This is a genomic window from Kitasatospora sp. NPDC127116, assembly GCF_042677365.1.
Taxonomy (GTDB): domain Bacteria; phylum Actinomycetota; class Actinomycetes; order Streptomycetales; family Streptomycetaceae; genus Kitasatospora; species Kitasatospora lactacystinica.
This window is the reverse complement of the sequence record NZ_JBHXTL010000003.1, coordinates 57,672-115,342: the sequence shown is the minus strand read 5'-3', so window position 1 is coordinate 115,342 and position 57,671 is coordinate 57,672. Positions and strand designations below refer to the sequence as shown.

At 68.8% G+C, this 57,671-nt stretch carries 49 protein-coding genes and 1 pseudogene; 35 read left to right on the top strand and 15 right to left on the bottom strand.

The window, feature by feature from the left end:
- Positions 1-201 precede the first annotated feature (201 nt).
- The 3 genes and pseudogenes from ACFVHV_RS02265 to ACFVHV_RS02255 form a co-directional block, all read left to right on the top strand.
- A complete protein-coding gene (locus ACFVHV_RS02265; RefSeq protein WP_380348210.1) occupies positions 202-1,908 on the top strand; it encodes a proline--tRNA ligase in 1,707 nt (568 codons plus the stop codon).
- Positions 1,909-2,141: 233 nt separating this feature from the next.
- Positions 2,142-3,125, top strand: coding sequence for a phosphotransferase family protein (locus tag ACFVHV_RS02260; RefSeq protein ID WP_380348208.1), 984 nt, complete (start codon positions 2,142-2,144; stop codon positions 3,123-3,125).
- A gap of 156 nt (positions 3,126-3,281) precedes the next feature.
- Positions 3,282-3,362, top strand: a pseudogene (locus tag ACFVHV_RS02255) (NUDIX hydrolase); the annotation flags it as partial.
- Positions 3,363-3,750: 388 nt separating this feature from the next.
- Here ACFVHV_RS02255 and ACFVHV_RS02250 read toward each other — a convergent pair.
- The gene (locus ACFVHV_RS02250) at positions 3,751-4,512 is read right to left on the bottom strand and encodes a methyltransferase domain-containing protein (RefSeq protein WP_188302149.1); all 762 of its coding nucleotides are present in this window, start codon (positions 4,510-4,512) and stop codon (positions 3,751-3,753) included.
- A gap of 515 nt (positions 4,513-5,027) precedes the next feature.
- Between ACFVHV_RS02250 and ACFVHV_RS02245 the strand changes: the two genes are divergently transcribed.
- Both ACFVHV_RS02245 and ACFVHV_RS02240 read left to right on the top strand, forming a co-directional pair.
- Positions 5,028-6,161 (top strand): IS630 family transposase, encoded by a 1,134-nt coding sequence (locus tag ACFVHV_RS02245; protein ID WP_380348206.1) that lies wholly within the window; start codon positions 5,028-5,030, stop codon positions 6,159-6,161.
- 189 nt (positions 6,162-6,350) lie between these two features.
- Positions 6,351-6,773, top strand: coding sequence for a DapH/DapD/GlmU-related protein (locus tag ACFVHV_RS02240; RefSeq protein ID WP_317620843.1), 423 nt, complete (start codon positions 6,351-6,353; stop codon positions 6,771-6,773).
- On the opposite strand, the gene ACFVHV_RS02235 is transcribed toward ACFVHV_RS02240, so the two are convergent.
- Genes ACFVHV_RS02235 through ACFVHV_RS02220 form a run of 4 tightly spaced genes read right to left on the bottom strand, consistent with a single transcriptional unit; the run spans position 6,770 to position 10,489 of the window.
- Positions 6,770-7,495 carry a phytanoyl-CoA dioxygenase family protein gene (locus ACFVHV_RS02235; protein WP_380348204.1) on the bottom strand — a complete coding sequence of 242 codons (726 nt, stop codon included), beginning with the start codon at positions 7,493-7,495 and terminating at the stop codon, positions 6,770-6,772. The two genes, ACFVHV_RS02240 and ACFVHV_RS02235, sit on opposite strands and share 4 nt — an antisense overlap.
- Positions 7,492-7,713: a hypothetical protein gene (locus ACFVHV_RS02230; protein WP_188302151.1), complete on the bottom strand. Its 222-nt coding sequence runs from the start codon at positions 7,711-7,713 to the stop codon at positions 7,492-7,494. The genes ACFVHV_RS02235 and ACFVHV_RS02230 overlap by 4 nt, the downstream gene beginning before the upstream one ends.
- The gene (locus ACFVHV_RS02225) at positions 7,713-9,383 is read right to left on the bottom strand and encodes a hypothetical protein (RefSeq protein ID WP_380348202.1); all 1,671 of its coding nucleotides are present in this window, start codon (positions 9,381-9,383) and stop codon (positions 7,713-7,715) included. The genes ACFVHV_RS02230 and ACFVHV_RS02225 overlap by 1 nt, the downstream gene beginning before the upstream one ends.
- Positions 9,380-10,489 carry a glycosyltransferase family 4 protein gene (locus tag ACFVHV_RS02220; RefSeq protein WP_380348200.1) on the bottom strand — a complete coding sequence of 370 codons (1,110 nt, stop codon included), beginning with the start codon at positions 10,487-10,489 and terminating at the stop codon, positions 9,380-9,382. Before ACFVHV_RS02220 ends, ACFVHV_RS02225 begins: the two co-directional genes overlap by 4 nt.
- 274 nt (positions 10,490-10,763) lie before the next feature.
- Here ACFVHV_RS02220 and argS point away from each other — a divergent pair, with 274 nt between their 5' ends.
- The gene (gene argS, locus ACFVHV_RS02215) at positions 10,764-12,488 is read left to right on the top strand and encodes an arginine--tRNA ligase (protein ID WP_188302154.1); all 1,725 of its coding nucleotides are present in this window, start codon (positions 10,764-10,766) and stop codon (positions 12,486-12,488) included.
- A 17-nt stretch (positions 12,489-12,505) separates the two neighbouring features.
- On the opposite strand, the gene ACFVHV_RS02210 is transcribed toward argS, so the two are convergent.
- From ACFVHV_RS02210 to ACFVHV_RS02185, 6 genes are all read right to left on the bottom strand, one after another.
- Positions 12,506-13,117 carry a hypothetical protein gene (locus ACFVHV_RS02210; protein WP_360261285.1) on the bottom strand — a complete coding sequence of 204 codons (612 nt, stop codon included), beginning with the start codon at positions 13,115-13,117 and terminating at the stop codon, positions 12,506-12,508.
- Positions 13,114-13,866: a sulfotransferase gene (locus tag ACFVHV_RS02205; RefSeq protein WP_188302156.1), complete on the bottom strand. Its 753-nt coding sequence runs from the start codon at positions 13,864-13,866 to the stop codon at positions 13,114-13,116. Before ACFVHV_RS02205 ends, ACFVHV_RS02210 begins: the two co-directional genes overlap by 4 nt.
- 32 nt (positions 13,867-13,898) lie before the next feature.
- The gene (locus tag ACFVHV_RS02200; protein WP_380348197.1) at positions 13,899-14,762 is read right to left on the bottom strand and encodes a histidinol-phosphatase HisJ family protein; all 864 of its coding nucleotides are present in this window, start codon (positions 14,760-14,762) and stop codon (positions 13,899-13,901) included.
- Positions 14,738-15,307, bottom strand: a complete 570-nt coding sequence (locus ACFVHV_RS02195) for a nucleotidyltransferase domain-containing protein (RefSeq protein ID WP_380348195.1) — start codon at positions 15,305-15,307, stop codon at positions 14,738-14,740. The genes ACFVHV_RS02200 and ACFVHV_RS02195 overlap by 25 nt, the downstream gene beginning before the upstream one ends.
- Positions 15,304-17,961 carry a pyridoxal-dependent decarboxylase gene (locus ACFVHV_RS02190; protein ID WP_380348193.1) on the bottom strand — a complete coding sequence of 886 codons (2,658 nt, stop codon included), beginning with the start codon at positions 17,959-17,961 and terminating at the stop codon, positions 15,304-15,306. The genes ACFVHV_RS02195 and ACFVHV_RS02190 overlap by 4 nt, the downstream gene beginning before the upstream one ends.
- 440 nt (positions 17,962-18,401) lie before the next feature.
- On the bottom strand, positions 18,402-19,256 hold the full coding sequence (locus tag ACFVHV_RS02185) for a hypothetical protein (protein WP_380348191.1): 855 nt from the start codon (positions 19,254-19,256) through the stop codon (positions 18,402-18,404).
- 489 nt (positions 19,257-19,745) lie between these two features.
- On the opposite strand from ACFVHV_RS02185, the gene ACFVHV_RS02180 reads away from it, so the two are divergent.
- The 3 genes from ACFVHV_RS02180 (at position 19,746) to ACFVHV_RS02170 (ending at position 23,953) form a co-directional block, all read left to right on the top strand.
- Entirely contained in the window at positions 19,746-21,131 is a 1,386-nt protein-coding gene (locus tag ACFVHV_RS02180) for a helix-turn-helix domain-containing protein (protein WP_188302159.1), read from the top strand.
- The gene (locus tag ACFVHV_RS02175) at positions 21,128-22,012 is read left to right on the top strand and encodes a phosphotransferase enzyme family protein (RefSeq protein ID WP_380348189.1); all 885 of its coding nucleotides are present in this window, start codon (positions 21,128-21,130) and stop codon (positions 22,010-22,012) included. The genes ACFVHV_RS02180 and ACFVHV_RS02175 overlap by 4 nt, the downstream gene beginning before the upstream one ends.
- A 141-nt stretch (positions 22,013-22,153) precedes the next feature.
- Positions 22,154-23,953 carry a prolyl oligopeptidase family serine peptidase gene (locus ACFVHV_RS02170; RefSeq protein ID WP_380348187.1) on the top strand — a complete coding sequence of 600 codons (1,800 nt, stop codon included), beginning with the start codon at positions 22,154-22,156 and terminating at the stop codon, positions 23,951-23,953.
- On the opposite strand, the gene ACFVHV_RS02165 is transcribed toward ACFVHV_RS02170, so the two are convergent.
- Complete coding sequence (locus tag ACFVHV_RS02165; RefSeq protein WP_380348294.1) at positions 23,928-25,268, bottom strand: helix-turn-helix domain-containing protein; 1,341 nt, start codon at positions 25,266-25,268, stop codon at positions 23,928-23,930. The two genes, ACFVHV_RS02170 and ACFVHV_RS02165, sit on opposite strands and share 26 nt — an antisense overlap.
- Before the next feature lie 374 nt (positions 25,269-25,642).
- Between ACFVHV_RS02165 and ACFVHV_RS02160 the strand changes: the two genes are divergently transcribed.
- From ACFVHV_RS02160 to ACFVHV_RS02055, 22 genes are all read left to right on the top strand, one after another.
- Positions 25,643-26,554 (top strand): SAM-dependent methyltransferase, encoded by a 912-nt coding sequence (locus tag ACFVHV_RS02160; protein WP_380348185.1) that lies wholly within the window; start codon positions 25,643-25,645, stop codon positions 26,552-26,554.
- A gap of 762 nt (positions 26,555-27,316) precedes the next feature.
- Positions 27,317-28,225 carry a hypothetical protein gene (locus ACFVHV_RS02155; protein WP_380348183.1) on the top strand — a complete coding sequence of 303 codons (909 nt, stop codon included), beginning with the start codon at positions 27,317-27,319 and terminating at the stop codon, positions 28,223-28,225.
- 56 nt (positions 28,226-28,281) lie between these two features.
- A complete protein-coding gene (locus tag ACFVHV_RS02150) occupies positions 28,282-29,781 on the top strand; it encodes an amino acid permease (RefSeq protein WP_380348181.1) in 1,500 nt (499 codons plus the stop codon).
- 83 nt (positions 29,782-29,864) lie between these two features.
- Positions 29,865-31,253: a glutamine synthetase family protein gene (locus tag ACFVHV_RS02145; protein WP_380348179.1), complete on the top strand. Its 1,389-nt coding sequence runs from the start codon at positions 29,865-29,867 to the stop codon at positions 31,251-31,253.
- Between the two features lie 88 nt (positions 31,254-31,341).
- Entirely contained in the window at positions 31,342-32,862 is a 1,521-nt protein-coding gene (locus ACFVHV_RS02140; protein ID WP_380348177.1) for a Mur ligase domain-containing protein, read from the top strand.
- 32 nt (positions 32,863-32,894) lie between these two features.
- The gene (locus ACFVHV_RS02135) at positions 32,895-33,413 is read left to right on the top strand and encodes a LuxR C-terminal-related transcriptional regulator (protein ID WP_380348175.1); all 519 of its coding nucleotides are present in this window, start codon (positions 32,895-32,897) and stop codon (positions 33,411-33,413) included.
- A 35-nt stretch (positions 33,414-33,448) separates the two neighbouring features.
- Positions 33,449-33,655: a hypothetical protein gene (locus ACFVHV_RS02130; RefSeq protein WP_380348173.1), complete on the top strand. Its 207-nt coding sequence runs from the start codon at positions 33,449-33,451 to the stop codon at positions 33,653-33,655.
- Between the two features lie 119 nt (positions 33,656-33,774).
- Positions 33,775-34,254 (top strand): hypothetical protein, encoded by a 480-nt coding sequence (locus tag ACFVHV_RS02125; RefSeq protein WP_380348172.1) that lies wholly within the window; start codon positions 33,775-33,777, stop codon positions 34,252-34,254.
- A 31-nt stretch (positions 34,255-34,285) separates the two neighbouring features.
- Positions 34,286-36,181, top strand: a complete 1,896-nt coding sequence (locus tag ACFVHV_RS02120) for a glycoside hydrolase family 15 protein (RefSeq protein WP_380348170.1) — start codon at positions 34,286-34,288, stop codon at positions 36,179-36,181.
- Between the two features lie 425 nt (positions 36,182-36,606).
- Positions 36,607-37,047, top strand: coding sequence for an NUDIX domain-containing protein (locus ACFVHV_RS02115; protein WP_360507796.1), 441 nt, complete (start codon positions 36,607-36,609; stop codon positions 37,045-37,047).
- Positions 37,035-37,628, top strand: a complete 594-nt coding sequence (locus ACFVHV_RS02110) for an AAA family ATPase (protein WP_380348168.1) — start codon at positions 37,035-37,037, stop codon at positions 37,626-37,628. Before ACFVHV_RS02115 ends, ACFVHV_RS02110 begins: the two co-directional genes overlap by 13 nt.
- A gap of 64 nt (positions 37,629-37,692) precedes the next feature.
- Positions 37,693-38,181: an NUDIX domain-containing protein gene (locus ACFVHV_RS02105; RefSeq protein WP_380348167.1), complete on the top strand. Its 489-nt coding sequence runs from the start codon at positions 37,693-37,695 to the stop codon at positions 38,179-38,181.
- Between the two features lie 151 nt (positions 38,182-38,332).
- The gene (locus tag ACFVHV_RS02100; protein ID WP_380348165.1) at positions 38,333-40,318 is read left to right on the top strand and encodes an ABC transporter ATP-binding protein; all 1,986 of its coding nucleotides are present in this window, start codon (positions 38,333-38,335) and stop codon (positions 40,316-40,318) included.
- A 53-nt stretch (positions 40,319-40,371) separates the two neighbouring features.
- Entirely contained in the window at positions 40,372-41,004 is a 633-nt protein-coding gene (locus tag ACFVHV_RS02095; RefSeq protein WP_380348163.1) for a DUF5753 domain-containing protein, read from the top strand.
- 111 nt (positions 41,005-41,115) lie between these two features.
- Positions 41,116-42,000, top strand: a complete 885-nt coding sequence (locus ACFVHV_RS02090; protein ID WP_380348161.1) for a protein phosphatase 2C domain-containing protein — start codon at positions 41,116-41,118, stop codon at positions 41,998-42,000.
- 37 nt (positions 42,001-42,037) lie between these two features.
- On the top strand, positions 42,038-42,853 hold the full coding sequence (locus tag ACFVHV_RS02085; RefSeq protein ID WP_380348159.1) for an NUDIX hydrolase: 816 nt from the start codon (positions 42,038-42,040) through the stop codon (positions 42,851-42,853).
- Positions 42,854-43,152: 299 nt separating this feature from the next.
- A complete protein-coding gene (locus ACFVHV_RS02080; RefSeq protein WP_380348157.1) occupies positions 43,153-44,883 on the top strand; it encodes an endonuclease/exonuclease/phosphatase family protein in 1,731 nt (576 codons plus the stop codon).
- Between the two features lie 2 nt (positions 44,884-44,885).
- Complete coding sequence (locus ACFVHV_RS02075) at positions 44,886-45,536, top strand: 2'-5' RNA ligase family protein (protein ID WP_380348155.1); 651 nt, start codon at positions 44,886-44,888, stop codon at positions 45,534-45,536.
- Between the two features lie 144 nt (positions 45,537-45,680).
- A complete protein-coding gene (locus tag ACFVHV_RS02070) occupies positions 45,681-46,499 on the top strand; it encodes a hypothetical protein (RefSeq protein WP_380348153.1) in 819 nt (272 codons plus the stop codon).
- A gap of 86 nt (positions 46,500-46,585) precedes the next feature.
- On the top strand, positions 46,586-49,246 hold the full coding sequence (locus tag ACFVHV_RS02065) for a hypothetical protein (RefSeq protein WP_380348151.1): 2,661 nt from the start codon (positions 46,586-46,588) through the stop codon (positions 49,244-49,246).
- 118 nt (positions 49,247-49,364) lie between these two features.
- Complete coding sequence (locus tag ACFVHV_RS02060) at positions 49,365-50,237, top strand: hypothetical protein (RefSeq protein ID WP_380348149.1); 873 nt, start codon at positions 49,365-49,367, stop codon at positions 50,235-50,237.
- 152 nt (positions 50,238-50,389) lie between these two features.
- Positions 50,390-51,145 (top strand): phytanoyl-CoA dioxygenase family protein, encoded by a 756-nt coding sequence (locus ACFVHV_RS02055; protein ID WP_380348148.1) that lies wholly within the window; start codon positions 50,390-50,392, stop codon positions 51,143-51,145.
- Here the strand turns inward: ACFVHV_RS02055 and ACFVHV_RS02050 are convergent.
- A complete protein-coding gene (locus tag ACFVHV_RS02050; RefSeq protein ID WP_380348146.1) occupies positions 51,126-51,845 on the bottom strand; it encodes a class I SAM-dependent methyltransferase in 720 nt (239 codons plus the stop codon). The two genes, ACFVHV_RS02055 and ACFVHV_RS02050, sit on opposite strands and share 20 nt — an antisense overlap.
- Positions 51,846-52,091: 246 nt before the next feature.
- Between ACFVHV_RS02050 and ACFVHV_RS02045 the strand changes: the two genes are divergently transcribed.
- Both ACFVHV_RS02045 and ACFVHV_RS02040 read left to right on the top strand, forming a co-directional pair.
- Positions 52,092-52,547, top strand: a complete 456-nt coding sequence (locus ACFVHV_RS02045) for a hypothetical protein (protein WP_380348144.1) — start codon at positions 52,092-52,094, stop codon at positions 52,545-52,547.
- A 60-nt stretch (positions 52,548-52,607) separates the two neighbouring features.
- Positions 52,608-53,444: a transposase family protein gene (locus tag ACFVHV_RS02040; RefSeq protein ID WP_380348142.1), complete on the top strand. Its 837-nt coding sequence runs from the start codon at positions 52,608-52,610 to the stop codon at positions 53,442-53,444.
- 222 nt (positions 53,445-53,666) lie between these two features.
- Here the strand turns inward: ACFVHV_RS02040 and ACFVHV_RS02035 are convergent, their stop codons facing one another.
- Complete coding sequence (locus tag ACFVHV_RS02035) at positions 53,667-53,828, bottom strand: hypothetical protein (RefSeq protein ID WP_256176758.1); 162 nt, start codon at positions 53,826-53,828, stop codon at positions 53,667-53,669.
- A gap of 172 nt (positions 53,829-54,000) precedes the next feature.
- Here ACFVHV_RS02035 and ACFVHV_RS02030 point away from each other — a divergent pair, with 172 nt between their 5' ends.
- Positions 54,001-54,654 carry a helix-turn-helix domain-containing protein gene (locus ACFVHV_RS02030; RefSeq protein WP_380348140.1) on the top strand — a complete coding sequence of 218 codons (654 nt, stop codon included), beginning with the start codon at positions 54,001-54,003 and terminating at the stop codon, positions 54,652-54,654.
- A 409-nt stretch (positions 54,655-55,063) separates the two neighbouring features.
- Positions 55,064-56,302 carry a tyrosine recombinase XerC gene (gene xerC, locus ACFVHV_RS02025; RefSeq protein WP_380348139.1) on the top strand — a complete coding sequence of 413 codons (1,239 nt, stop codon included), beginning with the start codon at positions 55,064-55,066 and terminating at the stop codon, positions 56,300-56,302.
- An 80-nt stretch (positions 56,303-56,382) separates the two neighbouring features.
- Here xerC and ACFVHV_RS02020 read toward each other — a convergent pair whose 3' ends face one another.
- Positions 56,383-57,579 carry a hypothetical protein gene (locus ACFVHV_RS02020; RefSeq protein ID WP_380348137.1) on the bottom strand — a complete coding sequence of 399 codons (1,197 nt, stop codon included), beginning with the start codon at positions 57,577-57,579 and terminating at the stop codon, positions 56,383-56,385.
- Positions 57,580-57,671: the final 92 nt, after the last annotated feature.

Genomic DNA, 57,671 nt, shown 5'->3' with positions numbered 1-57,671 from the left:
CGCTACTCAGCGCGTCGTCCTGTGCTGCGGCCATCGGTCTCCGTTCACATCGTGACGCGCGAGTCCAACTCAGCCCGTGGCATCGGAAAATAGACCGATCCGGGCATGGCTCCGCCACTAGAATCCGTTCCCCGTCGTGATGTCGGCGCGAGCGCCGCCGCGACACTCCGCAGCTTCACCGAGAGGACGGTCCCCGGTCCCATGCGATGGTCCCAGCTGTACGTGCCCACACTCCGGGAGGACCCGGCGGACGCGGACGCGGTGAGCCACCGCCTGCTGGTGAGAGGAGGGTTCGTCCGGCAGCTCATGGCCGGTCACTACTCCCTGCTGCCACTGGCGGTGCGCGTCCGAGCCAAGATCATGGACATCATCCGCGAGGAGATGACCGCGATCGGCGCCCAGGAGTTCGTCCTGCCCGCCCTCCACCCGGCAGAGATCTGGCAGCGGAGTGGCCGTTGGGAGGTGATGGGCGAGGAGATGTTCCGGCTCAAGGACCGCAAAGGCGCGGACCTGGCTCTCGGCATGACGCACGAGGAGATCTTCACCGTGCTGTCGCAGGAGCTACGTTCGTACCGGGACCTGCCGCAGATCTGGTACCAGTTCCAGACCAAGTTCCGCGACGAGGCCCGCCCCAAGAGCGGCCTGCTGCGGGTACGCGAGTTCACAATGAAGGACTCGTACAGCTTCGACGTCGAGCCCGCCGGGCTCGACCGCTCCTTCGACCTGCACAAGGCCGCCTACGAGCGGATCTTCGCCCGCCTCGGCCTGCCCGCCATCGCCGTGCGGGCGTCCAGCGGCAGCATGGGCGGCAGCACGTCGGTGGAGTTCATGAGCCCCTCGGAGGCCGGCGAGGACCTGGTGGTCTGCTGCCCGGGCTGCGACTACGCCGCCAACACCGAGAAGGCGACCTCCGCCCTGCCCGCCGTGGTGGACGGCCCGGGTCTGGATGCCCCGGAGCGGTTCGACACTCCCAACGCGCGCACCATCGAGGAACTGTCCCGCCTGCACGACGTGCCGGCCGAGCGGCAGATCAAGACGCTGGTGTACATGGTCGACGACCAGCTGACCCTCGTCCTGCTCCGTGGCGACCACAACCTGGTCGAGCAAAAGCTCATCGACACCCTCGCCGCCACGGCGGTGCGGCCCGCGACTGCCGAGGAGATCCAAGCGGCGCTCGGGGCCTCCCCCGGCAGCCTGGGCACCGTCGGCGTCACCGGGCTGCCTGTCCTCGCGGACGAGGCCCTGCGTGGCCGTACCGACATGACCACCGGCGCCAACACCGACGGCGTCCACCTGCGCGGGGTGTCCGTCGAGCGGGACATCGCCGTGCAGCGCTGGGCGGACCTGCGCGAGGTGACCGCCGGCGAGCCCTGCCCGCAGTGCGGTACGGCGCTGGAGGTGGTCGTCACGATCGAGGTCGGCCACATCTTCAAGCTCGGCCGCAAGTACACCGAGACACTTGGCGTCTCCGTGCTCGGTGCAGACGGCGAGCGCGTCGTCCCGATCATGGGCAGCTACGGGATCGGCGTGGAGCGGGCTTTGGCCTCCATCGTGGAGACGCACCACGACGACAAGGGCATCATCTGGCCGGTCGCGGTCGCCCCGTTCGAGGTGGCCGTTGTCGTCCTCAGCACCACCGACGAGAAGGTGACCGAGGCCGCCGAGACCCTGTACCGGCAGTTGTCGAGCGAGCGGGTCGACGTACTGCTGGACGATCGCAACGAGCGGCCCGGCGTGAAGTTCCGCGACGTCGAGCTGATCGGGATCCCCTACCGGATCACGGTCGGCGCCCGCGGCCTGGCCGACGGCACGGTCGAGGTCACCACCCGGGCCACCGGCGAGACCCAGTCCGTGCCGGTGGCCGAGGCGGTCGAGCACGTCCGCCAGCTCCTGATCGCCGCGCCGTAGATGTCTCTCGACGACCTGGATTGGACCAGCGTTGTCGAAGGCCACAGCTGCACGTGCTAGCCGACAGCCACCGCCCTGTCGGCTGGCCGGGCTCCGGTGCTCGGCTGTGAAAGCGAGTGCGCCGAACGGCCAGCCGCCAGCCGAGGCACGTCAGCCTGATGGCAACTCAAATCGCTTACACGGAAGTGGAATCTCGTTGGCGAGATGGCCTGTTAGACCGGCAGCATGGTGCCATGCCGACCACCATCTCGCCAAAGCCGAACTACAGCGCCACAGCGGTCCGCCCCAGTTGGGCCGAACTGCCTGCCCGTATCAAGGAGCTGGTCGAGGGTCGGCTTGGCGGCGCGGTCGTTCCGCAGCCGAGCGCGGGGAGCGGGTTCACCTCCGGTTTCGCCGCCGAAGTACTCGGGCCCGATGGGCCGCAATTCGTGAAAGCCGCCAACAGCTCCACCGCCCCGTACGTCGCAGACTGCTACCGGCGGGAAGCTCTGATCAACCAGGCGCTACCAGCAGCTGTGCCAGCGCCCCGCGTTCGCTGGATCGAGGAGGCTGAAGGCTGGGTGGTCCTGGGGCTCGACGCCGTTGAAGGCGCGCGGATGCCCGCAGATCCCTGGCGTCCGGCAGAGCTGGTCACGGTCCTCGACGCTTGTGCGGCGAGCGCGCAAGCGCTGGCGCGCCCGACGCGATCCCTCCTCGAGCTGGGCCTGAAACCCGTTGCCGACGACTCGACGTTCGAGAACTGGCGCCTACTCACCGCCGGTATGACCAGGATGGACGAGCTGCCGGAGTGGTTTCCCCGGGAGCTGATCGACCCGCTCGCCGACCTCGAGAGCAACTGCGCTGCGGCCGCAGCCGGCAATTCCGTGCTCCATCTCGACCTGCGGCGGGACAACGTGGTCCTCGGCCCCGGCGGCCGAGCATGGATCTGCGACTGGAACTGGCCATGCCTCGGACCGAGCTGGTTCGACCTCACGCTGCTATTGGCCACCGCTCACGCCGACGGCCACGATGCGTCTCAACTGTTCGCCGAGCACCCAACCGCCCAAGACGTCGACCCCGAGCAGTTGGATGCCGTACTCGCGGCGCTCACTGGGCACTTCTTGCGCTCGGGCGCGCAGCCCCCGCCGCCTGGCAGCCCAGCACTGCGGCAGCACCAGGCATGGTGCGGAGAAGTCATGCTGCGCTGGCTGACGGAGCGGCGCCACTGGCAGGTCTGACGGGGCGTGTCGGCCAACTAGCCGCCCTCGCGGAGATACTCCAGGCCGTTGACCGGAGGTACTGCCCGGAACGGAACTGCCCCTCCACCTCGCTGAGGCCGTGCACAGACTCACCGGGGTCCACCCTGTGCACTGATCACGGACGCGGACGGCCGCCTGGACGACTACGACATCCACCCGAGCATGCGCCAGCAGATTGGCGACTACCTCAGTGGCAAGTACCCCCACCTGGGCTGAACCTGCGCTGCAGCGTCCACGCGCTCCTCCGTATGGGCCACGGCGGCGTCGATCTCAACCTCGGCACGCTGGGTGAAGCGCCCCACTAATCTGTTGGCTCCGCACCGGCCGGTGATCTTCCCGGCCCGTTCCTCCAAGCTCATCCTCTCGCCATCCGGGGTCGCGGCTCATGTCGCAGTAGATCAAGGCCTCCACTAGCGCCTGGTCCTCGTGCGAGTGCACCCATCATTGGGGGCAGGCAATCAGCGAGTTCCCTTTCTGTGATCATGCGCGCTTGGCCTGCCCGATCGTGGAGTCTCGTAGACCCGGCTGCTCGCTCGTCGGAGCGGTTGCACCCCGATCAGCCGTACGGGCAGCGGATGCTTGTCGCCTTTGGGCGTGCCTCACGCTACGCCAGCCGCTTGGCAGTTACGACTACTGCCGTCTCAGCGAAGAAGAACCGCGCGCCAGCAGCCGCCTCCTGCACCGCTGCGTGCCATGCCTCGACCTCATCGACGTCTACAAGGCCCTTCCTCCGAGAGGCTGTGAGGGTCAGCGCTTGCCTTATGTTCTCAATGCGCCGGGCTGCTTGGCCGACCAGCTCAGTTGAGGACGTGACCCACGTGGCGACCCGCTCCGAGATCAGCGGCGATGCCTGAACCAGCCCGGGCAGTTTCCGGCCGATTCGTCCATCCGCATGGTCCATCCACTGCTGTTGATCATCAGTGAAGGCGTGGCAGATCCGTCTGTCCAGGTCGCGGTCCACCCCCGCTACCATGATCGAGTCGAAGTCAACGTGCGCTACGACGGCGCGGCCACCAGGTTTGAGTAGCCGCCAGATCTCCGCCAGGAACGCGGGCGCGTCCGGAAGGCACTCGAGCACGTTGTACGAGACGACCGCATCAGCACAGCTATCTGGCAGAGGGACTGGCTCTCGGAGGTCTGTCACCAGGACGTCGCTTCCGCCAGCGTGATCAGCAAGCAGTTCCCGGGCTGCTTCGACACTTGCTGTAGAGCGGTCGACCCCAGTCAGATGCACTATCGGGAACCGACGGGCGAAGGCCGCCAGCGTCGGTCCCCTTCCACAGCCGAGATCGACTACTCGCCCGTGGAGTGGTGGTTCCACTGAGTCAACCAGGTGATGGTGAATTAGCCCATCCTCTTCGGACATCCCGACTTCTCCATCAATGCTGCGACCTGCGGACAACTGACCACCCTGCGCACGAGAGAACGGTGACCGGCTGCGTGAAGCCGGAAGTAGGGGCTGCTCGCCTGCCAGTGACACCACCGATGTTCTGGATGAGCGGATGGTGTTACCGACCATGACAACTCTGGCTACTCTGACCTGCGGTGATTCATAAGGAAAGCTACATGTCCCTGCCGATTAATCAATGACGCTTGCTGTGGCCTATTCGGGTGATTTCGCAGCAGCGAGCCCGACAGTCGGTTGGCAGTCGGGCTGTGCGGCAGTAGATGACGATGGCCAGAGCTGAGACTTTGCGGTCGACGTGAAATCATTGCCCGCAAAACCGGCATGATTGACGATCGGGATGAACCGTCGAGGGGCTCGGCTGAGCTGTTCGCGCGACATGCAGAGATCTAGTGCCGCATCAGGCAACGTTCGCCCCGTCGTGATGTGTCGCCCGGTTGCTGTGCCGGGCGGCACCGGACCGTCAGAATGATCACGTGGCTGAACGCGTGCAGGTCCGTGAGATCGATGACGACGAGGGCAGACGGCTGCTGCGGATCGTCCGCCGGGGCACCGGGTCGGTGGTGACCTGGCGGCGGGCCCAGATGGTGCTGCTGTCCGCCCAGCACATGCCCGTGGCGAAGATCGCCGAGGTGACGTTCACCAGCCCGGACCGAGTCCGGGACGTGATCCACAACTTCAACGCCGACGGCTTCGACTCGCTCTACCCGAAGTACAAGGGCGGACGGCCCAGGACGTTCACCTTGCCCGAGCGCCGTGAGATCAAGAAGACCGCCAAGTCCAAGCCGGCCGAGCACGGCCTGCCCTTCTCGACCTGGAGCCTGGCCAAGCTGGCCGACTTCCTGGTCGCCGAGGGGGTGGTCGACGACATCAGCCACGAGGGCCTTCGGGTCCTGCTCCGCGAGGAGGGCGTCTCCTTTCAACGCGTGAAGACCTGGAAGACCTCCCGCGACCCGGACTACGCCGCCAAGAAGGCCCGCGTCGAGCACCTCTACGCGATCGCCGACGGCGAAGTCATACCCGAGGAAGGCGAGCCCGAAGTCATCTTCTGCATGGACGAGTTCGGGCCGCTCAACCTCCAACCACACCCCGGCCGGCAGTGGGCCGAGCGCGGCGGCCGCCACAAGGACCCCGACCGCGAGCCCAGACCCCGCAGGCGGGCCACCTACACCCGACCGCACGGCGTGCGGCACCTGTTCGCCGCCTACGACCTCGCCAAAGACCAGCTCTACGGCCACATCAAGAAGACCAAGAACCGCTCCAAGTTCCTGGAGTTCTGCCGCTACCTGCGCTCGCTACACCCAGCCCGTGTTCGCATTGCGATCGTCTGCGACAACTACTCGCCACACCTGACCACGAAGCGCTGCCAGCGGGTCGGAACGTGGGCCGCGGCGAACAACGTCGAGATCGCCTACACCCCGACCAACAGCTCCTGGCTCAACCGGATCGAGGCCCAGTTCACCGCCCTGCGCTACTTCGCCCTCGACGGCACCGACCACCCCAGCCACAAAGAACAGGGCAGCATGATCCGCCGCTACATCATCTGGCGGAACAAGCACGCCACAGACGAACGCCTACGCGGCATCGTCACCAGGGCGAACGTTGCCTGATGCGGCACTAGTCGGGCAAGGGCCACGAAGGCGCCATCCCGGGTTCGCGAGGCGCTTGCCGCTGTCACGATGCGCAAAGTCTTGCCCATCTTGGGTAACCAACCGCCCTGCGCTGGGTACGTATTGCTGGCGAAGTGACAGCTGGTGCAGGTGGGAGGGGCTTCAATCGTGACTCCGGAGCGACTGTGGATGACGGCGATCGCATTACGCAAGCGCGGATATCGTCGACTTGCCAAGCGTGTCAAGCAGTTGAACTCGTTGATCTATCACAACTCGCTGGCCGCCGGCTGCGATGTCAGCCCTGACGTCTACCTCGGGCACCACGGGATGGGAACCGTGGTCCACGACAACGTGACCGTCGGCAGTCACGTCCGGATCTGGCAAAACGTCACGCTCGCCGTTCGCGCTCCCGCAGGGTCGCCGCACCGGATCATCATCGAGGACAACGTGGTGATCGGCGCGAACGCCGTGGTCATCACCCCTCATCTCCAGAGCGTGCGGATCGGGCGGGGCGCAAAGGTCGGTGCCGGCGCCGTAGTGACCGGTGATGTCCCCGCTGGCGCGACTGTCGTCGGAGTCCCCGCCCGAGTCATCCGCGAGGGTGCCAGCTAGATTGCCACGCCGTTGATCGTCTCAGGCGGCCGTTGCATGCCCAGCAGGATCCGCAGCGTTTCGGTGCGTCCCCAGGGCCCGGGGCCCGGCGGGTCACTCATCGGCCGCACCCACCGTTCGACGAAGCTGAGGAGGATGGCTGACCGCGGGGAGCTAGAGGCGTTGAACCCGGAGCGGTGCCACGTCGCGGCGGCCATCACAAGAAGTGTCCCCGGCTCGGCCTCGAAGATGGTTGGTTCGTGGTCGCCAACTGGACCCGCGCGGTGCGGTGCTGCGTGGGATTCGCTCAGCAGCTGCGTGGCACCGTTCGCTTCGTGGAAGGGGTCCAAGGGTAAGACACATTGGAGCCCGAGAAGTGAGCCGCTCACCATGGTGGGCATCTCGTTGTACGGGTAGTCGATGTGCCAGTCGTCGACAGGCTGGCCCGGCTGCACCATGTTGAGGCTGTAGTCGGAGAGCAGGAAGTTCTCGCCGAGCAGGTCTTTCAACGTCGTGGTGAGCAGCGCGTTGTTGAGCAGGTCGATGAACGGGTCCCCGTGCTTGAAGAGGTCCCAGACTCGGGTCGACTTCGGGTAGTGGTGGGCATGCTGACCAACTGCGAGCGCCTCGCTCAGGACTCGCAGTTCGGCGCAGGCTGCCGGACCGAGGAAGGCTGGCCAGGCCGCATGCCCGTGGGCACGGACGTCGGCAGCAAGTCGACGTGAAGGAGCGGGAGTTGTCATCGGTCAACGTGTCCTGTCGTTTGGGCTCGGAGCTCGATGATGGTGCCGAACCTGTCGTGGTGCGACAGGTCGACGAGCCTGGTGCCGGCGGAGAGCAGTTCGGTGATCTGGTCGACCAAGTTGTCGACGTCGCTGTTGGCGTGACGGACGTCGAAGGTGGAGATGAGCTCCAAGCTCGGCTCGACGTCGTCCTGGTCGCGGTTGGCATCTCGGGTCATCACAGCTCCAGTGAGTGGCGGGTGTAGCGCTCGGTCAACGACTCGGGCAGAACGAGCTCCACGGGCTGGGACTCCAGCCATCCGCTGATCCGAGTGAGGTAATCCTCGATCGCGCTTGTGCTGGGCAGAGAGGCGAGGTCAAGCACCGCGCAGGCCGGATCGGCCGTGTCGAACAGCCGCGCCAAGGCCCTGTAGAACAGCTGCTCGCCGTCAGCGACGGCCTTGATCGAGCAACTCCCGATGACTACGGGTGTAGGCACAGATGGGGCGAGCCGCTGCCAGCGCTCAATCCACCCAGGCGCGGTCCGGTCCCGCGAGATGAGTAGTTGCACTCCTTGGTCCGCGATCATCTGGGGAGGATGCCTGGGGGCGTCACCGCCGAGCAGTACTGCCCGAGACCGCGGAGGCTTACTGGCTTCAGTATCGATCTGGGCCACGGCGGTCATGTCAGCTTCCGAGGTCTCGTCGATTATCAGCGCTCCTCGAAGGGCGCGGGGGAGGGAACCGCGCAGAGCAACTGGGCTCTGGCCGGCGCCGGGTATCAAGATGAGCATCAGGCGGCGCAGCGGAATCCCGATCCGACTCGGCTGGGCCAACGCATCGATCGCACGGATGACCGTAGCCAGCCCGCCGTGGTTGGGCGCCGGGCGCGTCGTGCGGAGGGGACGGGCCAGGGATGCTCGGATATGACTGGCGAGAACTACCGGATCAGTCGACGCAGTTGCTCCGCCGTACTGTTCGGCGATCCTCGCTGCGTGCTCGTCCAGCCCCTCCATGAAGGAGACGTCCGGCACCAGGACGAGCTGGGCCTGCCCGAGCAGGGCTTCGGACAACGCATTGTTTCCTGGCTTAATGACCGCAACGTGTGCGGCCGCGAGTAGAGCCGCGAGCTGGGGCTCGAATCGTCGAACCGTGACGTTGGGAGTCTCTTGCAGTGCTCTGCCGGCGTAGTAGGGGCCGGTGACGAAGACGAAGCGGGCCGGGCTACTCTCCTCCCGCAGCTGGGCCGCGACGTGCGCACAGGCGTGGAACAGCCGGTCCCCGTAGCCATCCGACATCTGGTCGCCGCCGGCACCGCCGTTGACCACCACGAGACGCTCGCCTGCGGGGGCGTATCGCTGCCGCATCTGCCCGATCTCCGCAGGGCTGGGGCAGTAGCAGAGGTTGCCGACGAAGGTGAAGCGACCACTTCCTTGAACAGCCGCCACGGATTGCCCGCTGTGCCCTTCCCGTCCAAAGTCCTCGGGGCTCTGGGCAATGAGGATCGCGTCGTAGGCGCCGAACCGGCCTTGGCTGCGGAGTAGGTCGAAGGAGGTCCCGTCGAGGCGACGCATGACGAGCAGCCGCGGCCGGTGGGCGAGGGCTGGAAGTGAGAGGTAGCGAGGATCAGGGTAGGTGTCCTCGATCACCACCGCAGGGTCCAGCCGGTGAAGGAGCCGGTCCAGGACCGCGGTGTAGCTGTCCTCGGCAACGGCCGAGGACACCCGATGCAGCAGAGGGAAGTTGACGACCTCGACGGCCGTGTCGCGGAACAGGCTCAGCGAGCTCGCTTGGCTGACGATGACCGGTCGAAGTCGGCCCTCCTTGCGGATCGCCTCGGCGATCAAGATGGCGCGTCGGATGTGGCCGAACCCGATGCCGTTCTTTACGAGCAGGACTACCGTCTTCACAAATCTCCTCCTGGTGTACGGGCTGGCGCGGGGAGCCTCAGCAGCGACAACAAAGCGCCTCGGGCCCGCGCCTCGGTGTAGCCGTGGATGATGGACTGCCTGGCTGCGGTCCCGAGTCGCCGTCGCCTGCGGGCGTCGTCGGCCAAGTCGACGATCGCGCTGCCCATGCCGTGCACGTCCCCTTCGCCGACTAGCAGGCCGTTGACGCCGTCGTTGATCACTTCGGGGATGCCCTCATGCCGGGTGGCAATGACGGCGGCCTCCGCGCCCATGGCTTCGAGGATGGACACCGGCAGTCCCTCCGCGTCGCCGTCGACCGATGAGGTGACCGCGTGGTGCAGCATGATGTCGGCTCCGCGGATGAGAGCCAGGGCCTGTTCGTGCGGTAGCCGTCCATGGACGGAGACGTGGTTGGTGAGCCCGTGCGCGTCGATGAAACGTTGGACGTCGGGCATCAGGGGCCCGTCCCCAACAAGATCGAGTCTGAGTCGCGAGTCCGCACGGCAGGCATCAGCGAACGACTCCAATAGGAGAAGCGGAGCCTTCTTGGGAACCAGCCTCCCGACCGCTATGCACCGAACTTGCTGGCTGCGCGGGTGGACTGGTGTCGCCGGCCGAGTCGGGGGGATCTCGACACAACAGCGGACCACCCTTAGCCGTTCCCTTGGTAACCCAAGGTCGATCAGGCGCTCGGCCGCCCTCGCGCTGGGCACGATCAGCCCGTCTGCGGCCGCGTAGCGCAGATAGACCTCCCGCCAGTAGGAGTCGCGGAGCCTAGCGGAGAGATCGACCCCGTGTCCGCGAACCCACACCCGCACGCCGACCGAGCGCAACAAGTCGAACCACCGGTCGGCAAAGTCGAAGTACTCGACCAGCACCACCTCCACGCCGTGCTTCGCCAGGAATTCGCGAACAGCCTGCTGCCGCTCCAGGGACGGGGCGGGATCGCCCGGCAACGGGTCGAAGGTGAGGCTCGGCGCGCCCGCTGTGTCCCAAGCCGCGCGGCCGACGACGGTCTCGCCACGCGGGGGCGGGTCGCTGACGACGACTGTGTCGCTGGGCGACAGTCTCTGAACGTCCCACCGGAGGAAGGTCTCGCTGGTCACGCCGATCTCCGGCAGAAGAATGCACAGTCGCCTCGACACATCGCTCCCTATGGTTGCGGCTACTGCCTTGGACTCGTAACGCGACAGCTCTGGCCAGCGGAGCCAGCCGTGCTCCTCTCCGATCAGCGGCGCGATTATCCGATCTTGATCTCGAGCGCAGCTTGCACCTCCGACGCCGGGGCTGCATGATCGTTTGGAGAGGCATGGCCTGACTACTCGTCAGAGCTGCGGCCGGGATTGGACACGTCTCTTTCGGCTCGGCTAGATTTTTGAAATGGCTAACCTGGAAGAGCTGCTGCGTCAGCGGCTCAAATCGGCGTTCGAGGCAGTGGCGGGAACTTCCGTGGACCCCCTCGTCCGACGATCCCAGCACGCGCACTTCCAGTCCGACGCCGCTCTGCCCCTCGTCCGCCAGATCGGCGGCAACCCGCGCGAGATCGCCGCTCAGGTGGTCGCAAAGGCCAAGCTCGACGACCTGTGCTCGTCCGTGGAGATCTCCGGGCCGGGTTTCATCAACCTGACCATCTCCGACGACGTCCTCGGCCAGATGCTGGCCGACACGCTCAATGACGACCGGCTGGGCGTTCCGCAGGTCGAGGGCCCCGAGACGATCACTATCGACTACTCGGCCCCGAACGCCGCCAAGGAGATGCACGTCGGGCACCTCCGCTCGACGATCATCGGTGACGCCGCCGTGCGCCTGCTCGAATGGCAGGGTCACACGGTGATCCGTCAGAACCACATCGGAGAATGGGGCACGCCGTTCGGCATGCTCGTCGAACACCTCCTGGACATCGGCGAGTCCGAGGCCGCCCACGAGCTGTCCGTAGGTGACCTCAACGGCTTCTACCGGGCCGCTCGCGCGAAGTTCGACGCCGACGAGGCTTTCAAGGACCGGGCCCGCAAGCGCGTGGTTCTTCTGCAAGGTGGGGACGAGACCACGCTGCGCCTGTGGCGCACCCTGGTCGACGAGTCGAAGAAGTACTTCCTCACCGTCTACAGCACCTTGGGTGTGCGCCTGAACGAGGATGACTTCTTCGGGGAGAGCTATTACAACGACCAGCTCCAGTCGGTTCTGGACGAGCTGGACGAGCTGGGGCTGCTCCGTGACAGTGAAGGCGCCAAGTGCGTCTTCCCCGGCGACTACCTCAACCGCAACGGCGACCCGCTGCCGATCATCGTCCAGAAGGGCGACGGCGGGTTCGGCTACGGGGCCACAGACCTCGCTACCATCCGGCACCGTCTGAGGAATCTGCACGCCACCCGGCTGCTCTACGTCGTTGGCCTGCCCCAGCACCAGCACCTCGAGATGGTCTACGAGACCGCCCGCGATGCCGGCTGGCTCGCCCCGCCGGCCCGTGCCGAGCACATCGGCCACGGCTCGATCCTCGGCAGTGACGGCAAGATGCTGCGCACCCGTGCCGGCGTCTCCGTCAAGCTCGTCGACCTCCTGGAGGAGGCGATCATCCGGGCCTCTGCCGTCATCGCGGAGAAGAACCCAGAGCTGGACGAGGAGACCCGTGCCGCCGTTGCACGGGCTGTTGGGATCGGCGCGGTCAAGTACTCCGATCTGTCGACCGACCGTCTCAAGGACTACGTCTTCGACTACGACCGGATGCTCTCGTTCGAGGGCAACACCGCTCCCTACCTGCAGTACGCCCGGGCCCGGATCTGCTCGATCTTCCGGCGCGCCGGGGTAGAGCCCACCCGTACCATCGACACGCTGGTCATCGCGGAGCCGGCCGAGCGTGCCCTGGCACTGGAGCTGCTTGGCTTCGGCACTCTGATCTCCGAGGTCGCTGAGAACCTGGAGTTCCACCGGCTCGCGCACTACCTCTACGGATTGGCCAGCGCCTTCACGTCCTTCTACGAGAAGTGCCACGTGCTCCGCGCCGAAGGAGATGTCCGGCAGAGCCGACTGGCTCTGTGCGACCTCACCGCACGGACCCTGGCGCTCGGCCTCGAACTGCTCGGGATCGACGCCCCCAACCAGATGTGACGCAGCTGCCCCACCGACTAGCGCGATGGGGCAGGCCGCCAGTTGATCAACCCCGTCGAGGAGTGCGACCGGCACCACCGGTCGTACTCCTCGATGCTTTCCACCCCGTGGTCGAGCACCGCACGGTAGACGTCGATCGACCGGTAGGCCGCGCCCCGCTCCACAAGTGCCTCCTTGAGGCGCAGGATGGCGGCCCGCGTCACATCGTCCAAGGCCGAACGCATCGGCCCGACAAGATCGGCGGATCTGGGGCCGTCGTAGTCGCCGGCCAGCAACCACATCTGTACAGCCCATGGCACCCCCTGGTGGTGATATCGGAGTTCCCAGCCGAGCCCCGCGTCCGCCTCGCCAACAGCGTTGATGAACAGTGCTCTTCGCACGGCAGGGTCCTTGGCCCAGGCGGCGAGCAGAGCAAAGCCGGATTCGACGCGAAGGTCGCCGTAGATTTCGATGTCGATGTCCGGGACGACCAGCAGCCCGTACGCAGCCGCCCCGCACAATCTCGGCTCCCCGAATCGCTGCCACCGCTCAAGGGGCTGGAGCACATCGAGCACCTGCCGAGCTGCCTCCTGCCGGGACGCCTGCCGCTGAAGAAGCCGACAGGCGTCGCCGTCCTCGGCGAGGTTCACGCGGTGGCTGGGCCGTAGCCCAAAGCCGCGCACGCCTCACGCAGGTACTCGGGGACCTCGGAATCGGCTGGCAGATCGCGGCTCGGTTGCACCGATCCAGTCTTGATGTTCTCGGTGAAATCCCCGATGCCCCACAGCATCGGCCCGTGATCCGCGGCCCCGTAGTCCAGCATGCCCGCCTCCCAGGCCACCCCCAGATGCGCGCACACCTCTCGCGTTACCCGTTCCGGCGCGGCGGTGAGGTCCTCGTAGCGAACCGTCAGGCCAGGCAGCTCCTGCCGGGCCTTGTCCAACTCCCGCAGATACGTGGTCACCAGGTACACCGAGTCGTCGAGGTCCTTGTCGGGACGCCCCGCGATCGCGGACTGGAGGATATGCAGCGGGTGACGGAGGAGGAAGATGAAGCGCGCATCGGGCCAGCAATCGGACAGCCTGCGCCACAGCAGCAAGTTGCCCGGTGTCTTATCGACGACGATCTCCTTCCCGCTCAGAGCGAGCTCCCGGTGCAGCAGCCTGTCCCACAGCAGATGCTCGATCTCCTCCTGGGGCAGGCCGGATACCCCCATGGCCAACTCGACGTACTTGCTTGTGAGTTTGACCTCCAGATCGGCCAAGTGCAGCTCGTGCGGAGCCCTGATCCGGCTATGCGTGTCCAGGATGCACCGCAGCAGCGTCGAACCGGAGCGGATCGAGCTGAGGATGAAGACCGGCGACGCGACAAGACGGCTGCGTGAGAGCGCGACAGACATGGCGTCATCTCCTCGTGGTTCATGCACAGGGATCACCGGCGCCAGAAGTCGATGGGGTGCTTGCCAGGACGGAACCCGACGCTCTCCACCATCGCCGCGGCGAGGGCGAAGTTCTGCCCGACCGTGGACGGCTCGTGGGAGTCGCTGCCGAACGACACCGCCTCCCCGCCTTCCTCACGCCACCAGCGGAGCACGTTGTCCGCCGGCCACGGGCCCCCGGTATTGACCTCTAGCGCCCGGCCGGAGCTGGCCAAGGCACGAAGGACAGCCCGGTACTCCTCTTGGTAGTCCGCCGAGTCGAAGGGCTTCGCTGTCTTCGGCCAGGCCCGCATGGGGTAGTCGATGTGGGCCAGGATCCCGAAGATGCTGCTGCTCTCCACCATGCGCAGGGTCTCAGCGAGATACGTGCGCATGGTCTCCATCGCCGTGTCCGCAGTGAACACGGTCGGGGCGTAGTGCAGTTGCCCGTCCACCTCCAGAGAGTGCAACGAGCCGAGAACCCTTTGGAAGTCCCGCCGTTGGACCAGCGAGCTGGTCTCGGCCGCGAACAAGTGGGGCTCACCCAGTTCGACTCCTGCCAGGATCTTCAGGTCGGGGAAGCGGGCGCGGCAGTGCTCCAGGCATTCCCAGTACCCGTCGACATCCAGCAGGCCGCTGCGGGCGTGAGTGTCGATCACTCGCACCACCGGTGTCTCGGCCTGCTGGCCTGGGAAGGCCCACGCGGTGAAGTCGGCGTGGTCGGTGAAGGCAATCGCAGGTAAGCCGATCGCCAGCGCCCGCTCGCACGCCTGCTCCATCACGGCTGTGGAGGCGTCCCAGGACCATTCGGTATGCACGTGATTGTCCGCCGGCAGTAGCCGACGGTCCGGGACTATCTGCTGCTCGTTACTGTCCACTTCGTGGTCCTCTCACTGGTGGGTGAATCACTGCGAACGCCGAGGGCCCGCAGCACATCGCGGTCGGGGGCCAGTACGGTATGGCCGCTTGCCTCAGCCAAGAGCTCCTGCGCCAACCGGGTCAGATCGTCCAGCTGCGGGGCTGAGCGCACGGTCAGGCGGGTGCCAAGCATCGCCCGAAGCACTTCCACCGCGTCCGTCTCGGCCAGGTCCTCGCAGAGCGCCGCCTGCGAGCATGCCTGGCCGAGTGCACGGTGCGTTGTTGCGCTCGACAGCGCTGCCAGGCACTGCTCCACGCTGAACACCTCGATCGGATAGTTCAGATCGGGGGTGTAGCCCAGCGCCGTCTGCAGCCTGCCGAAGCCGACTCGCAGCTGCTCTCGGGTACCCGGGTCCGGCAAGTTGTCCAGCATGACAAAGCAGTCGATGTCGCTCCCAGGCCCAGCGTGCCCGGTGGCCACCGAGCCATACACGAACGCGGCCACCAGACCAGGGGCATGCTGCTCGAGGAACCGGGAGACCTGGGAGACGAGTTCGCTGCTCACTCGACGTCGCTCCATCCCGCCGGCCCGCCAGCTCGCCGACGCGTCTGCTGCGGCAGGTTGCCGCGAAGCTCAGCGAGCATCGGTTCCACCAGCGCGAGCGCTTCGGAGGCCAACTTCTTCATGGCAGCGTCCAAGTCTTCGCGGGTGACCAGTGGGTTGCCCGGGCAGGCCGCCATGATCGTGTAGCTGGTGCCGGCCCCCGCTCCGATCCGGTCGTCGAGGTCCCCGAGTGCGTGCTCGTCGAAGCAGACCTCACCTGACTGGTACAGCGCAGTGTTCAGCCGCGAGGTATACGAGCTGATCACCTTGGCCGCCCGCAGCCGGCCAGCAGGGTCAAGCTCCGCCATCGCCCTACGGAAGGCTGGCGGGCAGAACACGAAGGCCAGCCGATAGAAGTCCACATCGTTGAGCCGGACGAACAGCCCGCTGTCGTCGACTCGGCGTTCCAGATAGCGGACGATCGCCTGCCGGGACTCCACCATCGCGCCGAGCGTGCGGGTGCCGACGTGGCGTAGCAGCATCCAGGTGGCCAGGCTCTGGAAGCCGCGGGAGCCGAGGAACGGAGTGATGAGCCCGAGGTCCCAGCAGTCGTCAGCCATGACGGCGGCCTCATGACGGCTGAACTGGGTGAGCACCGCCCGGTCTCGGAAGAGGACATACGAGGACGGGTAAGGGGTGAATAGGCCCTTGTGCGGGTCCAGGGACACGGAGTCCGCGAGTTCGATCCCGGCCAGGTGCTGGCTGCGGAGCCGTTCGCTGAAGATCAGGCTGCCGCCGTGGCAGGCGTCCACGTGAAACCAGACCCCGTGTCGACGGCAGACCTCCCCCAGCGCCTCGAGGTCGTCCAAGCCGGTCGTGCGGCAGTTCCCGGCCACCCCCACGACCATGAAAGGAGTACGACCTGCCGGCGGGTCCGCCAGAAGGCGGTCCACCGCAGCCGGATCGGTGGTGAAACCCCGCTCGGTGCCCACCGACAGCACGGAGTCCCAACCCAGCCCCAGGTGGAAGGCAGCATCGCTGTGCGAGTAGTGGGCGATAGGGCCGGCCATCACCACGGAAGGCTGGGTGTCGAGCACCCGCAGTCCCAGCTTGCGAACTTGGGGATAGGCCCGGCCTAGCGCCGCCAGCATGGCAACGTGATTGGACAAGTGGCCGCCTGTCGTCCACAGCCCGCCCACGTCCTTCACCCCGCGCAGCTCGGTCAGCGGAGAGTCCTCGTAGCCGACCAATGCCCGCAGCCACTCGATGACCTGAACCTCCACGAACGTGGCGGACGGGGCGCTGCGGTCGACCGCGATCAGGTTCTGGTTGAGCAGTGGGCTGAGGATGCTGCCGGCCAGCGCTGCCAGCGCGTTCCCCGAGTCCGGGAATGCCAGGTAGCGAGGGTGCCCTTGCCGGATGGAGTGACGGGCGATCACCTCCTCGATCTCGGCTAGAACGTGGTCGAAGCAGGATCCGGCCTCGGGGAGCGGGCCGGCGATGGTCTTCTGCAACGCAGTCGGATCGGCATGGCGTAAGAAGGGAGTCTCCGACCCGGAGCCGTGCAGAAAGTCCAACCCGACGCGGACTGCGGAGGTGAGGTCTGCCTCATGGCTGGCACGGCTAGCACTTCCGCCCACCAGGTACATGTCCAGCACCGAACGATCCACCCCGCCGACCGCAGTACCAACGGCAAGAAGCAGCTCGTCCACTAGCTGCGCGGGGTCCGTCACGAGCCGGTCGTACCAACGCACGATGCGGGACCGCTCGGCAGCAAGGTCACCAACCTCGACCGCGTCCAGGGCGTCGATCACCGCCTCGGTGCGCAGAGGTGCTCCGTCGGCCTCACCGCGGCAGTTGACCGTGATGGCCCGGCAGATGTCCGCCTCCATCGCGGCTTCGAACACCTCCAGGCACGCAACGAGCATGGCCGGATCACTGACCGACGCCAGGTGCGAGAACAGACGCGCCTCTTGAGCAGCCGGAAGGAAGTCGCCCCAGAAATGGCCCAGTTCGTGCCCATGGAGCAGTCCGCGGTCTCGAACCTTTTCGGGGCGAGCGTGGCGCCCCTCCAGCCGGAGACTTTGCCACAGCAGATCCCTCCTCTGCTGCCAGGAGACTGTCTGGACGTTGAGCAGTGCACGCTCGAAGGAGTCCGCGGCCAGCGGGTGACCGTCCTCTATCAGCGGCGCGCCACCCTCGTCCCCAGCGAACAGCTCTTCTGCCTCGACAGGATCGAGGCAATCGGCGAAGAAGATCCGGTGCCACAGCAGGCACTCGGCGGCCCGCACCGGATCGGCCGCTGCATCCACGACCTCCTCGAAGTCGATGAGCACGATCACCTCGCCGCGCAGGAACATGTTGCGCGGCGCGAAGCCCTGCCAGATCACGCCGGCGGTGAGCATCGCCTTGCGCATCGCCCGTAGCGACACCACGACACGCCCTCGTACAGCAGAACCGAGGGCGTCCGAGCGCAGCAGGTCCTCCAGGGTCTGCCCGAGGTTCGGCGTGAAGGCCCACGGGTCGGACGAGGGATCGACTCGCACCAAGGCGTAGTCGCCCTGGACCTCGAACCGGAGGCCAGAGGGCGACGTGAACTGCCTCAACAGCTCCCCAATGCGCTCCTCGTTGCGCAGCCGAGCCTCAACGGATTCGGCCGACCAGACCAACGCCACCAGCCCGCCGGAGCTCCTGTCCGCCGACTGGACCAGGCGCGCTCGGCGCGACGGATGGATCGGGACGGCAGTCTGCGCCAGTGGCGGCTGAGAGGCCATGAATGACCCGAAGTCCGAGACCGGGGCGAGTAGATCCCGTACCGTCCGTGCAGCCGGCCCGACACCTTCGACTGTCGGCTTGTCAGACGAAGCGCTCGGCTGGAGCTGTGGCGGGAGCCCGTGGACGAGGATCACTACCGCCCCGTGAGGGTTCCTCTCAGCAACAGCTCGCGCCGCCAGAACATCGTCTGCCGCGGCCCGAGACTCAAGCTGAGCGAGCACGATGGCGTACCGGCGTCGGAATCGCTCCGACAGCGAGCTGCTCTGCGCAACCAGCTCGAACCAACTCGTCACCCTCTGTACATAGTCGGCCGTTTCGAGGGCGCGCGGGGTCGTGGGCATCACGCGGTCACCCTCGTATCCGATGAGGGCTGAGCCCGGAACTGCTGCTCCAGGTCGGCGAGGATCTGGGCCTTCAGCCGCGGGTCCTGGGTGTGGTACATCGAGCCGGCGACCACCTTGCGGTCGCAGTGGAAGACCTTCAGCGGCCAGCCCTCAGGGAAGGCGATCCGGCGTCCGCCGGTGGTCCCGACGTGTGACACGAGATCTTCCCAGTTGTAGCTGAGGTCATCCCTGTCGATGAACACATCGAGGTCGAAGCCACCGAGCCGGGCCGCCACCGCGGTGAAGCGTTGGACGTCGTAGGCGACGAAGTGGGTCGACAGCCGGTTCACTGAGCGCACACCCGGCTCAATCTCGGTGCCTTCGTCCTTCAACGCCCAGGACCATTGGTGGTAGTCATCAACCTTGCTCAAAGCTGGTACGTCGGGACAGCTCTCGAAGAGTCGTCGGCAGGCTGCCAGCACGTCGAAGGACGGATCGGTGCGATACATCACCACGTCGTCCTCGATCACGATCAGGTAGGGCGAGCGGAGGGCGAAGAGTTGGCGGTGCCCGTTGTTTGAGCCATCACCCGAGGCGACAAATCGATGGCGCCGGCGAACCCTCAGTTCGTCAACACCCCAGCCAGTCAAGAGCGCCGGGAGTTTGGAAGCAACCTCGGGAGAAGTACCGTCGCAGTGCAGCATGACCTCGAACGACTCCTTGGTCGAGTCGGTGAGCGCTTCAAGGCAGCGCGGCAGCGTCGTCTCCAGCAGGTCCAGGTTGCTGTGGAAGAGGAACACGATCCGGAACGTCGGATCCGTGGGTGCCAAAGCGCCGGCGGACGAAGCTGGATGGGCGGAGATGTGGGCCACGAGGTCTCTCCTACTGGCTATAGGGTCTTCCTTGCGTATGGCTGAGAATGCGGTGAGATCGTCCGTGGAGCTCTCCTCTCTCATGGTCCAGCGATGCTGGCCGCCGCCGAACGGATGGCGACCGCGTTCCGGGACGGTCCGCAGACACCTGCGGACGTTCCGTAACCATCGGCGGTCGTGCGTCTCCCGCGGCAATCCGTCCGTCAAGGGTGGATCTACGGAGAGTCAGATGCCAGACCGCGTATGCGGACACGGAGTCTGTCCGTATGGATGCGACCTAATACGGTCTCGGTCGCCGAAGTCACGGCCCGAGACTCTGAGCGATGTACGTCGAGTTCGCGAACCGAAGCAGCCACGCGACGAGCCTGATCGCGTTGTGTACTGAGCGCGCAACAGTGTGAAACGATCTGTGCCGTTGGGTGATCTCGCGGGGTCGCGCCGACAAGCGGGAGCCATGTTGTCCACATCAGTTCGCTGAGGGGGGATCTGATGCCGCAGCGACCGAAGGATCTTCAACCATCACGCTCTGCCCGTGAACGGCTGGGGGCCGAGATCAGGCACTGGCGGGTCTTGCGAGGACTGAGCCAGGATCAACTTGGCGCCCTGGTGCACATCAGCGGCGACCTGGTCAGCAAGTTAGAGAAGGGCCAACGCACCTGCAAGGCGCGATATGCCGCGGACATGGACACGGCCCTGGAAACCGGGGGCGCTATCGCTCGGCTCTTGGAGCCGGCTCAAGCTGATGTGGACAACCGCGCCCGGGATGTGGACAACTCTCCGATCTGGAACGCGAGCACTCCCCTCGGAGCCTGGTTGGGGGGCACTCTGGAGGAGCCCCGGTCTACCTCCGACTGGAACGAGTTCAGCACCATGCTCCGACGCAACTTCCTCGCCGCAGCAAGCGCTGCCACCGGCGCACTACTCCCTCTTGCGAACGCCAGCTCGGCCACCGCGGTACCGGCGACAGTTCGCTCCGCTGATATCGACCAGATCAACACCGCGGCCACCACCTTGCGCAGCTGGGACAACCTCTACGGTGGCGCTGGTGTCGTCCGAGACACCGCACGCGCCCAAGTCCAGTGGGCCGCAAACCTCCTGAGCGCCGACTGCCCGTCTCCACTCAGGGGCGGCCTGTTCACGGCCGTTAGCGGCCTGGCCGCCGCTGTCGGCTCCTCGGCATTTGACGCGTTCGCCCATGAGGACGCGCAGCGCTACTTCGTCTTCGCCACCCTGTGTGCCGAGGAAGCAGACAACTGGCCATCGCGTGCCGTCTCCTACAACCTGCGCTCGCGGCACGCCACGTGGCGCGGTGACCCCGATACCGGACTCACCCTCGCCGAGCTCGGGCTCATTCGCGCGGACCGTCTCTCCCCTGCTGAGCGCTCGATGCTCCACAACGCCCGTGCCCGGGCACTCGCCAAGATGGGCAAGACGCAGCAGGCACTCGCTGCGGTCGGAGAGTCTGACGATTCCTTTGCCGGGATGGTTCCGGCCAACGAGGGGCCCTGGATGGCCTATTACGACAGCGCCCAGCACCACGGCGACACAGGACACGCCCTGTTCGACCTTGCCCTCCTAGGCCATCCCCCGCGCTCGGCACTTATGCGCCTGCAGACCGCCGTCGACACCCACACTGCCGACTACGCGCGGTCCCGGACCTTCTCCCGTACGAAGTTGGCCTCTCTCCGGATGGCCACCGGTGACCCGGCCGAGGCTGTTGCCGATGGTCGTATCGCGCTTGCCGAAGCAGCTCAGCTCCGCTCGCTGCGAGCCAAGCACGAACTGGATGAGCTCCGAGGTCTCACGCAACGCCATCCCGAGCTTCCGGACGCCCGGGACCTGCGAGAGCAGATCAGTTCGATGGTGACGGCATGACCACAGTGGATCTTTCCCATGCTGTGCTGCTCAAGGCGTGCGCAGAAGCCGGACTCGCTGCCGACGGGGCCGAGCCTCTGCGCATCGGCGAGAACGCCTTGTGGAGGCTTCCGCAACAGGTCGTAGCTCGCATCGCTCGCCCCGGTCAGTGGGCCGCCGCGGTCCGTGAGCTCGCGGTCGCCCGCTGGCTGCACGACTGCGATGTCCCTGCAGTACGGCCGCTCGAGGACTTGGCGGATCCTGTCGAGGTCTACGGCCACCCGGTCACCTTCTGGCATGAGCTGCCGGTTCACCGGGCCGGCACCGCAGCTGACATGGCCCCGCTCCTTCGGCGCCTCCACCAGCTCCCTGTCCCCGCCTTCCACCTGGGACGGCTGGACCCGTTCGTCCGCCTCGCCGCCCGGATTGGTGAGGCGACGACCCTTGATGATGAACAGCGGCGATGGCTCTGGGCCCGCCTCGTCAGTCTCCAGAGCGCGTGGGCCGACCTGCCTATAGGTAGTCCCGAGAGCGTCATCCACGGCGATGCCTGGGGCGGCAATGTTGCTGTCACAGCAACCACCTCGTATCTCCTGGACTTTGAGCGTTCCTCTCTCGGCCCGCCCGAGTGGGACCTCACCTCTACGGCCGTCGGTCACGGCACATTCGGCACCGTGTCGGACGACCAGTACGCGGCGTTCTGCGATGCCTACGGCACAGACGTGACCGCCTGGGCGGGCTACCCCGTCCTCCGCGACATCCGTGAACTTCGAGTGACCTGCTTCGCTCTCCAAGCGGCGGCACGCGACCCCGAGCGTTACCGCGACCAAGCCCACTACCGACTGGCCTGCCTCCAAGGCGACCACGGCTCGCGGCCGTGGGGATGGGCAGCCGTCGAGTAGCGGCACGAGTGTCCGACCGAGCAGGTGCCGGGTGCGGTTGAGAAGGCGCTGTGGCAAGCGGTCGACCGTGCAGAGCAGGAAGGCCGGCACGCCCGGTACCGTCGGTGATCGATAACACCCCTCCAGGGTCGAGAGGATCGGATGACCGGCAAGAGCAACGAACCACTCGACGCCGAATGGGTGGCCCGCAAGCACACGACATACGACGAACTCACCTCTGCGGACGGCGAACTGTGGTGGATCCAGTCGGACCCTGACCTAGGGGGAACTCGCCGCCTGATGCGCGCGAGGCCGCAGGAGAAGGCCCATCCGCAGACTCCGCCGGAACTGTCCCTGGGAGGCTGGCTGCACGCGTACGGCGGCGGGGCGTACGCCGTCACCACTGACCGCCAGTGGATCATCAGCGCTGAGGACAGCAAGATCTACGAACTGGCCGATGTCGGCGCTCCCCGCCCGATCGTCCCGGCGGATGACCGCTTCCTCTACGGCGACCTGCACCTCGCGGACGGCAACCTGCTGGCCGTACGGGGGAACGACCACGGCGACGAGATCGTCAAGGTCGACACCGACGGCCAGAGCATGCGGGCGCTGGTGAGTTCATCGGGGTTCCTCGCAGCGCCGCGCTGCCGCAGCGGCCTACTCGCCTACCTCGAGTGGGACTGCGACCGGATGCCGTGGGACTCCAGCCGGCTCCAGGTGACAGACCTTCCGGAGCACGGGCCGGCGCCCTCGCCCAAGCTTGTTGCCGGCGGGGAAGAAGAATCCGTGGTCCAGCCAGCATGGGGGCCAGACGGAATGCTGTACTTCCTCTCCGATCGCACAGGATGGTGGAATCTGTACCGCTGGGACGGCCTGCGTGTCCACGCGGTAGCTCCCATGGATGCCGACTGCGCGCCAGCGCCGTGGGAGGGCGGATACCAGTCGTTCGGCTTCCTGCCGGGAGGCGAGATCGTGCTCACGGTCTCCGACGGGTTCCGCACACGCCTGATCACCGTAGGCGGAGACGGCCACTGCCGCGAACAGGAAGCTGATGTGACCTCGGTGAAGCCCTACGTCGCGGTGCTCGGCCAACAGGTAGCGCTGATTGCCTCCACACCGACCAGTACCCCGTCGATTCGCGTCTTCGACCCTGCTAGCCCGATTCCCGCCTGGCGCTGGAATTTTCCAACCCCCATGCACGAGCAGCCACAGTACTCCTGCGCGGCTCCGACCATCCGCGAAGTACGCTCCAGCAGTACCACCATCCGCTACCTGCTGCACCGTCCACTCGTGAACGGGCCTGTGCCGCTGCTCGTCCGCGCGCACCCGGGACCAACCGACGATGTGCCGATGCGCCTCGACTGGACCGTGCAGTACTTCGTTGCTCGCGGTTTCGCCGTTGCCGAAGTCGCCTACCGAGGTAGCACAGGGCAGGGGCGCCAGTTCCGGCAAGCCCTCCACGGTCACTGGGGGGAGTTCGATGTCGAAGACTGCGCGGCCGTCGCACAGCAGCTCCTGGCCGACGGCACAGCCCTCCGGGGCGCGGTGTTCATCAGCGGGGCCAGTGCGGGCGGATACACCGCGCTCCAAGCCGCCTGTCTGACCGGCCCGTTCACCGGTGCCACAGCCACATCCGCAATCATCGACCCGAAGCGCTGGACAATCACAGCACCCCGGTTCCAGCGACCGCACGCCGCAGTCCTCGCCGGGCCGGTGGGTGCGGTGCGCGCCGAGGCCATCCGTGTCCCGGTGCTGCTCGTCCACGGAACCAGCGACGACATCGCCACAGTGGCCGACGCCCGGCGTCTTGCCGCCGAGCTGCAAGCACGTGGTGCCGATCACGAGACGCTCTTCCTTGAGGGGGGTGACCACTACCTGTCGGTGCCGGAAAGCCGCCGAGCCGTACTGGAAGCAGAGCTGCGCTTCTTCCAGAGGATCACGCCGGTAGGGGTGTTGCCGTAGCACGTTTGGCTGCGGCTGGCAGAACCTGGCGAACGAACTCGTCGAGGTCCGCGACCGCCCGCTGCTCTGCATACGGCGCGAGGTCGGTAAGCAAACGGGCAACGCGGTCGACACAGCGTCCAGAGGAGGTGCGCGCGGCGTACCCGACGGCTTCGAAACCCACGGTGCAGGCTTGTTCGATGTCGCCTGACCGAAGCCAGGTTGAGGCCATCAGGGTCGCGTCAATGGCACGACGGCGTACGCGATCACGCCCAACTCCGAGCAGTGCGTCAGCTACCTGGGCGCGGGCCTGCGGGGCCCTGCCGAGGTCGTGGAAGCAGTGTGCCATCTCGTCCGCAAGGTAGGCCCGGGTGAAGTACGCGATCCACGGTGGCTCGTTGCCGGACGTCGAGGTGTCTAGCAGCTTCTCGGCCTGAAGGAGCATGGCTGTCGCCTCGCGCTCGTCACCCAGCCGAGCGTGAGCGCGCGCGCCGACGGCGACGATCGCGGCACGGGTGGCTGCGCTCGCGGAGGTCCCTGCCCTCACGCTTGCCGCCTGGGCCCAGCGGAGCGCGACCTGAGGGTGATCGCAGTGCAGCGCCAGATGCCCGAGGTTGACCGCAACAAGGTAGGCGCCGTAGGCGTCGTCGGCCACTCCGTGGGTGAGGCCCAGCGCCTGCTTGTAGTACGTCTGCGCCCACCCTGGCCGCCCCGCGTCCACCGCCTGGTAGCCGGCCAGTTCGAGGAAGCCCGCTGCGATCCGGGCCCGCGAGCGATCGACGTCAGCGCTTGCCGCGGAGCGGGAGAGCAGCGAGCTCAGCTCCGTGTCGACGTAGGTGCGGAGTTGGGTTGCGAATTGCCCTGCGCCGTGGGCGTGATCCAACTGCCGAAACATCGCGAGCATCCCGCCCGCCACTTCAACATCGTCCTCGGTAACCCAGAGTCGGCTGCCTTCATTGGCCGCAGCCTGTCCCGGGTCCGCTGCGACCCACTCCGCGACCACCAGCTCAGATGCCTTCGGGTCGAATCTGGCAGACGGCTCGCTCTTGCGCGCAGAGCCGAGTGATGGCGTGCGACGACGCTCTTCCTCGGCTGCCGGCCAGAGGTCAACGAGCGCACCACCGGCCTCAAGGGCCTGATCGCAGGCCGCGATGAACTGACGCGATGGGAACCGCTCGCTCGCCTCGACCCGGCGGACCAAATCGGCACTGCTATGGACTGCGGCGCCCAACTTGGCCTGACTTAACCCTCTGGCGGTCCGAAGTTCGCGCAGCGTTGCCCCGAGTTTGGCCAGCGCCGAGCCAGCCGAGACAAGCTCCCGCGCCTTGGCTGCCATCACACCCCCGCTGCTTCCCTACTCACCCACGACCCGGCTCCACGACGAGTCGTCACATTCTGTTCCACTCACTGCCATTTGTGTAGGCGATCCGGCGTCAGCTGGTCATGTGGACGGACGACGAGTTCCCGCAGCTCGGATGCGGACACCCATCATGTCCGCATCCAGCCACTCGTACTCCGGTAATCGGCCAGCCAATCTGGAATCGCTGCCCGCCCGGCGCCGGCGCACGGAGACGCCCCAGACGTGCCCCCGACCGGGCCCGCGCGCCCGGACTCCCGACCGCCCGCTCGATACGGCATCCCCCTCCGTACCGAGCGGGCACCAACTAACAATGCGCGATGCGCGCTTGAGCCTTGACCGACTGAGGAGACATGACCACGACCCAGGACCACCGCCCGGAGTCGGACAGCGCGCCGCTCGGCGTCGGCACGTTTCCGACCCAGATGATCTCTACAGCCGTCGGCGGCGATCCCGAGTCCTACTCCTCTGGTGCGCCGTCCGGTGATCTGCTGGCCGACCGGCCGCGCCCGGCCCGGCTGTACGACTACTACCTCAACGGCAAGGACAATTTCGCGGCCGATCGGGCAGCGGCTGATGCGCTGCTGAAGGTGGCACCCACGCTGCCGACCACGGCCCGCGAGAACCGGCGCTTCCTGGAGCGCGCGGTCCGGCATCTCGCACGACTGGGGATCAGCCAATTCCTGGACATTGGCACCGGGATCCCCACCAGCCCCAACACCCACGAGATTGCCCAGGCCGAGGACCCGGCCTCCCGTGTCGTCTACGTCGACAACGACCCGATGGTGCTGGCCCACGCACGCGCCCTGCTCACCAGCCAGCCGGAGGGGCGGACCGCGGTTCTCAAGGCCGATCTTCGCGACCCGCAGCAGATTCTCGCCGGTGCCCGCGCAGTGCTGGACTTCCAACGGCCCATCGCTCTGATGCTGATCGCGGTCCTGCACTTCATCGAGGATTCGGACGATCCGCGCGGCCTGGTCGCCGAGCTGGTGGAGGCCCTTCCGCACGGGAGCTGCGTGATGCTGTCCCACGTCACCGGCGACTTCGACCCCGGCGCCTGGGAGAACGTCGTGGCCCTCTACCGCAAGGCCCACATCCCAGCCCAGGCCCGGTCCCGATCCGAGATCGAGGCCATCACCGCCGGCCTGCAGATCATGCCGCCCGGACTGCAGGTGGTCTCCCGGTGGCGGCCGGACGGCCCGGTCGACCCAGCGCTGACCGACGCCGCGGTCTCCTGCTATGGCGTCCTCGGCCGCAAGTCCTGATCAGAGGGCTACCCAGCTGGCCGACCGGCAGTTCATCCTCCATTCCTGCCACCTCAGCGAGGATCTGATGGCATCTCATGCAGAAAGCGCAGCCGTGGGCGGCATGGTCGCCTGCTCGCTGGTCGCGCTGCTCGTGGCGGCCTACTCGCAGCGGGTCGCGACGGTGGCACGCCGCAGGGCCTCCGAGTTGGAGAAGGCATTGGCCGCGGCGACCGCGCTGCCGCCCGCGGCGGGCGCCGACCTGGCTCAGTACCTGGTGGCGTTGGCGGCCGGAGCGGAGCCGGGCTCGCTTCAGCACCTGGTGATGCAGTCGGCTACGGCCTTGGCTGCGGAGCGCCGGCGGGTGGACGAGTTGGTCACGGATCTTGTGTCAGCCGTGATGGCAGCCGCCCGCGGTGAGGTGCCGGCGTGGAGTGCCGGGTGCGGGAGTGGGCAAACCGCTGACGGTCGTGCCGTCTGCTGTGTCCAAGCCGGCCCGCAGAGGCGTCCGGCGGCTGGAGGTGTGCGAGATGCGCACCTGTGAGGCAGCGGGTACCGCGCGGGTGGTGTTCCATCCCGCTGATCTCGACGAGGTGCTGCGGTCGGTCGTGGAGTGTTCATCCATCCCAGACAGGAGCCGATGGACGTCCCGCTTGATCGACCGTGGGGCCTGGCCCTCCATGTATGGCATGTCTATGACTGAAAGGGTGATCCGTGATCGCCGCGTCTCCGACTCGGCCGGTGTACCACCCCGCTGGGTTCGACAGTGCGCTCCGGACTGCGGTGGACGACCTGCGGGCCGGGCGCTGGCTGTCGACGCAGCGGCTGCTGGCCGCCACGGCGCAGAACGCTGGCCTACGGACTTCTCGGACGCAGGTGCTGGCGCTGGTCGCGGCCCGGTCGACGGTGCTCACCGACTGGGCCCGCGAGGACCCGGACGATCCGGGGCTCGCCATCGTGCGGACACGGGTGATGGTCGAGCACGCCCTGGCCGCAGCCGAGGCCAGCTCGCCGGAGGCCGAGCGCTTGGAGCAGGAAGCCCGCGAGTCGTGCCAGGCCGCCGCTCAGGCAGTGCGCTCGGACCCTGTTCCGTGGGTGTGCTTGATCGCCCTGGCCGCGCTGGACCGCGCCAGGCATCGGCCCGAACATCAGCAGCGCTCGTCGGACCCGATGCTTCCGGCCGGACCATGGGGGCTGCTCGATGAGGTCCTCAGGCGCGATCCGGGCAACCGAGAGGCCCACCACCGCATGCTCCGCTACTGGCACCGGGTCTACCGGCCGGCGGCGGCTGACTTCGTGAACGTCGTCATGTCGATGGCTCCGGCCGGATCACCGCTCTCGGCCCTACCGCTGTACTTGTCGGTCGACTACTACCGCAACGAGCCGAGGCGCAACGCGGTCGTGCTCCGGCAGTGGCTCCGGGAGCCCCACTTCTCCCGTGCTCAGCGCGCGTACGAGAGCTGGTCCGTGGCGGAGCCGGGAGCGTGGCCGGTCATCGACCTCAGCTACCTCGCCCACGCGTTGTGGGCATCGGCCCAGATGGCCGCCGCCGTCGAAGTGTTCAGCGCACTCGGTCAGTTCGCGTCCAAGGCGCCGTGGACCCATGTCGCCGACTCGCCGGAGAAGGCGGAGGCTCTGCTGCTCATCGCCCGGGGACAGGCCCTCGCTGGCCGCGCGACCGCTCTGGCCTGATTCTCGGCCGCCCCCCTTTCCATCATCCGTCTTCTTCCCGCACGGAGGTTGTCCCGATGTCCCCCGCCCACGCAGCACCACCGACCGACGAGGAACGGCTCCGCCAGCTCGGCTACCAGCCCAAACTACGGCGGAGAATGGGTGAGTTCGGCAACTTCGCCAGCTCCTTCTCCGTCATCAGCATCCTGTCCGGCTGTATGACGATGCTCGCGTTCGGTCTGAACACGGGCGGGCCGGCGGTGATCTTCTGGGGCTGGATCGGCGTCGGCGGCCTGGTCATGTTCGTCGGCCTGGCGCTCGCCGAGGTGACCTCGGCCTATCCGACGTCCGGTGCGCTCTACTTCATGGCCCACCAGCTGGGCGGCCCCCGGTGGGGCTGGATGACCGGCTGGCTCAACCTGCTCGGACTGGTGGGCGGCATCTGCGGCATCGACTACGGTGCGGCCAGCTTCGTCGGCGCGTTCCTCAACATGCAGTTCGGATACTCGCCGACGCCGGGCGGCCTGTTCGGGATCTTCGTTGCGATCCTGCTGCTCCACGCGGTGCTGAACCTTCGCGGCGTGCGGCTGGTGTCGGTGCTCAACGGGGTCTCGGTGTGGTGGCACATCGGTGGTGTCGTTCTGATCGTCGGGGCGCTCGCGATCGTGCCCGCCCAGCACCGGGACCTCAGCTGGGTGGTCGGGCACTTCGTCAACAACACCGGCTGGAGCAACCCGGTCTACGTGAGCGCGGTCGGCTTGCTGCTGGCCCAGTACACCTTCTCGGGCTACGACGCCAGCGCGCACATGAGCGAGGAGACCACCAGGGCATCGGTGTCGGCGCCCCGCGGGATCGTCCGCTCGATCTGGGTGAGCTGGATCGCCGGCGCCGTCCTGCTGGCCGGCATGCTGTTCGCCATCCAGGACTACTCCGGCGTCCTCAACTCGCCCACTGGCGTGCCGCCGGCGCAGATCTTCATTGACGCGCTCGGGACGACCGGGGCGAAGGTGCTCTTGGTGGTGGTGATCGTGGCGCAGTTGTTCTGCGGCAACGCGGAGACGGCGGCGGCGTCAAGGATGGTCTTCGCGTTCTCCCGGGACGGCGCGCTCCCCGGATCCGGACTCTGGTGCCGGGTGTCGGAGCGCACTGGGACGCCGGTCGCCGGGGTGTGGCTGTCGCTCGGGGCGGCGCTGGTGCTCGCACTGCCGTCGCTGTACAGCGCGACCGCGTATGGCGCGGTGACCGCCGTCAATGTGGTGGGGATGACGCCGGCGTACGCGGTGCCGATCTACCTCCGGCTGCGCAAGGGCAGCCGGTTCAAGGCGGGGCCGTGGAGCCTGGGCCGCCGGGGCCCTGCGATCGGCTGGATCGCGGTGGGCTGGGTGGCCGTGGTGAGCGTGTTGGTGTGCCTGCCGCAGTCCTCGCCGGTGACGGTCGACACCTTCAACTACGCGCCCGTGGCCTTGGCGGTGGTGCTGCTGCTGGCCTGGGGGTGGTGGCTCAAGGCCGGGCGCTCGTACTCACCGCCGGTCCAGCAGTCGACCGAGCTGGTCGCGCTGACCGAGGAGGTCGTGTGACCAGCCGCCGAACAGCCCGACCGGACGGTGGTCGAGGAGCCGCACGCGGCCAAGGCCAGAGCGCGGATGGTACGAGGGCAGTGATGCGGGCGGCGCGCTCCGACGCGGGCGGCAATTCGACGCGGACCTCGCCGGTCGGGCCACTGCACCAGCTGGTGGACAGGCTCGGGATCGACACCGTGCTGCTGGCCGTCATCGATCCGCAGGGACGACTCAAGGGCAAGGAGCACGACGCCCGCACACTGCTGCAGCGGTTGGACTCCGGGCCGGTCACTCCGGAGATGTGCGGATACGTGCTCGGCACGGATCTGGACATGACGCCCCTACGGGGTGGCGAGTTCTCCTGGGAAGGCGGCTTCGGGGATGTCGCGGTGCAGCCCGACTTCGACCACGCCCGGGTCCTCCCGTGGGAGCCGAACAGCGCCATCGTGCTTGCCCGGCCTCTGGATGGCGGTCGGCCGCACCCACTCTCCCCTGCCACCATCCTCGACGAGCAGCTCGACCAGCTCCAGGGCCTGGGCTACGAGGTGCGGGTCGGCATCGAGACCGAGTTCGTCCTCTACACAGGCACCGGCACCGACGCGGCGGCAGCTGGCTGGCGCGGGCTGCGTCCGGTGACCTGGGACAACCGCGACTACGCCCTCGACCGGCCGGGGCCAGCGGCCAACTACTCCCGGTTGCTGCGCCAGGCCCTGGCCGGAGCCGAACTTCCCGTCGAGGCGGTCAAACTGGAAGGCGCGCCCGGCCAGATCGAGGTGACTTTCCCTTACGGCCCGGCCCGGGATGCCTGCGAGCAGCACGTGCTGTTCAAGCACGCGGCCAAGGCGGTTGCGGAGCAGCAGCAGCTAGCCGCGACGTTCATGGCGGCCCCGGCGGATGGGGTGGGTTCCGGGATGCATCTGCACCTGTCGCTGTGGGACGGCGACCGGCCCCTGCTGGTCTCCGACCAGGACGCGGGCGCTCTGTCGGCGGTGGGCGAGCACGCGGTTGCCGGGCTACTGGATGTGCTGCACCAGACAGGTCCGATGTGGGCGCCGTACGTGAACAGCTACAAGCGCCTGCGTGGGCCATTTGCGCCGTCGAAGCTCGTGTGGGGATGGGACAACCGCTCGGCCGCAGTGCGGGTGGTCGGCCACGGGCGCAGCCTTCACCTGGAGGTCCGCCTGCCCGGCGCGGACGCCAACCCCTACCTCGCCCTGGCCGCCGCCGTCGCCGCGGTCCGCCACGGCATCACCAACGGCCTCAAGCCCGACGAGCCCATCACCGGCGACGCCGACTGTGACGAGGATCTGCGGGTGGTTTCCCGTCACCCCTGGGATGCCATCGAGAAGTTCGATGCCGGTCGCGTGTCCAGGGAGTTGCTGGGCGAGCGGGTTGTCGCCCACCTGGCCTCACTGGCATGGCTGGAGGTCGACCACCACGCCGCCCGCGTCACCGACGCGGAGCTGGCACGCGGGTTCGCCCAGTCCTGAGCCCCGGGCCGGTCGCGGCGCCACACCCCCGGGCCCGCGACCGGTCCGGTCCAACCCCTCGCAGTCCGCTTCCCTGTTGGAGATCCTCATGGACACCACCACCTGCCCCGACAGCCGTACCGTCACCGGCCCTCGTCCGGTCCTGCCCGAGGTACTGACGGCCGCTCATCTGGTCGATGTCGCCACCGCCGGCATGGAGGGGCTGGCCCTGTGGCTGGCCGGAGCCGGAGCCGACGTCACCGGGAGCGTTCCCGAGACCGACCGGAACAGCCCGGTCGTGGCTGCGCTGAGGGCGGCCGGCATCGAAGTGGAGGTCGGCTTCGAGCCCGAGCACGTACGCACCGACCGCACGGCGGTGGTGTGGCCGGGTGTCCCTGCCGACGCGCATCCGGAACTCGACCGCGCCCAGGATCTGCAGCTGCCGATCCTCAGCCGGGCCGTCGCGCTCAGGGCCCTGTGCGCCCAGGCCGAAGGCGGATCGGTGGCGGTGGCGGGCAGCCACAGCACCACTACCGCGGCAGCCGCCCTGGCGGCCGTGCTGGATGACGGCGCGACGGGCTGGGTGCTGAACGCCCCGGCACGAGCGGGCGGCGCCGGGCACGCCGGCAACAGCCGAATCGTGGTCGACTTCTGCCCTGACACCGCCACCCACGAGGCCGCCACGCCGGGTGCCCAGCAGCACCGCCCCTCACCTCATTTCCGCGCCCGCGAGCCCAAGTTCACCGCCGCGCTGATCCTCACCATCGACGCGAACGCCCCGTACTGCGAGGACAACATCGAGGGCCTCAATGCCGCCCAGCTCCTCGCCCGCCGCGCCGCCACCGTCGTCCTGCCAACCTGGGACAGCAGCGTGAAGATCCTGCGCGAGCGCCTGGGCGACCGGCCCGAACCGCGCGTGGTCACCGTCGGCCTCGACCCGGCCGACACCGTGTGGATCATGGCATCCCGTTGGACCGGCGAGGACTTCCGCGTCACCTTGCGCTACGAGGAGACGGACCACGCCTTCATTCTCCCGGTTGCCGGCCGCCACCACGCCCTGGCCGTGTGCGCCGCCATCGCCACCGCCCTGGTCATCGGCGAGGACCCGCAGGCCGTCTCCCAGCGCGCCGGCGGCTTCCGCGGGGTGGATCGTTCGCTGACCGTGCTCGGCACCCAGTCCGGCGTCACCGTCGTGGACTCCCGCGCCCGGCACCCGCGCGAGATCGCCCAGGACGTCACGGCCGCCCGGATGCTCACCGAGGGCTCGCTGGTCATCGTTCTGGAACCGGACGGCATCGCCCGCACCACCGCGCACGCCGCCGAACTCGGCGCCGCCCTCGGCGATGCCGATCACGCGGTGCTGCTGCCGGTCAGCACCCCGCTGACCCAGGACGCCGTGCCCGACCCGCTGGATGCCGTCGAGCAGGCCGCCGTTCAGAAACTCGGAGCGGGCGCGGTCCACCGGGTCCGCTTCGGACCGTGCGAACCCGCCCCGGAGCAGCGGATCTTCGAGATGACCGCCGAGGGCGACCTCGTCCTGGTCGTCGGCACCGGCCAGGCCGAGCGGCTCGGGCCGAGGCTGCTGTTCCATCTCGCCGCCCCCGGCATGCCGATTCCTCAGCAGCTGTGACCCGCCCGAACCACCCCGCTGGAGACGACGCCGTGGCCATCGGCCCCCTGCCCAACCTCACTGCCTCGGAAAGCCGGTTGATCGTCCTGGTCGCCGCCGGCGCCAGCCGCGACCAGATTGCCGCCGACCCCGACACGAAGCTGCAACCGGACGACGTCCGCAGCGCGATCGACGCGGTCCTCGTCACGACCGGCACCCGCACCGTGCTGCACCTCGCCGCCTGGGCCACCGCCCACCGGATCGTCACCCAGTCGGTGCACCCCAGCGGGGCACTGACCATCAAGCCCCAGCTGGCCCCGCGGCTGACGCAGATCCTGTCCGGCTGGGCGAGCGGGCGGAGCACGCCCGAGCTGACCGCAGACTTCGGCATCGCGCCGAGCACGATGCGCGGCTACTCCAAGAGCCTGCTCAGCCAGTTGAACGTCGACTCCCAGCCGCAGGCCGTCGTCGTCGGCGTCCTCGCCCAACTGGTACCGCTGAACAGCATCGACCGCGCCTGGCCGGCTGAACCACTCGCCCCGGCCGCCGTGCCTCAGGCCGTGGCACCGTGAGCGGTCAACGAAGTATCAGGAGCATCGGGCTCGCCGTGCTCTGCTTCCTGATTGGCGTTCTCGTCGGCGGCTGCGCCATCTACCTGCTGGAGCACCGCGCCACCCTCGGTCAGCGGCTCTACTTGGGCACCTTCGCCGTCGTCGCCCTGTGCACTCTCGGCGTGGCCGATCGCGTAGTGGGCCACCGCGCGCCGCCCTCGAAAGACCCGGACCATCCTGGCGACCGCCGCCGGTCCGGCTGAACAGCTACCCGCAGTAACCCATGGCGGCGTTCGGGCCAGGGCCGCACCCCTTTCGATCTCAGAGAGCAGATGATCACCCTCACCGTCCTCCACGGACCTACTACCTCCGGCGGCGCCCGGTGAACCTTCGATACGTCGAGGCACCCGAACCGTACGAGCCGGACGGCCGCCCGGCGGTGTTCCTCGCCGGGGCAACCGTTGGCTGCCCGGACTGGCAGAGTGAAGCGGTCGACCTGTTCGCGACCACGGGCTTCGACGGCACGGTGCTCAACCCCCGACCGTCGCGCAACCCGGCCACCGACCCCTACCTCGCGTGGCACCCATTCGGCTGGCAGGACCTCAACATCCGGCGCACCGACGTCGTCCTGTTCTGGAACCCGCTCGGCCACGTGCGCGTGCACGACTGCTACGAGGCCAGCCTGTTCACCCCGCACGGCGGGACGGTGGTCGTCGGCTGCGACCCGGCCGACCCCGTCCAGCGCGCCAACCGCGTGCTACTCGCGAACCTCATGCCCTGGTTGCCGGTAGCCGACACGCTCGCCCACACCGTCGCCGCCGCCCTCGCCGCGCTCGCGACCCCCGCCCCCGCTCGCCGCTGACCACCCACCGTCCCACCCACGTCAGGACCCCATGCGCACCCCCACCACCCCTTCCCGGATCGAGGACCACGCGCTCCTCGGCAACACCGCGTCCGCCGCCCTGGTCCGCCCGGACGGCTCCATCAACTGGGCCTGCCTGCCCGGCTTCGACTCGCCGGCGGTGTTCGCCTCGCTGCTCGGCACCGCCGACCATGGCCTGTGGCGCGTCGGCCCGGCCGTCTACGACGGCGCACCGCCCCCGGCGGCCGACCGCCGCCACTACGTGGGCAACTCCCTGGTCCTGCGCCAGGAGTGGAACTGCCCCGCCGGTACGGTTGCGGTCACCGACTTCATGCCGGCGCCCACGGTCAGCGACCACGCCGAGCCCCGGATCGTCCGGATCGTCGAAGGCATCAGCGGCGAGGTCCGTGTCGCCAGCGTCTTCCGGCCCCGTCCCGGCTACGGCGCCACCAGGCCGCACATCGAGCGGCTCTCCCGCGGAGCCCAGCGGCTTTGGGTGGTCGCCCACCCGGACTCGTACTGGCTCGATGGCCCCCAGCACACCGCCAACGGACGGGGCGTGTGCCGGGCCGACTTCACCGTCCGCGCCGGCCAGAGCGTCGTACTCACCCTCACCTGGGTGCCCTCCCACCGCCCCGCCCCCATCCCACCCGACGCCTTCGCCGAGCTCGACGCCACCACCGAGTTCTGGGAGCAGTGGGCAGCCGGCTGCACCTATCCCGGCCCGGACCGCGAGGCCGCGGTACGCTCCGCCCTCACCCTCAAGGCACTCTGCCACCCGGGCGGCGGCGTCGTCGCCGCGCCCACCACGTCCCTGCCCGAGCGGCTCGGCGGCGAACGGAATTGGGACTACCGCTACGTCTGGCTGCGCGACAGCGCGCTGACCATCGCCGCTCTGCTGCGGCTCGGCTTCCTCGACGAGGCCCGGCAGTGGCGCAGATGGCTGGTCGACACCGTCAACCCCCAACGCCTCCAGCCGATCTACCGCGTCAACGGCGACGCCGAGCTCGACGAGGAGGTCCTGGACCACCTTCCCGGCTACGACGGCTCCCGGCCGGTGCGCATCGGCAACGGCGCTGCCGACCAGCTCCAGCTCGACGTCTACGGCGAACTCGCCGACACTCTGCTGCTCGCCGAGGACGCCGGCCTCCCCCCGTCCCCGCAGTGCGACGCCCTGCTCTTGGCGCTCGCCGAGCAGCTGGAGCAGCGCTGGCGGGAGCCTGACGAGGGCATCTGGGAAATCCGTGGCCCAGCACGGCATTTCACCCACTCCAAGGTGATGTGCTGGGTCGCCGTGGACCGGACCCTGCGGCTGCTGGAACGCCGGAGCGCCACCGACCCTGCCGTCCTCGTCCGTCTCGCCCGCCTGCGCGAGGAGATCCACACCGACGTCTGCACGCGCGGCTTCAACCCCGAGACGGGCACCTTCACCCAGTCCTACGGTGGCCGGGCCCTCGATGCCTCCCTGCTGCTCCTGTCCCTGATCGGCTTCCTGCCGCCGGACGACAAGCGCGTCATCCGCACCGTCAAAGCCGTCCAGCGCGATCTCACCGAGCACGGGCTGGTGCTGCGCTACTCCACCCGCGAGGAAGCCTGCGGCAACGTCGACGGGCTCGCCGGCCACGAGGGTGCCTTCCTGGCCTGCTCGTTCTGGCTGGCCGAGAGCCTCGCCGTCATCGGCCGCCACGCCGAAGCCCGCGCGCTGTTCGACCGGCTGCTCGCCCTGCGCAGCGATCTCGGGCTCCTCGCCGAGGAGTACGACCCCCTCGCCCGCCGCCAGCTCGGCAACTACCCGCAGGGGTTCTCCCACTGGAGCATGGCGGACGCGGCCGTCCGCCTCGCCGACTGCCCGCAGCCTCGGCTCACGGCACTGCCCGGGCCGCGTGCCGCCGCCGACCGGGCGCTTCCCGCCGCCGTGGTGGCGTAGTGGGCGGCAGCGAGGTGCGCAACACCGTCAGCCGGTCGAAGGTGCGAATCGCCGTCCAGGCCGCCAGCAGTACGGGAACCTCGGGGGCACCCGCGACACCGAGCGCCTCCAGAAGCGGATCACCGCCCTGGGAAGCGTGAACGCCCGCCTCCCGACGAGCATGGCGCGACTGTCAGTACCCCGTGGCACACTGCCCTGTTCGAACTACAACGGCCGTACCGGTATGACGAGTTGTGGCTGTTCACCGGATCGTGTGGCATCTGCCGCGACACGCCGACGCGGCCCCGCCGGGCCGCCTACGGTGGGACACCTGCCCACGCACTCACGTACGACTAACGATCACCAGTTTGATCGCAGCATCGCCATGCCCTGGACCGGCGGCGCTCCGCGCTCCGGTTCCCTCCCGCCCCGGAAGGAGACGTCCAATGCCGCACACGCTGGTTGTGGGAGTCCACCTGGTCCTGATCGAGAACGGCCGGGTACTGCTCGGACAGCGCACCAACACCACGTTCGCCGATCAGCACTGGCACGCTCCAGCCGGCCACCTCGAAGCGGAGGAGTCCGTCCTGGCCGGTATGGCCCGCGAGGCCGACGAGGAACTCGGCATTACCATCCGGGAGGAGGACCTCGACCTGGTTCACACCCTCCACCACCTCGACGCCGACGACGGTGCCGGACGCCTCCAGCTGTTCTTCGCCCCGCGCGCGTACACCGGCAAGATCACAAACCGCGAGCCGGACAAGTGCGCCGCGCTCCGCTTCTGGCCGCTGGACGGGCTTCCGGAGCCGATCGTCGGCTACACCGCCGACGCGCTCACGCACATCGCCGCCGGCCGCCCGCTGTCCGTCGTCGGATGGCCGGCGTGAGCACCCCGAGCCCCCCTGCGCTCCCGGCGGCCGGGACGCCCGTGGGAAGCGCGGAAACCCGCCTCGTGGTCGTTCGGGGGAACTCGGCGGCGGGCAAGTCGTCGGTAGCGGCGGGCATCCGGGACCGGTTCGGGCGGGGCCTGGCCGTGGTCGCGCAGGACAACCTCCGCCGGATCGTGCTGCGCGAGCGGGACCGGCCCGGCGGCGCGAACATCGGCCTGATCGACACGGTGGCACGGTACGCGCTGGGCGCCGGCTACCACGTCGTCATCGAAGGCATCCTGTACGCCGATCACTACGGCGAGATGCTCAGGCGCCTGGTGGGCGACCACCGCGGCGTCACCCGCTGCTATTACCTCGACATCCCGATCGCCGAGACGCTGGTCCGCCACGCCGCGAAGGCCGATCGCGAGTACCTGGCTGCTGTCACCGAGCGGGAACTGCGCGACTGGTACCGCGCGCACGACGTTCTTCCCGGCGGCATCGAGACCGTCATCGGCAGCGACAGCACTCTCCACGACACGGTCGACCGCATCATGCGCGAGACCACGCTCTCGGAGTTGCCCCCGCGCGACACCTAGAAGCAAGTCGCCCGACCGTCGCGTCCGCGCTATTGACCCCTCCCACTTCAACCAGGAGCCCCTTATGCACGAGACAAGCAGGCTGTCGGTCTGCGTCATCGCCCACGACCTGACGACCGACCGGATCGCCACCGTTCACTACGCCCAGCGCAGTTGGACCCCGGGCCCCGCGTGGACGATCCCCGGTGGGAAGGTCGACCCGGGGGAGGAGATCTCAGTCGCTGCCGCCCGGGAGCTGCGTGAGGAAGCCGGGCTCATCGCCCGGCCGTGCGACCTGCGTCTGGTGCACACCATCCAGGCCAAGGAGGGCTGGGACGGGCGCGGCGGGTTCGTGCTGTTCGTCTTCGCCACCAGCGAGTTCACGGGCGAGCTGGTCAACGTCGAGCCGGACAAGCACCTGGAGGTGCGCTGGCACCCCGCCGCCGCCGTCCTGCCCAGCCCGATGTTCCCGACCTCCAAGGCCGCGGTGGAGGCATACCTGGCCGGCGGGCCCGCGTTCTCCACCCACGGATTCGACCCCGCCTCCGGCGGGCGGCAGCTCGTCGAGACGTGACCGGCGCCCGGTCGGCACCGTGCCGGGTGAGTGCGCTCACCCGGCACGGTGCCGACCCTGGCCGGTCCGTATCGGCTGCCCCACGGCTACGCCGAACCCTGACGGTATTGGCGCCCTACCACCACGTTCCCCCCTCTGCGAAAGGGAGTATGTGACCAGCGCACCCAAGACCTCGACGAACCCGGTGCCGGACAGCGAGCAGCTGCTGTTCGGTGGGCCGATGCGCTACGACTACGGCTGGGCCAAGCACGAGATGGCCAGCGGCAAGGTAACGTTCTGGGCGGTCGCGCGGCAGATGCCGCACTTCCTGCGCCTGGCCGCAGGGATGGCGTGGCAGGCTGATCGCGCGGCGCTGGTGACCCTGGTCGGCGCCGAGGTGCTGCGCGGCCTGGCCGCGGCCTTCGCGCTGATCGCGACCAACCATGCTCTGGCCGCGCTGCTCGCCCCCGGCCAGGTGGCCGACGTGCTGCGGGCCGCTGTGCCGGCGGTCGTGGCGGTCGGGGTGATCGCGGGCCTGTCCTCGGTGCTGTCCGCGGCCTCGGGCTGGGCCGGCGGGCGGCTGGAACCGGCGGTCTTCCGGCGGGCCACCATCGAGTTCCTGGGAATCGTCGGCCGCTCCGAGCTGGAGGCGATCGAGGACCCGGCGTTCCTCGCTGAGGTGGACAGTGCCCGCTGGGGCGCGATGTCGCTGCAGAGCATCATCGGCCAGGCCACCTCCGTCCTCACCGCCACGTTCGGCCTCGTCTCCGCCGCCGGCGTCCTGTCCGTCCTTCACCCCGCGCTGCTGCCGATGCTGCTGCTGATCACCGCCCCGCGCGGCTGGGGAGCCGTCCGCACCGCGCGGCGCCACTACGCCTCCACGCGGGCCTGGCTTCAGCACTCCCGGGCCAGCACGGCGCTGGCGGACATGCTGATCCGCCCGTACTCCGCGGCCGAGCTGCGGGTGCACGCGTGCGGGCCGTTCATCCTCCACCACTACGAGCAGATGGCCCGTGCCGCCGAGCAGGAGCAGGCCCGCCTCGCCGGGGCGAGGGCCCGTACCGACCTGCTCTCCGCGACGCTGGCCGGCGCCGCCACTGTCGGCGCCTTCCTCCTCCTGGGCTCGCTCGTCATGAGCGGTGCGATCCCGCTCGCCGCCGCCGGCACCGCCGTGGTGGCCATCCGCACCGGCTCGGCCAGCATCGGCGGCCTCGTCTCCCAGATCAACCGGCTCTATGAGGAGTCGCTGTTCGTCCGCGACCTCGACCAGCTGCGCCGCGAGGGCCACCGCCGGGCCATCCCCACCGGCGGCACGCCGCTGCCCGAGCGCCCCGAAGCGATCACCGTCGAGGATGTCTCCTTCACCTACGACGGCCGCGACACTCCCGCGCTGGACAAGGTCAGCCTCACGATCCCCCGGGGCAAGGTCGTCGCCCTGGTGGGAGCCAACGGTTCGGGCAAGTCCACACTGGCCAACATCCTGTGCGGGGTCTACCAGCCGCACCAGGGGCGGGTCCGGTGGGACAGCATCGACACCGCGACCGCCGACCGCGACCAGCTCTTCAGCAGCGTCGCCCTGCTCGCGCAGAACTTCCAGCGCTGGTCCTTCACCTTGCGCGCGAACCTGCTCCTCGGCCGCCCCGAAGTCGCCTGCGACCAGCGGCAGCTGGAGACCGCCGCCGACTACGCCGACCTCCACCCGGTGATCGAAGAGCTGCCCCGCAGCTGGGACACCCTCATCGCCAAGGGCTTCGAAGGCGGCGTCGGCCTCTCGGGCGGCCAGTGGCAGAAGGTCGCCCTCGCCCGCACCCACCTGCGCCTGACTACGCCCGACGCCCACGGCCGGCTTCCCGCCCTCGTGGTGGTCGATGAGCCGACGTCCGCGATGGACCCGGAAACCGAAGTCGAGGCGTTCGAGCAGATCCGCCAGCTCACCGCCCTCGGCGTCACCGTCGTCCTCATCACCCACCGCCTCGGCGCCACCGCCAAGGCCGACCGCATCTTCGTCCTCGACCACGGCCGTCTCATCGAACAGGGGAGTCACTCCGAGCTGATGGCCCAGGAACCGGCCACGCGCTACCGCGAGTCCTACCTCCTCCAGGCCGCCCAGTACGACCTCGGCGACCGCCTGCCCCACCAGACCACCGCCAGCGCCTGACACGCTCGCGGTAGTCCCCTATCCGAGCCGATCCGACCAGCAGGGAGACCCCAGTGAGTGCACCGACCCCGCCCGAGACGCCGCAGCCATCAGTCCCCGCCACCTCGTGGGACGACCTGCTGGCCCGCGGTACCGAGCACATCCAGCGCGCCTTCCGCGAACTCACCGCCGCCACCAGCGACTACGCCGGGCACAGCCCCGACCTGATCTGGGGCAACCTGCAGACTCCCGAGTACGCACAGGAGGTCCTGCGCATGGTGGCCAACCTGCACCAGCTCCCCGACGACTCCAAGGCCGGCGCAGCCGAACGCATCGCCCGCGCCCGCTACCTCGGGCAGGACGGCCGGACCTACCACGTGCTGCTCGGGGAGCAGGCTCTGATGACCGGCATCGGCGGTCCTGCGGTGCTGCGCGCCCAGCTGGAGCACCTGCTGGCCGCCCTCGACACGCCGGGCCTGCGCCTCGGGATCATCCCGGCCCGAGCCCGCCTGCACGTCTACCCCGGGGACGGCTTCGGCATCCACGACGGCACCCGGGTGGAGGTGGAGGGCTATCGCGGCTGCGAGACCATCACCGATCCGAAGCGCGTCGGCCTCTTCCACCGGGCGTTCAGGCTGCTTCAGGAGTCCGCCGTCTACGAGCAGGACGCCCGCGCCCTGATCACCGAGGCTCTGCGCGGCTGGTGATCGCCGCTTGGCCTTGGCCGTTGAGGGGCCTCGACCTGCCGACCCGCCGGCCTAACCGCGCCGCGGCACTGACATCCGCCCGAACCTGTCCAGATCAGACCGGAGTTCTTTATGCAGACCAATCCCGGTGCCGCTTCTCGTATGGCCATGGTGGGCGGCTCCACTGTCCGTATCGGCGAACTCGCAGGGCTCGGTCGCCCCAGCGAGGACAGGGTGGTCACCACCGACCGTGCCGTGATCGTCCTGGACGGTGTCTCCACCGTCACCGACGACCATCCCCGCGGCGGCTGGTACGCCGACACCCTGGGCTCGTCCATCGCCGAACTCCTCACCCGAGAAACCGACATGGACCTGCGCCAGGTGCTCGCCACCGCGATCGGCACCGTGGCCGACAACCATGCCCTCGTCCCCGGCACGTCCCCGGCCTCCACCGTGGCGATCGTGCGCCGGCGGGCAAACCAGATCGAGGCGGCGGTCCTCGGCGACAGCCCCGTCATCGTCATCGGCCGCGACGGCTCGGTGCACCCGCTCCGCGACGACCGGCTCGCCGTGCTCGTGGACGCTCAACCCCAGGCCCGCGAGTACCACGACCTCCTGCGCGCCGGCCACGGCTTCGGCGAACGCCACCGCCACATCCTCAAGGAGCTGCGCGGATTCCAAGGCGGCGTGGTCAACCGCCCCGGCGGGTACTGGATCGCCGAGGGCGTGCCCGCGGCGGGCCTCAACGCGATCACCGCGTCCTGGCCGGCCGCCGACCTTGCCGAGATCGTGATCGCCACCGACGGCATCTCCGCCGGCGTCGAGGAGTACGAGCTGTACTCGTGGCAGGAACTCGCCCACGCGTGCCGGGAGGACGGGCCGCACGCGGTCGCCGACGCCATCGACCTCGCCGAGCGCGAGGACCCCTCCGGGAAGCTCTGGCCCCGCTACAAGGTCGCCGACGACAAGACGCTCGTCTGGTGGCCGCTGCACCGCCCCACCGGCGGCGGCCGGTAGCGTCCGAGCATCAGCGGCCAACCCCCGAAGGATGAACATGAGTTGGACCACCGACCCGGTACGTGAGGCGGCCTGGGCTGCCTGTGTGGAGATGCGAGCCCGCCCGCCGATCGCCACCGCCCGCGCCGGCGGCGCCGACCGGATCGGCCGCGACGCGGCGGTGCTCGCCGAGCGCCTGGACGCCGTGCTCGCCGCCGACCCCGAGCCCCTGCTCACCCGCGCGGTGACGCAGGCGCTGGAGCAGCTCGCCCCGGTGCGCGCCCTGGCCGAGCAGTTCGAGCAGCGGTGTCGGCAGCTTCCCGCCACGCACGCCGTCGGCCGGATCGCCGATCAGTGGCCGGCCAACGCCGAACTCGCCGCTGCCTTCCATGCCTGCACCTCCGCCCTGCTCACGGCCTACCAGACGCTGGACGCGGCGGCCCGCACCGCACCCGCGACTGGGTGGACCACGCTCAGCACCCAGGCCCTCCACCACGGGCCGCGCCTGACGCTGCACCGCGACCAGATCCTGCGCCCGGACGGCCAACACGACATCTACGACCACATCGACGTACGCGACGGCGTGCGCGTCGTCGCGCTCAACGACAGCAGCGAGGTCGCGCTCGTCGAAGACGCCTTCTACCTTCACGGCCGCCTCGTCCACCTGCCCGGCGGCGGTATCGAGCGCGGGGAGGCGGTCGAAGCCGCCGCCGGGCGCGAGCTGGAGGAGGAGACCGGCTGGCGCGCCACCGCGTGTCGGGTGATCGCCCAGATCCACCCGCTGCCCAGCTCCACCCGCGCCCGCACCCACCTCGTCCTCGCACCGGCCTCGAACCCGGTGAACCGCGCCGCGATCCGACCGAGGCCGGGATGACCGCCCACTGGGCGCCCCTAGAGCAAGCGCTCGCCATGGTCGAGCACGGCGTGATCCGCGAAGCCGGCAGCGTCGCCGCCCTCCTACACACCGCCCGCCTCCTCGACCAAGAGCAAAACCCACAGCCGCGCACCGCCTGAGCCGCACAGCCCGCCAACCACCCACCAACCACCCGCCAACCAGGGCGACTTCCCCCTGGCCACCACCGCTCACCCTCTACCCCGGCGGACTGGCCGCGCCCCGGCCCCGTGCCGTCGCCGGCGCTGCTGCCCGTCTTCCATCCTCAAGGAGGCTCTTCCGTGATCCGCGTTGCGAACCTCAACGCCTACAAACTGCACCCCCGCGACGTCGCCACCCAGGGGTGGGAGGCCCGGGTCACCGCGATCCGCGAAGTCGGCCCGGACGTCCTGTGTCTTCAGGAAGTCCTCGTCGACGAGGACGCACCCGAGGACGCCAGCGAGGACGGCATCGTCGACGAAGCGAAGAGGCTTCGCCGCTGGGACTCACAAGCCGCTGCCGTCATCGCGCGCCTGGCCCAGGACTGCGGCCTCAGCGCCACTACGATCCGACCGGGCGACAGCGCCGGCCCGGTCGCGATGGCCCGAAACGCCCACCGCCCCTGGTACACGGCCGTCCTGTGGAACCCCACTACGGTCACCCCGGTGCCCGGCGGATTCCGACCGTACGGGTCGCCCGACTACTGGCACGGCTGTACCACGATCCAGCTCGACATCGGCGCACAGAGCCCACTGCTCGTCGTCAGCTACCACGGCGACCCATTCCGGCCCGACTTCCGGGCCAACGAGGCGCGGCGACTCAAGGGCGCCTTCCGCCGTACCGGCGGCGCCAAGCCCGGCATCGTTCTCGGCGACTTCAACTCGATCTCCGCCGCCACCGTCACCGTCGACCGCGTGGAACGGCTCTACGACGAAGAGCCCTACCGCGACCAGGACCACGACGACCTCGAGTACCAGTGTGTCCCCGAGACGATCGGCGACACCAACCTCGCCGACCGCCGGCCCACCGCCATGCTGCTGCGCCGCGGCTTCATGGTCGACGCCGCAGCGCACGTCGGCGCGCCGTGGCAGCCGACGGTGGGTCACTGGGCAGACGGCCAGGGCGACCCGGATCCGTGGGGGCGGCGCCGGATCGATCTCGCCATGGCGACCCGGCCCGTGGCTCCGGCGCTGGTCGGCTACCGCACCCATCGGAGCCCGGCCGCCGAGGCGGCCTCCGATCACCTGCTGGTCGTGGTCGACATAGACCCGTCCAGGATTCACTACGAGGCCGAGGGGGGCTTAACCGTGCGCAAGTTCATGACACCCGGCAGGCAGTGGGGTCGCCCGGACGGGCCGGACGAGGACTGGATCCGACCGCATGTCCTGTGGCTGCCGCAGGACCAGCCGCAGGTCTGCGCCTACTTCGCCAAGTTGCGGGAGATTACCTCCCAGTACCCGGACGTGATCTCCTCGATCGCCGAGGAAGACCTCCACATGACCTTCCAGAAGATCAACCCGCAGGTCGCCGCCGGCTCGCGCGTCGACGACGCGATGCTCAAAGCTGCGGCAGTCGCGGTCCAGCGTGAACTGGAGGCTCTGGAACCGTTCACCGTCGAGATCGGTCCGGCGCGGGCGTCGGGCTCCGCCGGGATCGTCGAGATCTGGCCGGAGCAGGGACCGGCGGAGCTCTACCAGCGCGTACGCGCCGGGCTGACCACGGCCGGCCTTGGCCTCCCTCCTGCGGAGGAATTCTTCTGGTGCCACATGTCCTGCGGCTACGGCGTGCAGGACACCGACACCCCGAAGCTGGCCGCCCGATCCGACCGACTCGCTTCCGACCTTGGCCGCCGAGTCCGGCCGGGCATCCGCACCAGCGCCACCATCTCCAGTGTGTGGCTGGCTTGGGAGCGCCAGGTCCCCGACCGAAACACCTACACGTTCGAGCGCGTCCACCAGCTGCACCTCGGCCAGTCCCGCCAGCCGCAGCCGGCCACACCGAACGGCGCCGACACCTACGCGACGGAGAAGTGATCGTGGAGAAGTTCGTTCCCCAGTTCCAGGGCTCGTCGTGGCCTGACGGCGCCCGCGTTCTGCACGTGTACGCGGTCCCGGACCTGCGGGTCGACCTCCCGTTGGCGCGGCTGGTCGGCGAGTGCCACAAGGCGATGCTGCCCTTCCCGATCACTCCGATCGGCGACGGCACGCTGCACTGCACGCTGGAGATGGTGGCCGACACCACCGCGGACAAGATCACGGCCGAGGAACGCGACGTTCTTCTCCGCGCCCTGCGCAAGCACCTCGATACCGCCAGCCCGTTGGAGATCACAGCCGGCTCCCCGGTGGCCAACCGCGCCGGCGCATTCCTGGACCTGTCGCCGGACGACGGGCTGGTCGACCTGCGAGAGCGCGTCCGCGCGGCCATCCGTGAGGTCCGCGGGCCGGGCGCGCTGCTTCACGACGGTGGTCGGCCGCACATCTCGCTTGGCTACGCCTGGGCCACGGCGTCCTCGGACGAGTTGCAGACCGCGCTGCGGCGGATCTCGCCCAGCCACGCCCCTGTCCGCGTCACCGGAGTGCAGCTGCTCGACGTGCAGTTCCAGCGGCGCCCCCGGCCCAACAGGGAGACGGCGTGGGAGCTGTCGTGGGAGCCGGTGGCCGAACTGCCGTTCGCCAACGCAGCGTGAACGTCTCCGGTGCCCCGTGTGCTGCGCGGGGCACCGGCAACGTACCGTGACCCAACCTCCGATTCGCCGTCAGCTATCCTCGCGCCACGGCGGACAGCCCCGAAACATGGTGGCCCTATCCGATCGAGCCTAAGGTAGGACGGCGTGACCTGGAGTTTCACCACGAGCCACATCGGCCACGACGGTGCCGGCAACCTGACGATGGAGGTATGCCACCATCGCGCGGACTACGGCAACCGGTTCGGCGGGGTGTTCTGGTCCGCCACCCCACCGCTGCCGGACGGGACGCCCGAGCTGGACGTGTGCTGCCCGCTGTGCATGACGGACCGCGGCCTGACCGTCTCCGGAGTCTGGGGCGGCCCTGCCCAGCTGACCTGCGTGTGCGGACACTCCTGGACACCCCGGCTACCCGGCCTATCCCCCGAGGACGTGCTGCGGAAGCTCGTGCGCCTGGCCCGCACCTCCAGTCCCGGTCCCGGTATGCCGTTGTGGCGGATGCGGGCCGACCACGACGCCGAGCCGCCCACGCCGCTCCAGGAGGCCGTCCGCCCGCACATCGTCGACGCCTCCCGCGCCCTCAACCGGTTGGAGTGGCAGTTCAGCGACCGCGAGTGCTCCGTGGCTTCCGACCTGCTGACGCGAGCCGGCTGCCGCGTGTACTGGAGCCCGGAGGCTCTGGCGGCCCTGGCAAAGCAGAAGCGGACCGACGAGGACCAACTCACCTGGGTTCATGAAAACCTCCAGGCGCTGGAGGACCACGGCAGGACGACCCGCGGCCGTCTCGGGCAGTTCCTATCGGACTGCGCCGCCGCACTACGGCCGGCCGCCCTTCTGACCGTGGACGACCTGGAGCCCGGGAAGACGTGGTCCGGCGTGCCGCCCGTACTGGAGGACGCCCAAGGGGCGCTCGGCAGCGTCCACGTCGTACTGACCGCGGGCGCCACAGGCGACGTCGATTACTGACGCCGGCAGCACGACCTACCGCAACCGCCCCCGGCCGCATGAGGTGCCCGGTCGGTCCCGGGCGGCCCACAGCCTAGGATCGGCGCATGGTCAGCGACAGCGCGCGGCGGTGGGACGATGCCCGGGCCACAGCCCGCGAGTTCCAGCGATTTGATCACAACGTCCGAGACGTCCTCGCCCTGATCTACTACCTGATCACGGCTCAGGACGACTGCAACGCGGACCAAGTCCCGCTCCGGTCCGTGCGCTACCGCCTGTCCAATTCACAGCGCCTGCATCAAGAACTGCACGACCTGCTGCCCGGCCCGGCACGCGAGGAGGACTGGGTCAGGCCGGTCGAGAAGGGCATGGCCGACCTGACCCAGGCACGGCTGGCCGAACACGGCCAGGACTACGGCCCGTTCACCGGCCCGCCACCCGTGGAAGGGACAATCTGGAGGCTCTGGCACGCGCTGAACGCCCAGCACGGCGTGCCGCTGGAGGACACCCTGCCGTCCGACATGATCACCGACGACGCGTACGGCCGGTACCAGTCAAGCGGGATGACCGTCTTCGAGTACGCGGTACGCGAGCTGACCAGACAGGTCGACCAGCTTCTCCTGCCGGCCAGCGGAGCGTTAAGCCTGCGGGCTCACGTCAAGGTCACTGGCGGCATCCACGCCGGACGGACTGGCCGCCTCCGTGCAGTCGAGTGGGGCACCGACGACGGGCAGCGCACCTGCACCGACACACCCGCCGTCTACCGGATCGACTTCGACGATCGCCACGAGAGTGCCGACGTCGCCCCCGGCGACCTTGAGAGGCTGCCCGAGTGGGACCGCCGGTTCGTCGTCGTCCACGCGGGCGAGCCGCTGCCCACCGAGTGGGCTGCCTCGGTGCTGCTGGCCACTGCCGGCCCGTCGCCGGACTGGCACGACGCCGTGGAGCACCTTCGGCAGTGGCAGGGCGACGGACGGATGGTCGTCCTCCTGTCCCAGCCGCGCAACGGCCAGGCGCCGAGCCCCGAGGAACAGCAGTGGGTCGATGAAGCCGCCGCCTGGGCTGACGAGATCATCGCCCTCGCGCCCAACGACCATTGCTCCCCGCCTCTGCTCACGCTCGGCCAGCCGGCCGACGCCCTCCACCATGCTGCGCGCCTGACCCTCGTCGCCGCGCCCGGGCACGCCCCGGCCCCCGAAGGCGAGCCCTCCTGGGCCGGAACCCACCGCGTCGCCGTCGCGCCCACGATCGCCGAGGCGGTCGAGGCCGCGCTTAGCCGGATCGGCCGAGGACACCGACGGACCGGCGGCAATCGGCAGGTGCCGCTGCTCGTCACTCGCTCTACTGCGTTTTTCGGCTGGTACGAGGAGCAGCTGACGACCCGCACGGTGCTGGAGGAGGCCCGAGTGGAGTGGGTCTGCCGCGAGGAGGATGCCGGTGAGCCGATCTCCTGGTGGATCCTGCGCGCCCGCCTCCGGCACCGGGACCGGTCTCGCAGCGAGGAGACCGTGCTCGCGCACCCGGGCCTGCTGAGCGTGGTCGTCTACCACCCGCGGGAGCCGTGGACGGACACCGAGGTCGTCCTCCTCCCCAGTGCCGCCGCCGCACGGGGGAAAACGCGCGAGTTCCTGCGCCTTCCCACCGTCGTCAACAACGTGCGCGCCGGCGGAGGCAACACCGACCGCGCCTGGTCGCTCCTCGTGGAAGGGCTCAACCTGTTCCTCGACTCCGATCGCCTGCGCGGAAGCGCGTTTCGCAACGACAGCCAGCTCACCTCGGCCCGCCGCAGTGTCGTCCGGGTGGCTTTGACCGACCGGGAGTTCGACGATCTCCAGGACCGACTGGAGCTGGGCTCGGCCGGCGGGCCGGAGGTGTACCGGGTGGCTGATCTCATGGCGAACCCGGTCTGTGACTGGGCCACCCTGGGCGCCATCACCACCGCCGTGCAGCCCAACCCGCCGACCGCGTCCCTTGACCCGTGGGCCGCACGTCAGAGGGTGCTGCAGTGGCGCGAGGCTGCTCGCCGGGCCGCTACCCTCACCACCCCCCACCAGGAGGGGCCGGACGATGCTGCGGACTCTGCCGCCGTCCGGGACGTCATCGCCATGATCCTCTATGCCCTCCACCTGCGCGAACGACAGCCAGTTGACGATGTGTCGTGGTGGACCGTGCTGTTCCACCTCCAGGACGACCAGCACGTCATCGACCTCGTGGAGCAAACGCTCCAGGACAGCGGCCACGACGTGATCCCACGGCTCAGCTTCAGGTCACCCGACCAGAGGAAAGCCGACCCCATCGCCCGGCGGTGGGAACGGCTGAACCGCACACGGAACACCAGCCACCCGCAGGACCCGCTCGCAGCCGGACCACACGACGGCCCCGACCACAGGCCCGATTCCCGACCCGACATACAGGGCAGCCGCAGCGGCAGCCGACCCAACACGATCATCAGGGCATGCATCCCTCGTGCCGCCGCCGCCGTCCACACCGTCCTGGAGGGCGGTTTCACCGAACATCAGCGCATCCGCGTCACGGCCGGCCCGTACGAGGGCCGCCCTGGCTTCGTCCTGCGCCCCGCCTGGAGGCTGGACCCCGAGACCTGGCAAATCGAGGTGCCCCCCACCACATACATCGTCGACCTCGACGGTCTCGACGCCGCGGTGGAGATCGGCTCCGGCCAGCTCGCCGGCCACACGGACGGGCACAGTCGGCCCGGCTCCCCACCTGCCACCACGAACGACCAGGCTGGCGACCAGACGGAGCGATAGGGTCAGCTTCGGCGTTGGCCCCAACGTGGCCCGCCGGACGCCGCTCTCCGGAGTCGCCAGCTCCCAGGAGCTCGGCCGGACATCACGGCGCCGCCGAAGGGTACGGGAGGGAAACTCGGTGAACGATCTGATGAATCAGCTGCCCCGTCCGCTGGTTGAGCGGATGGGCCGGATGAGCGGCATGGCGCTGCGCGGCATCATCGCGCTGGTCGACGAGGAGCCGGACACGTTCGCCGCCCTGGTGGACCGGATCGGCACCTGGGACGACGATCCGGGACGCACACCGTACCCATCGCCCCGCTACAAGTTCGCGGTCACCGAGGCCCTGCGCGTCGTCAACAACGGCTTCACGGCTATCGAACAGCACGGCCCCCTCCTCAACGAGGCAGTGGCGGAAGGCGCTCGGCCCCTGATCGAGTCGTTCGCGCCTGCCGAGTTCCGCGACGCCGCCCTGCAGAAGCTGGCGACCTTCCCTCCCGGCACGGAGCCCATGGACCTCTCCGGCGGAGAGGAAGTCGGCCCCGTGGACTACGTCATCGCCGCGGCAGCGGCGGCGTGGATCGCTCGCGGCGCGGGCGGGCGCGTAGCGATGCTGCAGAACCTGCGGCTGGCCCTGTTGAAGGAGGTACGCCGCGCGGAGAGCGTAGCCACCGGCGCACCAGAGCGCGAGCAGGTCAACGACGTCAGCGACGCGGACGCGCTCGCCCTGCTCGCAGACCTGTATGACGAGGACTACGTCCGGCTGATCCCCGGCCCCCGTGACCGCGGTCCCTGGGAGTGGGACATGCTGGCCCTCCTCAAGGCACACCTGCTGGAGACCCCCGCCGACGCCACCACGCCCGAACAAGCCCAGGCTCTCAAGGCCAAGCTCGTGACCCTTCTGCAGGCCGCCGTGGCCACGGTCAAGAAGCCGAAGGCGCCCATGGTGCGCCCGGTCGGCAAGCGGGTCCAGCCCAAGCGCCAGCCGAAGAAGAAGCGAAACGGCAAGTAGTCGGCGAGCTCAGGATTAGCCGGATGCCGAGGGCAGGTCTTCTGCCCGACCCGGCAGGGCCCGTCTCGCTGGACCCCGGGCGGGCAGCAGAAATTCCGTTGCCCGCCCGGGCTGGCTAACGATTCCATGGCCACATGGAGACGACAACTCCCTTGGCTGTCAGCAGCTTTCACCGTGACGGCTACTGCGTTGTGCCCGATGTCCTCACCGCCGAGCAGGTGGACCGCTGGCGTTCGGCGCTCGCGCAGCACGTTGCGGCCCAGCCGCCCGAGCCCGGCCGCACCGGCCCGTACTTCCTGTGGCCGACCCTCGCCGATCACGCCGACCTGCGTGCCCTCTACGAGGAGAGCGGCATCGGGGACGCCGTCCGCGCGTTTCTGCGGTCCGACCTCACCTTGCCTGCCCCGGAGGTCGCGCAGTTGGCGCTCACCCTGCCGCCGCACCTGCACCACCCCGGTGCTCCTCACATCGACGGCCTCACCCCCACCGAGGACGACGGCCGCCCCGGCACGTTCACCGTCCTGGCCGGCCTCCTACTCACTGACCAGCGCGAGATCGACCGAGGCAACCTCTGGGTCTGGCCAGGCACGCACCTGAGCACGGCAGCGTGGCTGCGCCACCACGGCGCGGACGCGCTGCGCGACGCGACGCCCTACCCGCCCGTGGAGCTGCCCACCCCGCTCCAGGTGACCGGCACGGCCGGAAGCCTGGTCCTCGTCCACTACCTGCTCGCCCACAACATCGGCGGGCACTTCGGTACCGCCGCCGACGAACGCCGCGAGACCGTGTACTTCCGGCTGCGCGCCGTCGGCCACCGCGAACGCTGGCGCGAGGTTGTGACGGACCCGCTGTTGGAGTTCGCGCTTCCGGACCAGACGGGAGGCTCCGTCACGGACGACGGGCGATGATCACCTCCGTGCGGATCGTCTGCTCAAAGGTGCCCGCCGGGTCGAAGGCCAGCAGGGCCTCGCGCACGTCGCTCAGGAACGCCTTCGTGTCCGGGCCGAGTTGGCGCGGGCTGCTGTAGCTGTAGGAGAGCTGCAGGCCGGCCACCTCGTCCGCGGTTCGGGCGATCGTCCGGTCCCAGTACGCGGTCTCGATCCGGGAGAACGGGGAACGGGCCAGCACGTCCTGGTGGCGCTCGGCCGGGTGGGTGTAGGTACCGCGCCCGGCCCGGCGCTCCGGGCCGAGGTACCGGACCCGGACTTCCCTGATCGTGTCCGACCAAGGCGGCGGGGCAATGTCGCCCGGTGCTCCGCCGGAGGCCAGCACGATCGCGCCTCCGTCGTCGATGAGGGCATCCAGGTCCTGGGCGACGGCTGCGCGGTCCATCCAGTGGAAGGCGGCTCCTACGGTCACCACCCGGAGCGGCGGCAGGTCCATGCCGGCCAGTTGTGCCGCCTCGCCCAGGCGCCATTCGATGTTGGTCACGCTGTCCGCGGCGGCAAGCGCTCGGGCCTCGGCGAGCATGCCCGGCTGCGGATCGACGGCGATCACCGAGTTCACCATTCGGGCCAGCGGAAGGGCCACCGCTCCAGTGCCGGTGCCCAGGTCCAGTGCGCACCCGGTCCCGTCGAGGCCGAGGCGCTCTGCGACATGGATGAACATCCGCTCGTCGTAGCCTGGCCGGTAGGCCGCGTAGTACGGCGCGCTGCCGTCGAACAGCTCCGCCGGCTCATTGAAGCCTCGCCATCTTCGAACGTGCTGGTCGGAGGGGCTGGCGTGACGGCTCTCTGGGGTGCTCGTGCTGGTCGTGGGCGGGAGTCTGGGGTCTTGATCGTCTGACGGGGCGGGCTGGGGCGGTTTCGCCCGTTTCTCCCCGTCGTCGGCCCGGTGCCGCCTACGATCCCGTTCATGATGGAGTCCGAGATCGCGGAACGTATCGCGGCGCGACGCGCGGAGCTGGACGAACTGGAAGTCCAGCTGGTCAAGCAGCTCGACCAGGTGCGGGCCGAGCGGGACGAACTCGCCGTCGCGGAACGGGTCTGGCAGCGGATGGCCGAGCAGCTCGCTGTGGAACAGGCGGTGGCCGCACCGGCTGCAGCGCAGGTCGCGGGCCACGCGGTGCTGTTGGTTCCGCACCGTGGGCCCGGCGTGGACGCGGACGCGCTGCCGCCGGACTATCAGCGCATCCTGGCCATCGTGCGAGGTGCGGGCGGGGCGGTGTCGACCAAGCAGGTCGGCGAGGAGCTGGGGCTGGAGGTGGCGGTGCGGGGCAAGCTGGAGCCGCTGCGGGGGAAGCTGTCCAAGCTCGCCGGGCGGGGCTGGCTGCGCAAACTCCCCGACGGCAAGTTCACCACGCGTCTGTGACCTGCGGCGCCGCAAACTCGGGGGCGTAACCGGGCTGCCCCCGGCGGCCGTTGAGATTGTGTGACCAAAACCAACGCGTCCGCCGAGGGCGTCTCCCTTGTCTACCAGTGCCGCCTGGACCTGTCCACGAGAACCATCACAAACCTCGCCGATCTGCTGCGATCCCGCCTGAAGGCGATCCGTTCCCCGTTCAGGTCGCTGCCGCCGGGCCGGATCGCGGTGCTCGTGCTCGCGATGCTGCGGCACGACCAGCGCCTCCTCGACCTGGCCGGCGGCAACGGCGTGCCCGAATCCACTCTGCGGCGTTGGCGCGACGAGATGATCGACCTGCTCGCCGCGAGAGCCCCGCGCCTGGACCGGGCCCTTCGCGCGATAGCCCGGCGGGGCGGAGAAGTCGTGCTCATCGACGGCACCCTCGTCCCCACCCAGCGTCGCACCGGAAAGGCGAACCGGCCCAACTACTCCGGCAAGCACCACCGCCACGGCCTGCACTTCCTCGCCCTGACCGACGAGAAGGGCAAGCTGATCTGGATCTCCGCCGCCCGCCCCGGCCGCACCCACGACGCCACCGCCGCCCGCCGCGACAAGATCGTCGAACACCTGAAGGCAGCCGGCCTCGGAGCGCTCGCCGACCTGGGCTTCGTCGGCGTGGACAAACCCGAGAACCCCGATGACCAGGTCATCGTCACCGGCTACAAGGCCACCCGCGCCCGCAAGCTCACCACCGGCCAGAAGCAGGCCAACCGGATCCTGGCCGCCGCACGCGCCCCTGTCGAACACGGCTTCGCCCACCTGAAGAACTGGCGGATCCTCACCAAGCTCCGCACCGACCCCGACCGCGCCACCGCCCTCCTGCGCGCCCTGCTCGTCCTGACCAACCTCGAAGCCAGCCGCTGACAGCACGCTGACGGACGATCAAGACCCCAGACTCCCGCCCACGACCAGCACGAGCACCCCAGAGAGCCGTCACGCCAGCCCCTCCGACCAGCACGTTCGAAGATGGCGAGGCTTCATTACTCATCTCCGCCACGCAGTCATCCTGCCACCGCCGCCCAGGCCACATCGGTCGAGCTCCGCCCTTGGAACGAAGTAACGGCCGAAGCGCCCTTCTCCTGGAATCTACGCCGCATTCCGCGAGGTACGCGGGCGCAGGAAGTGGAGGAGGTCCGCGGTGATCACGCGGTAGCTGCCGCCGACTTCCACGACGGTGACCGGGTAGCGGCCCTCCCTGACCATGCGGTATCCGACCGTCCGGCCGAGCGAGAGGAGCTCGTTGGCCATTGAGAGCGGTATCGCCGGCGGGAGGGCAGCGAGAGCTTCCGGCGAGTACTTTCCCGACCGGGCAGTCCGGACTGCGTTCACGGCAACTTCCCTCCCAAGCGATGTTCTCTGTGCGAGAAACATCTATCACATCTGCCCTGGACGAAGAAGATATCTCATGTATTCTTCCCTTGTGACAGAATCCAAGGAGCAGTGGCCGGCTGCGCTCACGGCGCGGATCGCCCAAACAGTCAAGACGCACCGAGTCCAGCGCGGCATGACAACGAGCGACCTCTCGGCAGCGTGCGCGGCACGAGGCGTACCGATCGCCGCGAACACCATCACCAAGATCGAGAAGGGTCAGCGGGACTCGCTCAAGGTGGAGGAGGCCCTCGTTCTCGCCCACGCCCTCGATCTGCCACTCGTGGCGCTGCTCATCCCGTTGGAGAGCCAGACCGACGTCGATCTCCTACCCGAGGTGCCCCTGTCCGTCTGGGAGGCAGCGGCATGGGTCACTGGCGAGGACTACCTCGGCGAAGCGCCGCCGGCGGGGTCGGCACGAGCTGTACTCGCAGTCTTCCGCGAACACGACGTCGATGTCCGCACCGCGCTGATCTCCACCCGCGAAGCCCACAGCCGCCGCCTCCAGGCACGCCAGGTCCTCGGATCGGCCCGCTACGAGCAGCTGGCCCGGCAGGCGGACGAACTCGAGCGCATGGCCCACGAGGACTGCACCCGACTCAAGGCCGTCCGAGAGCAGATGCGAGCCGACGGACTCCAGCCGGCGCCCCTGCCCTCCGCACTCGACTTCGTCGACTCGGCGAGACCAGCACCGGCCGACAGCTAACCGTTCGCATCTACTTCAGCCAGCCCCGAGGATCACCGACATGCCCCGATCTTCCGCACACCCTCCGGCTCTCGCCCCGCGCCCGATCCCCACTACAGGGCATGCGGCATGAGCGGCCTTCAGCCTGTCGGTCGAACCGCCGCAGACCACGGGGACGACACCACACGCCCTTCGGCCGTCGATCTGCTCCACAGCGGCTGGTACACCGCGGAGGAGCTCGCGCCGCTCCTGAAGGTCGATCCGTCAACCCTTCGCCGCTGGCGCAACGCCAGGCCCCCGCAAGGGCCTCCCTTCGTGCGCCTCGCCAACCGGACCGTTGTCTACTCCATCCCCGACACGCAGGCATGGCTCCTGTCCCAACGAATAGTCCCCTCAGAATCGGAGGCCGCCTAGCTTGGCTGACACCCCCGTGATCGTCCCGATCGCAATCGACCTGACCGACGACATCGAGTTCCGAGCAGACCGCCGTCCCGACTTCCGATACCGCGCGCGCGTTCGTTGGTGGGATCCCAACGGCGGCGGGCGAAAGTCGTTGTCCAACTCCGTTGCCTCCGAGGATGAGGCGAAGGACTGGATCGACCGTCTGCGCAAGGCGGCCAAACGCGGAATCGTTCCGTCGCTCTCGAACGTGACGTTGGCGGACTACGGGGACGAGAACTGGGACTTGGCCATGCGCGGCCTGGAGCCGAAGACCCTCGACCCCTACCGCGCCGGCTGGAAGCTGCGTGTCGTCCCCACCATGGGCCACGTCCCGGTGGTGTCGATGACCAACGGGATCACCGACCGGGCCCTGAACACCTGGATCTCCGACGAGGTCGGCAAGTCCTCCGTCAAGAACACCCTTGCCCCCCTTGTCCGGATCATGGAGCAGGCCCGCCGCGACGGCCTCATCGACCTCAACCCCTGCCGGCTGACCGGCTGGCAGTCCCTGTACAAGCAGTACGAGGACGAGCTGGACAACCCGCGTGCCCTCGCTCTGCCCGACTGGGATACCCTCGAGGCCCTTGCCGAGGCGCTTGTGGCCCGCTCCCACGGCAACTACCGGATCTGGGGCGACGTCGTCCGCTTCGCCGCCTGCACCGGTGCGCGCATCGGTGAGGTCTCCGGGGTCCGGGTCCGGGACATCAACCGCTTCGACTGGACCTGGGAACTACTGCGACAGACCACACCGGGCCCCGGAGGGCTGACCGACAAGGGCACCAAGGGCAAGCGCAAGCGCACCGTCCCGATCATCGAAGAGATCCGCGACATGGTGACCTGGCGCCTCACCGTCGTCGGACACGACCCGATGGCACGGCTGTTCACCGGCCCTCGCGGTGGCCGCATCAGCACCGCCGTACTCCGTGACGCCACCCACTGGGACGAGGTCGTCACTGCGCTCGGATACCCCTGGCTTCGCCGCCACGGCCTGCGGCACACCGGTCTCACCTGGCTCGCCGACGCCGGCGTACGCCTGCACGTCCTGCAGAAAATCGCTGGTCACGGGCAAATCACCACGACCCAGCGCTATCTCCACCCGTCGCATGCTGACTACATCGAGGCCGGCAACAAGCTGAGCACCCACCTCAGCGGTGGCCGGGACACAGCCTCCGCGGTTCCGGATCCCAAGCCCGAGGCCCCTGTCCGCCGTCTCTACATCGTCCGCTGACCCGGTCCGCTGGGTCCTCCATCCGTGCTCACCGCGGCGCCAAGACGGAGGACCCGGCGTGCTAACCCGGGTGGGCGAGGTCACTCGCGCCGGAACCCCCGCTGTGGATCACGTTCTTCGCCGAACGGCTCGAACCAGTCATCCGGATTGAGGTTCACGGTTCCCAGCTTCTGACTGATCTCGCTATCGGCGTCCTCGACTCCGTCAAGACCGCGGTCGAACAGCAAGAGGACATCGTGGTCCTCGAACAGGAGGTCCAGGCATACCTCCCAGTCGAAGTCGTCCTCGCTGACCGGCAGCTCATGCACAAGATCCGTGATCTGGTTGGGGCGGTCACGCAGCAGCGTCTTGGCCTGCCGAATGGCCAAGTGCAGGGCCATCTCCTCGCCAGTGCACCCCGGGTAAGGCGTCTTCCCTGCATCGAGATCAGCACGGAGATCATCGAACGCGCGAGCCATGTGCTTGCGCCAGGAACGGTGGCGGTGGAACGTCAGCGGCGGCAGCTTCGCGAACAGGCCAGCAGCCCCAGGGGCCAGGGGCTCGTCGCCCAGTGCCACGACCTCCTCCCAAGCCTGCCGCGACAGGTCTTCCAGAGCTGCCCGCAGTACGGCGGCGGTGCGCGCGCTCAGCTGCCAGCTGTCCTCGCCAGCCTCCTCGTTCGGCTCTTCCTCCCTGCGCTCGGCACGCCCTCTCCCCAGCCGCTCTCTGACCTGTCGGCTGGCCTCCTCGGTGGCGGCGAGCGCAGTGTCGATCAGTCGCAATCGGTCGCTGAACTCGCGTCCCTGCAGCAGCGCACCCGCTCCCTCGAGAAGCTCTCCACCTTCGAGGACGAAGCTCGATCGGGGGATCACGATCGTTCCGCAGTCACCGGCGAGCCGGTCGGCGGCACTCGCCACCACGGCAGCCGCGACCAGTGGGTTGTCGTATGGCGCGGCCAGATCGAGATGCTCGATCACGAGGAAGTCCCCCACCGCCATCTCGACGGCGGCGTCGAACCTCTGGTTCGGGTCGCCGTCCCGGGTGAGCAGCTCGGAGGCGATTACGGCGAGCAGCGGACTCTCGTCATTGAGGCGGTCACGGAAGTTGCCGACCCCCCATGGTCGGCAACGACTGACGCCCAGTAGTCCGACCTGCCCACGACCAGCATCGGTTACAGTCACGCGCCAATGGTGAACGTCACCTGCGGCGGGATCCAGCAAACGGTGGGCGTGCTGGAACTCCAGCACGAGGCCAGACGGATCCGCCTGCCTTGACGCCCCGCCACGCTGCTCGGCCATTGCATCAGCTCCCTCAACATCCTTTGCCACCGCCTGCGTCGGAGGATACGGCCCCCGCATGGCCCACGGTCTCGCGATGGGGCACTGTTCAC

What these genes read in the sequence shown, in the direction of transcription:
- ACFVHV_RS02120 (WP_380348170.1), top strand. Translation starts at nt 34,286, where the DNA reads ATGCGCACCCCCACCACCCCTTCCCGGATCGAGGACCACGCGCTCCTC.
- ACFVHV_RS02230 (WP_188302151.1), bottom strand. Translation starts at nt 7,713, where the DNA reads ATGACCCGAGATGCCAACCGCGACCAGGACGACGTCGAGCCGAGCTTG.
- ACFVHV_RS02240 (WP_317620843.1), top strand. Translation starts at nt 6,351, where the DNA reads ATGACGGCGATCGCATTACGCAAGCGCGGATATCGTCGACTTGCCAAG.
- ACFVHV_RS02250 (WP_188302149.1), bottom strand. Translation starts at nt 4,512, where the DNA reads ATGTCCGAAGAGGATGGGCTAATTCACCATCACCTGGTTGACTCAGTG.
- ACFVHV_RS02115 (WP_360507796.1), top strand. Translation starts at nt 36,607, where the DNA reads ATGCCGCACACGCTGGTTGTGGGAGTCCACCTGGTCCTGATCGAGAAC.
- ACFVHV_RS02260 (WP_380348208.1), top strand. Translation starts at nt 2,142, where the DNA reads ATGCCGACCACCATCTCGCCAAAGCCGAACTACAGCGCCACAGCGGTC.
- ACFVHV_RS02140 (WP_380348177.1), top strand. Translation starts at nt 31,342, where the DNA reads ATGGACACCACCACCTGCCCCGACAGCCGTACCGTCACCGGCCCTCGT.
- ACFVHV_RS02085 (WP_380348159.1), top strand. Translation starts at nt 42,038, where the DNA reads ATGAGTTGGACCACCGACCCGGTACGTGAGGCGGCCTGGGCTGCCTGT.
- ACFVHV_RS02150 (WP_380348181.1), top strand. Translation starts at nt 28,282, where the DNA reads ATGTCCCCCGCCCACGCAGCACCACCGACCGACGAGGAACGGCTCCGC.
- ACFVHV_RS02020 (WP_380348137.1), bottom strand. Translation starts at nt 57,579, where the DNA reads ATGGCCGAGCAGCGTGGCGGGGCGTCAAGGCAGGCGGATCCGTCTGGC.
- ACFVHV_RS02105 (WP_380348167.1), top strand. Translation starts at nt 37,693, where the DNA reads ATGCACGAGACAAGCAGGCTGTCGGTCTGCGTCATCGCCCACGACCTG.
- argS (WP_188302154.1), top strand. Translation starts at nt 10,764, where the DNA reads ATGGCTAACCTGGAAGAGCTGCTGCGTCAGCGGCTCAAATCGGCGTTC.
- ACFVHV_RS02045 (WP_380348144.1), top strand. Translation starts at nt 52,092, where the DNA reads ATGATGGAGTCCGAGATCGCGGAACGTATCGCGGCGCGACGCGCGGAG.
- ACFVHV_RS02175 (WP_380348189.1), top strand. Translation starts at nt 21,128, where the DNA reads ATGACCACAGTGGATCTTTCCCATGCTGTGCTGCTCAAGGCGTGCGCA.
- ACFVHV_RS02145 (WP_380348179.1), top strand. Translation starts at nt 29,865, where the DNA reads ATGCGGGCGGCGCGCTCCGACGCGGGCGGCAATTCGACGCGGACCTCG.
- ACFVHV_RS02180 (WP_188302159.1), top strand. Translation starts at nt 19,746, where the DNA reads ATGCCGCAGCGACCGAAGGATCTTCAACCATCACGCTCTGCCCGTGAA.
- ACFVHV_RS02205 (WP_188302156.1), bottom strand. Translation starts at nt 13,866, where the DNA reads ATGTCTGTCGCGCTCTCACGCAGCCGTCTTGTCGCGTCGCCGGTCTTC.
- ACFVHV_RS02160 (WP_380348185.1), top strand. Translation starts at nt 25,643, where the DNA reads ATGACCACGACCCAGGACCACCGCCCGGAGTCGGACAGCGCGCCGCTC.
- ACFVHV_RS02035 (WP_256176758.1), bottom strand. Translation starts at nt 53,828, where the DNA reads ATGGCCAACGAGCTCCTCTCGCTCGGCCGGACGGTCGGATACCGCATG.
- ACFVHV_RS02065 (WP_380348151.1), top strand. Translation starts at nt 46,586, where the DNA reads ATGGTCAGCGACAGCGCGCGGCGGTGGGACGATGCCCGGGCCACAGCC.
- ACFVHV_RS02235 (WP_380348204.1), bottom strand. Translation starts at nt 7,495, where the DNA reads ATGACAACTCCCGCTCCTTCACGTCGACTTGCTGCCGACGTCCGTGCC.
- ACFVHV_RS02050 (WP_380348146.1), bottom strand. Translation starts at nt 51,845, where the DNA reads ATGTTCATCCATGTCGCAGAGCGCCTCGGCCTCGACGGGACCGGGTGC.
- ACFVHV_RS02265 (WP_380348210.1), top strand. Translation starts at nt 202, where the DNA reads ATGCGATGGTCCCAGCTGTACGTGCCCACACTCCGGGAGGACCCGGCG.
- ACFVHV_RS02170 (WP_380348187.1), top strand. Translation starts at nt 22,154, where the DNA reads ATGACCGGCAAGAGCAACGAACCACTCGACGCCGAATGGGTGGCCCGC.
- ACFVHV_RS02165 (WP_380348294.1), bottom strand. Translation starts at nt 25,268, where the DNA reads ATGGCAGCCAAGGCGCGGGAGCTTGTCTCGGCTGGCTCGGCGCTGGCC.
- ACFVHV_RS02090 (WP_380348161.1), top strand. Translation starts at nt 41,116, where the DNA reads ATGCAGACCAATCCCGGTGCCGCTTCTCGTATGGCCATGGTGGGCGGC.
- ACFVHV_RS02110 (WP_380348168.1), top strand. Translation starts at nt 37,035, where the DNA reads ATGGCCGGCGTGAGCACCCCGAGCCCCCCTGCGCTCCCGGCGGCCGGG.